At 58.1% G+C, this 56,201-nt stretch carries 58 protein-coding genes (1 of these 58 running past the window's edge); 44 read left to right on the forward strand and 14 right to left on the reverse strand.

What is annotated here, in order from left to right:
* From B9P63_RS13275 to B9P63_RS13445, 36 genes are all read left to right on the forward strand, one after another.
* A partial coding sequence (locus tag B9P63_RS13275) for an amidohydrolase (protein ID WP_085309611.1) occupies positions 1-939 on the forward strand: 939 nt, incomplete at its 5' end.
* A gap of 113 nt (positions 940-1,052) precedes the next feature.
* Positions 1,053-1,196 (forward strand): hypothetical protein, encoded by a 144-nt coding sequence (locus tag B9P63_RS19245; RefSeq protein WP_176219165.1) that lies wholly within the window; start codon positions 1,053-1,055, stop codon positions 1,194-1,196.
* Positions 1,197-1,207: 11 nt separating this feature from the next.
* Positions 1,208-2,374 (forward strand): M20 aminoacylase family protein, encoded by a 1,167-nt coding sequence (locus B9P63_RS13280; RefSeq protein WP_085309613.1) that lies wholly within the window; start codon positions 1,208-1,210, stop codon positions 2,372-2,374.
* Between the two features lie 75 nt (positions 2,375-2,449).
* Positions 2,450-3,247: a glycosyl transferase gene (locus B9P63_RS13285; protein ID WP_085309615.1), complete on the forward strand. Its 798-nt coding sequence runs from the start codon at positions 2,450-2,452 to the stop codon at positions 3,245-3,247.
* A 153-nt stretch (positions 3,248-3,400) separates the two neighbouring features.
* Positions 3,401-4,564, forward strand: a complete 1,164-nt coding sequence (locus B9P63_RS13290; RefSeq protein ID WP_085309618.1) for an isovaleryl-CoA dehydrogenase — start codon at positions 3,401-3,403, stop codon at positions 4,562-4,564.
* The gene (locus B9P63_RS13295; RefSeq protein ID WP_085309620.1) at positions 4,564-4,872 is read left to right on the forward strand and encodes a hypothetical protein; all 309 of its coding nucleotides are present in this window, start codon (positions 4,564-4,566) and stop codon (positions 4,870-4,872) included. The genes B9P63_RS13290 and B9P63_RS13295 overlap by 1 nt, the downstream gene beginning before the upstream one ends.
* Before the next feature lies 1 nt (position 4,873).
* On the forward strand, positions 4,874-6,415 hold the full coding sequence (locus tag B9P63_RS13300) for an AMP-binding protein (RefSeq protein WP_085309622.1): 1,542 nt from the start codon (positions 4,874-4,876) through the stop codon (positions 6,413-6,415).
* Entirely contained in the window at positions 6,412-8,016 is a 1,605-nt protein-coding gene (locus B9P63_RS13305) for a carboxyl transferase domain-containing protein (protein WP_085309624.1), read from the forward strand. The genes B9P63_RS13300 and B9P63_RS13305 overlap by 4 nt, the downstream gene beginning before the upstream one ends.
* Positions 8,017-8,082: 66 nt before the next feature.
* Positions 8,083-10,029 (forward strand): acetyl/propionyl/methylcrotonyl-CoA carboxylase subunit alpha, encoded by a 1,947-nt coding sequence (locus tag B9P63_RS13310; RefSeq protein ID WP_085309626.1) that lies wholly within the window; start codon positions 8,083-8,085, stop codon positions 10,027-10,029.
* A gap of 38 nt (positions 10,030-10,067) precedes the next feature.
* Positions 10,068-10,703 (forward strand): glutathione S-transferase family protein, encoded by a 636-nt coding sequence (locus tag B9P63_RS13315; RefSeq protein WP_245830695.1) that lies wholly within the window; start codon positions 10,068-10,070, stop codon positions 10,701-10,703.
* Positions 10,700-11,563: a hydroxymethylglutaryl-CoA lyase gene (locus tag B9P63_RS13320; protein WP_085309630.1), complete on the forward strand. Its 864-nt coding sequence runs from the start codon at positions 10,700-10,702 to the stop codon at positions 11,561-11,563. Before B9P63_RS13315 ends, B9P63_RS13320 begins: the two co-directional genes overlap by 4 nt.
* A complete protein-coding gene (locus B9P63_RS13325; protein ID WP_085309632.1) occupies positions 11,560-12,345 on the forward strand; it encodes a crotonase/enoyl-CoA hydratase family protein in 786 nt (261 codons plus the stop codon). The genes B9P63_RS13320 and B9P63_RS13325 overlap by 4 nt, the downstream gene beginning before the upstream one ends.
* A gap of 312 nt (positions 12,346-12,657) precedes the next feature.
* Positions 12,658-13,023 (forward strand): NADH-quinone oxidoreductase subunit A, encoded by a 366-nt coding sequence (locus B9P63_RS13330; RefSeq protein ID WP_085309634.1) that lies wholly within the window; start codon positions 12,658-12,660, stop codon positions 13,021-13,023.
* A complete protein-coding gene (locus B9P63_RS13335) occupies positions 13,014-13,547 on the forward strand; it encodes a NuoB/complex I 20 kDa subunit family protein (RefSeq protein WP_085309636.1) in 534 nt (177 codons plus the stop codon). The genes B9P63_RS13330 and B9P63_RS13335 overlap by 10 nt, the downstream gene beginning before the upstream one ends.
* A 21-nt stretch (positions 13,548-13,568) precedes the next feature.
* Positions 13,569-14,177, forward strand: coding sequence for an NADH-quinone oxidoreductase subunit C (locus B9P63_RS13340; RefSeq protein ID WP_085309638.1), 609 nt, complete (start codon positions 13,569-13,571; stop codon positions 14,175-14,177).
* Positions 14,177-15,400 carry an NADH-quinone oxidoreductase subunit D gene (locus B9P63_RS13345; RefSeq protein WP_176219172.1) on the forward strand — a complete coding sequence of 408 codons (1,224 nt, stop codon included), beginning with the start codon at positions 14,177-14,179 and terminating at the stop codon, positions 15,398-15,400. The genes B9P63_RS13340 and B9P63_RS13345 overlap by 1 nt, the downstream gene beginning before the upstream one ends.
* Positions 15,397-15,714, forward strand: coding sequence for a hypothetical protein (locus B9P63_RS13350; protein WP_085309642.1), 318 nt, complete (start codon positions 15,397-15,399; stop codon positions 15,712-15,714). Before B9P63_RS13345 ends, B9P63_RS13350 begins: the two co-directional genes overlap by 4 nt.
* A gap of 18 nt (positions 15,715-15,732) precedes the next feature.
* Entirely contained in the window at positions 15,733-16,875 is a 1,143-nt protein-coding gene (locus tag B9P63_RS13355; protein WP_085309644.1) for an NADH-quinone oxidoreductase subunit E, read from the forward strand.
* Positions 16,876-16,905: 30 nt separating this feature from the next.
* The gene (locus tag B9P63_RS19250; RefSeq protein WP_085309646.1) at positions 16,906-17,730 is read left to right on the forward strand and encodes a hypothetical protein; all 825 of its coding nucleotides are present in this window, start codon (positions 16,906-16,908) and stop codon (positions 17,728-17,730) included.
* A 12-nt stretch (positions 17,731-17,742) separates the two neighbouring features.
* On the forward strand, positions 17,743-17,970 hold the full coding sequence (locus B9P63_RS13365) for a DUF5337 domain-containing protein (protein ID WP_176219166.1): 228 nt from the start codon (positions 17,743-17,745) through the stop codon (positions 17,968-17,970).
* Between the two features lie 7 nt (positions 17,971-17,977).
* On the forward strand, positions 17,978-19,279 hold the full coding sequence (nuoF, locus tag B9P63_RS13370) for an NADH-quinone oxidoreductase subunit NuoF (protein ID WP_085309650.1): 1,302 nt from the start codon (positions 17,978-17,980) through the stop codon (positions 19,277-19,279).
* Entirely contained in the window at positions 19,276-19,605 is a 330-nt protein-coding gene (locus tag B9P63_RS13375; RefSeq protein WP_139816261.1) for a hypothetical protein, read from the forward strand. Before nuoF ends, B9P63_RS13375 begins: the two co-directional genes overlap by 4 nt.
* Before the next feature lie 118 nt (positions 19,606-19,723).
* The gene (locus tag B9P63_RS13380) at positions 19,724-20,134 is read left to right on the forward strand and encodes a DUF5333 domain-containing protein (RefSeq protein WP_085309654.1); all 411 of its coding nucleotides are present in this window, start codon (positions 19,724-19,726) and stop codon (positions 20,132-20,134) included.
* 6 nt (positions 20,135-20,140) lie between these two features.
* Positions 20,141-22,135 carry an NADH-quinone oxidoreductase subunit NuoG gene (nuoG, locus tag B9P63_RS13385; RefSeq protein WP_085309656.1) on the forward strand — a complete coding sequence of 665 codons (1,995 nt, stop codon included), beginning with the start codon at positions 20,141-20,143 and terminating at the stop codon, positions 22,133-22,135.
* Positions 22,132-22,533, forward strand: coding sequence for a hypothetical protein (locus tag B9P63_RS13390; RefSeq protein WP_095533047.1), 402 nt, complete (start codon positions 22,132-22,134; stop codon positions 22,531-22,533). Before nuoG ends, B9P63_RS13390 begins: the two co-directional genes overlap by 4 nt.
* A 7-nt stretch (positions 22,534-22,540) precedes the next feature.
* Complete coding sequence (gene nuoH, locus B9P63_RS13395; protein WP_085309658.1) at positions 22,541-23,581, forward strand: NADH-quinone oxidoreductase subunit NuoH; 1,041 nt, start codon at positions 22,541-22,543, stop codon at positions 23,579-23,581.
* 3 nt (positions 23,582-23,584) lie between these two features.
* On the forward strand, positions 23,585-24,079 hold the full coding sequence (nuoI, locus tag B9P63_RS13400) for an NADH-quinone oxidoreductase subunit NuoI (RefSeq protein ID WP_009828136.1): 495 nt from the start codon (positions 23,585-23,587) through the stop codon (positions 24,077-24,079).
* Positions 24,076-24,483 (forward strand): carboxymuconolactone decarboxylase family protein, encoded by a 408-nt coding sequence (locus tag B9P63_RS13405; RefSeq protein ID WP_085309660.1) that lies wholly within the window; start codon positions 24,076-24,078, stop codon positions 24,481-24,483. The genes nuoI and B9P63_RS13405 overlap by 4 nt, the downstream gene beginning before the upstream one ends.
* Positions 24,480-25,088: an NADH-quinone oxidoreductase subunit J gene (locus B9P63_RS13410; protein WP_085309662.1), complete on the forward strand. Its 609-nt coding sequence runs from the start codon at positions 24,480-24,482 to the stop codon at positions 25,086-25,088. The genes B9P63_RS13405 and B9P63_RS13410 overlap by 4 nt, the downstream gene beginning before the upstream one ends.
* A gap of 75 nt (positions 25,089-25,163) precedes the next feature.
* On the forward strand, positions 25,164-25,469 hold the full coding sequence (nuoK, locus tag B9P63_RS13415) for an NADH-quinone oxidoreductase subunit NuoK (protein ID WP_072630106.1): 306 nt from the start codon (positions 25,164-25,166) through the stop codon (positions 25,467-25,469).
* Positions 25,470-25,473: 4 nt separating this feature from the next.
* Positions 25,474-27,573 carry an NADH-quinone oxidoreductase subunit L gene (gene nuoL, locus B9P63_RS13420; protein WP_085309664.1) on the forward strand — a complete coding sequence of 700 codons (2,100 nt, stop codon included), beginning with the start codon at positions 25,474-25,476 and terminating at the stop codon, positions 27,571-27,573.
* Positions 27,573-29,117: an NADH-quinone oxidoreductase subunit M gene (locus tag B9P63_RS13425; protein ID WP_085309666.1), complete on the forward strand. Its 1,545-nt coding sequence runs from the start codon at positions 27,573-27,575 to the stop codon at positions 29,115-29,117. Before nuoL ends, B9P63_RS13425 begins: the two co-directional genes overlap by 1 nt.
* Before the next feature lie 14 nt (positions 29,118-29,131).
* Positions 29,132-30,592, forward strand: coding sequence for an NADH-quinone oxidoreductase subunit NuoN (nuoN, locus tag B9P63_RS13430; protein ID WP_085309668.1), 1,461 nt, complete (start codon positions 29,132-29,134; stop codon positions 30,590-30,592).
* Positions 30,582-31,346: a biotin--[acetyl-CoA-carboxylase] ligase gene (locus B9P63_RS13435; protein WP_085309670.1), complete on the forward strand. Its 765-nt coding sequence runs from the start codon at positions 30,582-30,584 to the stop codon at positions 31,344-31,346. Before nuoN ends, B9P63_RS13435 begins: the two co-directional genes overlap by 11 nt.
* 15 nt (positions 31,347-31,361) lie before the next feature.
* Positions 31,362-32,135: a type III pantothenate kinase gene (locus B9P63_RS13440; protein WP_085309672.1), complete on the forward strand. Its 774-nt coding sequence runs from the start codon at positions 31,362-31,364 to the stop codon at positions 32,133-32,135.
* A gap of 5 nt (positions 32,136-32,140) precedes the next feature.
* The gene (locus tag B9P63_RS13445; RefSeq protein WP_085309674.1) at positions 32,141-33,808 is read left to right on the forward strand and encodes a ribonuclease J; all 1,668 of its coding nucleotides are present in this window, start codon (positions 32,141-32,143) and stop codon (positions 33,806-33,808) included.
* Here the strand turns inward: B9P63_RS13445 and B9P63_RS13450 are convergent.
* Positions 33,805-34,263 (reverse strand): MarR family winged helix-turn-helix transcriptional regulator, encoded by a 459-nt coding sequence (locus tag B9P63_RS13450; protein ID WP_085309676.1) that lies wholly within the window; start codon positions 34,261-34,263, stop codon positions 33,805-33,807. The genes B9P63_RS13445 and B9P63_RS13450 overlap by 4 nt on opposite strands.
* An 84-nt stretch (positions 34,264-34,347) precedes the next feature.
* On the opposite strand from B9P63_RS13450, the gene B9P63_RS13455 reads away from it, so the two are divergent.
* Positions 34,348-34,923, forward strand: coding sequence for a hypothetical protein (locus B9P63_RS13455; protein WP_085309678.1), 576 nt, complete (start codon positions 34,348-34,350; stop codon positions 34,921-34,923).
* A 65-nt stretch (positions 34,924-34,988) separates the two neighbouring features.
* Here the strand turns inward: B9P63_RS13455 and B9P63_RS13460 are convergent, their stop codons facing one another.
* The 5 genes from B9P63_RS13460 to B9P63_RS13480 all read right to left on the reverse strand — a co-directional run bounded on the left by B9P63_RS13460 (position 34,989) and on the right by B9P63_RS13480 (position 42,184).
* The gene (locus tag B9P63_RS13460; RefSeq protein WP_085309680.1) at positions 34,989-36,536 is read right to left on the reverse strand and encodes a DEAD/DEAH box helicase; all 1,548 of its coding nucleotides are present in this window, start codon (positions 36,534-36,536) and stop codon (positions 34,989-34,991) included.
* A 200-nt stretch (positions 36,537-36,736) separates the two neighbouring features.
* Complete coding sequence (locus B9P63_RS13465) at positions 36,737-37,690, reverse strand: glycosyltransferase family 2 protein (RefSeq protein WP_085309682.1); 954 nt, start codon at positions 37,688-37,690, stop codon at positions 36,737-36,739.
* Positions 37,683-39,425, reverse strand: coding sequence for a glycosyltransferase family 2 protein (locus B9P63_RS13470; protein ID WP_085309684.1), 1,743 nt, complete (start codon positions 39,423-39,425; stop codon positions 37,683-37,685). The genes B9P63_RS13465 and B9P63_RS13470 overlap by 8 nt, the downstream gene beginning before the upstream one ends.
* A gap of 39 nt (positions 39,426-39,464) precedes the next feature.
* Positions 39,465-41,075, reverse strand: a complete 1,611-nt coding sequence (locus B9P63_RS13475) for a peptide chain release factor 3 (RefSeq protein ID WP_085309686.1) — start codon at positions 41,073-41,075, stop codon at positions 39,465-39,467.
* Positions 41,076-41,140: 65 nt separating this feature from the next.
* On the reverse strand, positions 41,141-42,184 hold the full coding sequence (locus B9P63_RS13480; RefSeq protein ID WP_085309688.1) for a Hint domain-containing protein: 1,044 nt from the start codon (positions 42,182-42,184) through the stop codon (positions 41,141-41,143).
* 131 nt (positions 42,185-42,315) lie between these two features.
* On the opposite strand from B9P63_RS13480, the gene B9P63_RS13485 reads away from it, so the two are divergent.
* On the forward strand, positions 42,316-43,095 hold the full coding sequence (locus B9P63_RS13485; protein WP_085309690.1) for an SDR family oxidoreductase: 780 nt from the start codon (positions 42,316-42,318) through the stop codon (positions 43,093-43,095).
* Between the two features lie 17 nt (positions 43,096-43,112).
* Here the strand turns inward: B9P63_RS13485 and B9P63_RS13490 are convergent, their stop codons facing one another.
* Entirely contained in the window at positions 43,113-43,811 is a 699-nt protein-coding gene (locus B9P63_RS13490; protein ID WP_139816262.1) for a hypothetical protein, read from the reverse strand.
* 160 nt (positions 43,812-43,971) lie between these two features.
* On the opposite strand from B9P63_RS13490, the gene B9P63_RS13500 reads away from it, so the two are divergent.
* From B9P63_RS13500 to B9P63_RS13530, 6 genes are all read left to right on the forward strand, one after another.
* On the forward strand, positions 43,972-45,363 hold the full coding sequence (locus B9P63_RS13500; RefSeq protein ID WP_425439749.1) for a sodium:proline symporter: 1,392 nt from the start codon (positions 43,972-43,974) through the stop codon (positions 45,361-45,363).
* A gap of 73 nt (positions 45,364-45,436) precedes the next feature.
* Positions 45,437-46,516 carry an ABC transporter ATP-binding protein gene (locus tag B9P63_RS13505; protein ID WP_085309695.1) on the forward strand — a complete coding sequence of 360 codons (1,080 nt, stop codon included), beginning with the start codon at positions 45,437-45,439 and terminating at the stop codon, positions 46,514-46,516.
* Positions 46,517-46,686: 170 nt separating this feature from the next.
* Complete coding sequence (locus tag B9P63_RS13515; protein ID WP_085309699.1) at positions 46,687-46,899, forward strand: twin-arginine translocase TatA/TatE family subunit; 213 nt, start codon at positions 46,687-46,689, stop codon at positions 46,897-46,899.
* Positions 46,900-46,904: 5 nt separating this feature from the next.
* Positions 46,905-47,510, forward strand: coding sequence for a Sec-independent protein translocase protein TatB (gene tatB / locus B9P63_RS13520; protein ID WP_085309701.1), 606 nt, complete (start codon positions 46,905-46,907; stop codon positions 47,508-47,510).
* Positions 47,507-48,463: a twin-arginine translocase subunit TatC gene (tatC, locus tag B9P63_RS13525; protein ID WP_085309703.1), complete on the forward strand. Its 957-nt coding sequence runs from the start codon at positions 47,507-47,509 to the stop codon at positions 48,461-48,463. Before tatB ends, tatC begins: the two co-directional genes overlap by 4 nt.
* Positions 48,460-49,293, forward strand: coding sequence for an ATP-binding protein (locus tag B9P63_RS13530; protein WP_085309705.1), 834 nt, complete (start codon positions 48,460-48,462; stop codon positions 49,291-49,293). Before tatC ends, B9P63_RS13530 begins: the two co-directional genes overlap by 4 nt.
* A 52-nt stretch (positions 49,294-49,345) precedes the next feature.
* Here the strand turns inward: B9P63_RS13530 and B9P63_RS13535 are convergent, their stop codons facing one another.
* From B9P63_RS13535 to radA, 7 genes are all read right to left on the reverse strand, one after another.
* Positions 49,346-50,515: a peptidoglycan DD-metalloendopeptidase family protein gene (locus B9P63_RS13535; RefSeq protein ID WP_085309707.1), complete on the reverse strand. Its 1,170-nt coding sequence runs from the start codon at positions 50,513-50,515 to the stop codon at positions 49,346-49,348.
* A gap of 65 nt (positions 50,516-50,580) precedes the next feature.
* Positions 50,581-51,222 (reverse strand): protein-L-isoaspartate(D-aspartate) O-methyltransferase, encoded by a 642-nt coding sequence (locus B9P63_RS13540; RefSeq protein WP_085309709.1) that lies wholly within the window; start codon positions 51,220-51,222, stop codon positions 50,581-50,583.
* Positions 51,219-52,001 (reverse strand): 5'/3'-nucleotidase SurE, encoded by a 783-nt coding sequence (surE, locus tag B9P63_RS13545; RefSeq protein ID WP_085309711.1) that lies wholly within the window; start codon positions 51,999-52,001, stop codon positions 51,219-51,221. Before surE ends, B9P63_RS13540 begins: the two co-directional genes overlap by 4 nt.
* 59 nt (positions 52,002-52,060) lie before the next feature.
* Positions 52,061-52,705, reverse strand: a complete 645-nt coding sequence (locus B9P63_RS13550) for an SDR family NAD(P)-dependent oxidoreductase (RefSeq protein ID WP_085309713.1) — start codon at positions 52,703-52,705, stop codon at positions 52,061-52,063.
* A 48-nt stretch (positions 52,706-52,753) separates the two neighbouring features.
* Positions 52,754-54,238: an amidophosphoribosyltransferase gene (gene purF, locus B9P63_RS13555; RefSeq protein ID WP_085310043.1), complete on the reverse strand. Its 1,485-nt coding sequence runs from the start codon at positions 54,236-54,238 to the stop codon at positions 52,754-52,756.
* Between the two features lie 105 nt (positions 54,239-54,343).
* Entirely contained in the window at positions 54,344-54,904 is a 561-nt protein-coding gene (locus B9P63_RS13560; protein WP_085309715.1) for a CvpA family protein, read from the reverse strand.
* A 33-nt stretch (positions 54,905-54,937) separates the two neighbouring features.
* Positions 54,938-56,201, reverse strand: the 3' portion of a protein-coding gene (gene radA, locus B9P63_RS13565) for a DNA repair protein RadA (protein WP_085309717.1). 104 nt of this gene lie beyond the right edge of the window; 1,264 of the gene's 1,368 nt are visible here — the last part of the coding sequence; the start codon falls outside the window, past its right edge; its stop codon occupies positions 54,938-54,940.

Below are 56,201 nucleotides of genomic sequence, written 5' to 3' on the forward strand. Positions count from 1 at the left end.
ATGGATGCGCTGCCGATCCATGAAATTGCCGACGTTGATTATAAATCCACCCATGCGGGGGCGATGCACGCTTGCGGCCATGACGGGCATACAGCCATGCTGCTCGGCGCGGCGAAATATCTGGTTGAAACGCGCAACTTTGATGGCACTGCCGTGTTGTTTTTCCAACCCGCCGAAGAGGGCGGAGGCGGCGGCAAGGTCATGGTCGATGAGGGCGTGATGGAGCGCTATAACGTCGATGAAGTCTACGGGCTTCACAATATGCCCGGCGGTGCTGCGGGCAGTTTCGCCATTCGCAAGGGTGGCCTTATGGCGGCGACGGACCTCGTGGAAATCAAAATAACTGGCAAGGGCGGTCACGGCGCGATGCCGCACAGCGCGATTGACCCCAACATCACCGCCGCGCATATTCTGCTGGCCCTGCAAAGCATCACCAGCCGCAATGTGGACCCGCTGCAAAGCGCGGTCCTGTCGATCTGCATGATGAGCAACGACAGCGCGGCGTTTAACGTTATTCCGCAGACGGTTAATCTGTGCGGCACCGTGCGCACCTTATCGCCGGAAGTGCGCGATCTGGTGGAGGCGCGTCTTATCAAGCTGGTGAGTTCAACCGCCGATGCCTTCGAGTGCGCGGTCGAGATCAACTATGAGCGCGGCTATCCTGTCACCGTGAACCACGACGCTCAAACCGACTTTGCCGTCGATGTCGCCTGCGCCATCGCGGGGGTGGGCAATGTCGATCCCGACACTGCGCCGATGATGGCCGGCGAGGATTTTTCCTACATGCTGGAAGCGCGCCCCGGCGCCTATATTTTCCTCGGTAACGGCGAGAACGGTGCGATGGTCCACCATCCCGAATATGTGTTCAACGATGACATTATTCCGGCAGGCTGCTCATGGCTCGCTGGAATGGTCGAAGCCCGTATGCCTGCTGCTTAGGGGGGAAATATGAAATGTTCGTTAAGTTAGGGTCCGTAATAGCGTAGCTTTTGTTCGGTTTCGGAGCACTCAGAACCTTACTTGGCTTCTTCTTCGCGTTTGGAACTGACACTATGGAAGCAAACGAATTTGCCGCGCGGCGTTATTTGGCCTCTGCCAATACGGGCGAGGCGATCGATGAAGGTATCATGTTGATCGTTGCTGGAGTGGCGATTGGCCTGATCGTGCAAATTGCTAACAATACTGCTGAAAAATAGGAGCCACTCAAATGCCCATCAAGAACCGCCTCGCCGAAATGCTGCCGGAGATCACCGAATGGCGCCGTGATCTGCACGAGCATCCTGAAATCCTGTTCGAAACTCACCGCACCTCTGCGATTGTCGCTGACAAGCTTAAGGATTTCGGCTGCGATGAAATCGTCACGGGCATTGGCCGCACCGGCGTCGTTGGCGTCATCAAAGGCAAGCAGAACGCCTCTGGCAAGGTCATTGGCCTGCGCGCAGATATGGATGCGCTGCCGATCCATGAAGCGACGGGCCTTGAATATGCGTCCAAAACCGCTGATGCCATGCACGCTTGCGGCCATGACGGCCACACGGCCATGCTGCTTGGCGCGGCGAAATACCTCGCGGAAACGCGCAATTTCGACGGTACGGTCGTGGTGATCTTCCAGCCCGCCGAAGAGGGTGGCGGCGGCGGCAAGGAAATGTGCGATGATGGCATGATGGAGCGCTTTGGCATCCAGGAAGTCTACGGCATGCACAACTGGCCCGGACTGCCGGTCGGTGAATTCGCGATCCGCTCCGGTCCGTTCTTTGCCGCCGCCGATCTGTTCGAGATCGAGCTGGAGGGGAAGGGAGGCCATGCTGCCAAGCCGCAAGAGACCGTCGACACGACCGTGATGGCCAGCCAATTGGTGCTGTCCTTGCAAACCATCGCCTCGCGCAACCTCGATCCTGTTGAAAATCTCGTCGTCTCCGTGACCTCTTTCGAGACCTCCTCCAAGGCGCATAACGTGATCCCGCAAAAGGTCTTTATGAAGGGCACCGTGCGCACCCTTAGCCCCGCAGTGCGCGACATGGCCGAGGCGCGAATGGGCGAGATATGCGCAGGGGTTGCCGCCACTTTCGGCGGCACGATCACGCTCGATTATCAGCGTAATTACCCCGTGATGGTCAATTCCGAAGAGCAAACCGCCTTCGCCGCCAAAGTCGCCGAGAGCGTCTCGGGCAAGCCCACGCAGGACGCGCCATTGGTCATGGGCGGCGAGGATTTCGCCTTCATGCTTGAAGAACGCCCGGGTGCCTATATCGTGCTCGGCAATGGCGATTCCGCTAGCGTGCATCACCCCGAATACAACTTCAACGACGAGACAAGCCCTGCTGGCGCAAGCTGGTGGGCGGAGATCGTCGAGCAGCGGATGCCTGCGGCGTAAACGGCAGCCCTTTCCAAGCAAAGGCGTCTGGGGTATCGCGCCCTCGACGCCTTTTTCATTTTCGGGAACACGCATATGCACGCCGCAACCATCGTCTGCATCAAATGGGGCACGCTTTTCGGCCCTGAATACGTGAACCGCCTCTATTCGGGCGTGCGCCGCAATATGACGCGGCCGATCCGTTTTATCTGCATGACGGAAAATTCGGACGGCTTTCATCCCGATATCGAGGTGCTGGACCTGCCCGTGGAACCCTTCCTTGGCCCGATGAACGACGCACTTGCCGTGGCTAACCGCCAAGGCGCGATGCGAAAGGTCTCCCTGTTCAAACCTGGCCTGATCCCCGATCTGCAAGGACCAGTGCTTGGCTTCGATCTGGATGTGGTGATTACCGGAAATCTTGATGATATCTACGAAATGGCCCCCGGCAAGATCGCGATGCGCCACGACTGGACCGAAAAACGCAAAGGTCGCCCCACGGGTCATGGCTCGGTCTTTCGCTTTGATCCGGCCCTGCACCCCTTTCTCTATAACGACCTCGCGGCGAACCCCTACGCGGAGGTCGAAAAAGCGCGCGGATCAGAGCAGCGATATACCTCGCACAAAGCCATGGACAACGACTGTTTTGAATACATTCCACCCGAATGGGTCGTGTCCTTTAAATATGATACCAACCCCTTTCCAATGAATTATGTGCGCCCCTCCAAACTGCCTGCCGATGCGCGTGTTGTGTGCTTCCATGGTCGCCCTAAAATGTCCGATGCGCTCACCGGCTATACAGGCCAGATCATCCGCTACGCCAAACCCTGCGCCTGGCTGCAAGAGCACTGGATCACGCGTGCCCAAGCAGACCTCGGCGACAGTTACGCGTAAACCTTCCGCTTCATCTTCCCAAATAAACTTCCGCCGGAGGCTCCCCACCTGCGCAATATGACGTGCCGTTCCAAACGATGCGCGCCGCTTGACGGAATCATTCGCCTTCTGCATTATCTGAACAAGCGTTCAATAAATTCGGGAGCCACCACCATGTTCACCCATTCCATGAGTTTCGATCTGGGCGAGGACGTCAACGCCCTGCGCGAGTTGGTGCATCGCTGGGCGCAAGAGCGTGTTAAGCCGATGGCGGCCAAGATCGACGCCGATAACGTGTTCCCCCCCGAGCTTTGGGTGGAAATGGGCGAACTTGGCCTGCACGGCATCACCGTGGACGAAGAATTCGGCGGCTCGAATATGGGCTATCTGGCTCATGTGATCGCGGTTGAGGAGATCGCGCGCGCTTCCGCCTCCGTCTCCCTCAGCTATGGCGCGCATTCCAATCTCTGCGTCAACCAGATCAGTCTCAACGGCACGCCCGAGCAGAAGGCGAAATACTTGCCCGGACTCGTGTCTGGCCAGCATGTTGGCGCGCTTGCCATGTCCGAACCAAACGCTGGCTCGGACGTTGTTTCGATGAAACTGCACGCGGAAAAGCGCAACGATCACTACCGCCTGAACGGCAACAAATACTGGATTACCAATGGCCCCGACGCGGACACGCTGGTGGTTTATGCCAAGACCGATCCCGATGCTGGCTCCAAGGGCATGACCGCCTTCCTGATCGAGAAATCCATGACGGGTTTCTCTACGTCAAATCATTTCGACAAACTCGGCATGCGTGGCTCTAACACCGCCGAGCTGATCTTCGAGAACGTCGAAGTTCCGTTTGAAAACGTTCTTGGTGAAGAGGGTAAAGGCGTGCGCGTGCTTATGTCGGGGCTCGATTACGAGCGCGTTGTGCTTTCCGGCATCGGCACGGGCATCATGGCGGCCTGCCTTGATGAAATCATGCCCTATATGGTGGAACGTAAGCAATTCGGTCAAAGCATCGGCAACTTTCAACTGATGCAAGGCAAGATCGCGGATATGTACACCAAGATGAACACGGCCCGCGCCTATGTCTACGAGGTGGCCAAGGCCTGCGACAAAGGTCAAGTGACGCGGCAGGACGCCGCAGCATGCGTGCTCTATGCGTCCGAGGAAGCGATGACCGTCGCCCACCAAGCGGTGCAGGCGATGGGCGGGGCAGGCTTCTTAAACGATAGCCCTGTCGCACGCATCTTTCGCGATGCCAAATTGATGGAGATCGGGGCAGGCACCTCGGAAATCCGCCGCATGCTGATTGGCCGCGAATTGATGGGAGCGATGGCGTAATGCCGCGCTGGCTACTTTGGACGCCCATTGCGGCGCTCACGGTGGCCACCGCTTTTTTCGGGCTGCGCGCGGGCTGGTATCACTCGAACCTGACCGAAACCGATGTGATAGAGCGCGCTGCGCAAAGCTACCTTTCGGGCGGGCAGGGTAGATCGCCCAGCGATTGCAGCGCGGTGCCCGCGCCTCAAGCCCGGGTTTGGCTCACCGTGACATGCACGCCTTCGGGCGGCGCGCCGGAAACCTATCACGCGACGCGCCTCGGCACGGTGCAGCGCGGTGAACCTGCTGCCGCGCCGCCGGAAACCTAACATGCTGAACGCGACTGACACATACGAGCAAATGCGCAGAAATTTCCGCTGGGCGCTGCCGGAGCGGCTGAACATGGCGGGGCAATGCCTTGCGCATCCTTCCGATCAAATTGCGATCCATGACCTCGAGCAGGGCGCGATCTCCTACGGCGAGCTTGAAGCGAAGAGCGCGGCACTCGCACGGGCGATGAGCGCGCGCGGCGTTACGCGCGGGGATCGCGTTGGTGTACTGCGCTCGCAAGACCCGTGGACTGCCGCCGCGCATCTCGCGATCTGGTCGCTCGGTGCGATTTCCGTGCCGCTGTTTACCCTGTTTCAAACCCAAGCCCTCGATGCGCGCACCTCTGACGCGGACATGGCCTTGATTATTACCGATGCGGCCAATGCGGCCCGCACCATGACCGCCCCAGCGCTGGTGCCCGATGAGCTGGCGATCACTCCAGGGGAGAGGCTGGACTGCGTCGAAACAGGCCCCGAAACCCCCGCTTGCCTGATCTACACCTCCGGCACAACGGGTGCCCCCAAGGGTGCGCTGCACGGACACAGAATGCTCACAGGTCATCTCCCCGGCGTCGAGATAAGCCATGATTTCCTCGGCCAGCCAGGCGATTGCCTTTGGACTCCCGCTGATTGGGCTTGGATCGGCGGCTTGTTTGATGTTCTGATACCCGCCCTTGCGCTTGGCGTGCCGGTTGTCGCGGCGCGGCTGACCAAATTCACCCCCGAGGCCTGCCTCGAGGTCTTGGCTCGCGCGCCCATTCGCAATGTGTTTTTCCCGCCAACGGCCCTGCGCATGCTCAAGGCCGCAGATGTGCGAATCGACGGCCTGCGCTCAGTCGCTTCGGGTGGAGAACCTTTGGGCGCGGAAATGCTCGACTGGGGCAAGCGTGCGTTCGGGCTGACGATCAACGAGTTTTACGGCCAGACCGAATGCAACATGGTGGCCAGCGCGTCTTCGGTTTTGTTCAAACCTTGTCCGGGCGCGATCGGCAAACCTGTCCCGGGCTTTGATATCGCGGTCCTGGACGACGCTGGCAGCGCGACCCAGGATGAGGGGGACGTCGCCATCCGCAAAGGCGCGACTTCGATGATGTTGGAGTATTGGCGCAAGCCGGAAGCAACTGCCGAAAAGTTTAAGGGCGATTGGATGCTGACCGGTGATCGCGGTATCTGGGAGGCCGGGTATCTGCGTTTCGTCGGGCGCGAGGATGATGTGATCACCTCGTCCGGTTATCGCATCGGCCCTGCCGAAATTGAAGATTGCCTGCTCGCACATGAGGCGGTCGCGACTGTCGGTGTGATCGGCAAACCCGATTTGATGCGCACCGAAATTGTCAAAGCCTATGTCGTGCTGAAGGGCGGTTTTGAAGCAAGTAACGATTTGGCAACAAATCTTCAGGTGTTTGTAAAGGAACGCCTCGCATCCTATTCATATCCAAGAGAAATCGAGTTTCTGGATGCCCTGCCTATGACCGTCACAGGCAAGGTGATCCGCAAAGAGTTGAAAGCGCGCGCAAGCGCCGAAATGGAGGACGCAAAATGAAGCTATCCAGCAAGGCCCTGCCCAGTTCGGCAGAGTTTCAGGCCAATAGCGCAGCGCATGAAGAGGCGCTTGCGCTTATCGCTCAGGTAGCGGCAGAGGCCGCATATGGCGGCGGCGATGCCTCGCGTGAACGCCATGTCAAACGCGGTAAGATGCTGCCGCGCGAACGCGTCGCCAATCTGCTCGACGCTGGCTCGCCTTTCTTGGAAATCGGCGCAACGGCGGCGCATGGCATGTACGGCGGCGCGGCCCCTTGCGCAGGTGTGATCGCGGGCATCGGCACGGTCGAGGGCCATGAGTGCATGGTGATCTGCAACGATGCGACCGTGAAAGGCGGCACTTACTATCCGATGACCGTCAAGAAACACCTGCGCGCGCAGGAGATCGCCGAGGAAAACAATCTGCCCTGCATTTACCTTGTCGATAGCGGTGGGGCGAACCTGCCCAATCAGGATGAAGTTTTCCCCGACCGCGATCATTTCGGACGCATTTTTTACAATCAAGCGCGGATGAGCGCCAAGGGCATTCCGCAGATTGCTGCCGTCATGGGGTCGTGCACTGCGGGCGGCGCGTATGTGCCGGCAATGAGCGATGTGACCATCATCGTGCGCGAGCAGGGGACGATTTTTCTTGCCGGTCCGCCCTTGGTGAAGGCGGCGACGGGCGAGGTGGTGACTGCCGAAGATCTTGGCGGCGGCGATGTTCACACGCGTCTTTCTGGCGTCGCTGATTATCTGGCCGAGGACGACGCCCATGCGCTCGCGCTCGTGCGCCGCGCGGTGAGCCATCTGAACCGTGCCAAGCCGAGCACGGTGCAGTGGCAAAGCCCCGAAGAGCCCGCCTATGATCCAGCAGAGTTGTTCGGCGTCGTTCCCGCCGATTTGCGCACGCCCTATGACATTCGCGAAGTCATCGCGCGGTTGGTAGACGGTTCGCGCTTTGACGAGTTCAAGCCGCGCTATGGCGAAACTTTGGTGACTGGTTTTGCGCATCTCAAAGGTTGCCCCATCGGCATTATCGCCAACAACGGTGTGCTGTTTTCCGAGGCGGCACAAAAGGGCGCTCACTTTGTTGAACTTTGCTCGCAGCGTAAAATTCCGCTGGTGTTCTTGCAAAATATCACCGGATTTATGGTGGGCCGCAAATACGAGAACGAAGGGATCGCGCGGCATGGGGCCAAGCTGGTTACGGCGGTTGCAACCACCTCTGTGCCCAAGATCACCATGCTTGTTGGCGGCTCTTTCGGTGCGGGCAATTATGGAATGGCGGGGCGGGCCTATCAGCCGCGTTTCCTCTGGAGTTGGCCCAACAGCCGCATTTCTGTTATGGGCGGGGCACAGGCAGCGGGCGTGCTCGCGACGGTCAAGCGCGACGCGATCGAGCGTAAAGGCGGGCAGTGGTCAGCCGATGAAGAAGCTGCGTTCAAGCAGCCGACAATTGACATGTTCGAGGAGCAGAGCCATCCGCTCTATGCCTCCGCGCGGCTTTGGGATGATGGGGTGATTGATCCACGAAAAAGCCGCGATGTACTGTCGCTTAGCCTGTCGGCGGCGCTCAATGCACCTATCGCGGATACGCGTTTCGGCGTGTTCAGGATGTAGGGGGTTAATTCATGTGTAACTTTAATAATCACCTACAACTTACTGATATTGAAAAGGTAATGCGGAATGTTTGACGCCATCTTGATCGCCAATCGCGGCGAAATCGCCTGCCGGATCATGCAAACGGCGCAGGCCATGGGGGTGCGCTGCGTTGCGGTTTACTCTGATGCGGACGCGGTCGCGCGCCATGTGCAGATGGCGGACGATGCCGTTTATATTGGCGGTTCTTCCCCTGCAAACAGCTACTTACGCGGTGATGTTATCATAAAAGCGGCGTTAGGGAGCGGCGCGCAAGCGATCCATCCGGGCTATGGTTTTTTGTCCGAGAACCCTGATTTTGTTGAAGCCGTGGAAGCGGCCGGGTTGACTTTCATTGGGCCTAGCAGCGCCGCGATCCGTGCAATGGGATTAAAAGACGCCGCTAAGGTGTTGATGGAAAAGGCAGGTGTGCCCGTGGTGCCGGGCTATCACGGCAAGGATCAGAATGATGATTTGCTCGCGCACGAGGCGGTTAAAATCGGCTATCCTGTGCTGATCAAAGCCGTTGCTGGCGGCGGTGGCAAGGGGATGCGCTTGGTTGAGCAGCCCAGCGAATTTGCCGATGCGCTTCAGAGTGCGCGTTCCGAAGCGAAAGCGGCTTTTGGAAATTCAGATGTTCTCGTTGAGAAATTCGTAACGAAACCGCGTCATATAGAAGTTCAGGTGTTTGGCGATGGCACAAGCGCGGTGCATCTGTTCGAGCGCGATTGCTCGCTTCAGCGGCGTCACCAGAAGGTGATCGAGGAAGCACCTGCTCCGGGCATGACGGATGCGGTGCGCGCGGCGATGGGCGCGGCGTCCGTGCGCGCGGCGGAGGCGATTGGCTATGCGGGGGCGGGCACGATCGAGTTCATCGTCGATGGCTCGGACGGGCTGCGCGAGGACGGGTTCTGGTTCATGGAGATGAACACACGCCTGCAAGTCGAACATCCGGTCACAGAAGCGGTGACAGGGGTCGATTTGGTGGAATGGCAGCTACGAGTGGCCTCTGGCGAGGCGCTGCCCAAGACGCAGGAGGAGTTGACACTGACCGGCCACGCATTCGAAGCGCGGCTTTATGCGGAGGATGCAGCGCAGGATTTCCTGCCTGCAACGGGGCGTTTGGCGCATTTGGCGTTTGCAAGCGGTGCGCGGGCCGACACAGGTGTGCGCAGCGGCGATGAGATCAGCCCGTTCTATGATCCGATGATTGCCAAGCTGACCGTCCACGGACCCACGCGTGAGGTCGCGCTAGCGCGGCTGCGCAAAGCGCTTGGCGACACGCAAGTGGCTGGAACAGTTACCAATTTGGGCTTTCTCCATGCGCTTGCCAGTCATCGGGGGTTTGCTTCAGGTGATGTGGACACGGGGTTGATCGCGCGCGACTACGATGCGCTTGTGGCCAAGGCGGAGTTGAGCGCGCAGGCTTTGGCGCAAGGCGCAATGATGGCGGCGATCAACGAGCGCCATGGGCCGGAGACGGGTTTCACTCTTTGGCAGCCACTCGCACGCATGATTGCGTTGCAAAGCGGCGGCGAGCGCTATGACTGCGCTGTGCATTTGAGCGGCGCGCATGCCGCGCGGATCGAAACACCGCTTGGCACCGTGCACGCGATGCGGCGCGGGGCGGCGTGGCTTTACGGCGGTGCGCCGCAAATTCCGGCGAAACGGATCGGATCGAAGGTCTACCTGTTCGGCCCGCAGGGTGTCAGTTTCGATATCGTCGATCCGCTGGAACGTAGCAGCGTGGCGGGGGGCGATACGGACGTCATCGTTGCACCGATGCCCGGTTTGGTGAAGGCGATGCTAGCACAAAGCGGACAAAAAGTAGCGCAAGGGGATCGGCTTGCCGTGTTAGAGGCTATGAAAATGGAACATTCCTTGCTTGCGCAGCGTGCAGGGGTCGTCGCGGAAGTGCTTGCATCGACAGGCGCACAGGTCGAGGCTGGCGCAGCGCTGATACGGCTTGAGCCAGAAACGGAGACAGACACGTGAGCGATATTGTCCTACATCACTGCCCACAAACGCGGTCCATGCGATCCCTGTGGCTGCTCTACGAATTGGAGGTGCCGTTCCAGATTGCGCTGCATTCCTTTGATCAAAGCCTGCGCGATCCCGCCTACCTTGCGCTCTCGCCAGCGGGGCGGGTGCCTGCGCTGGAGATCGACGGAGAGCGGATGTTCGAAACCGGCGCGATCACCGAGTATTTGTGCGAGCGTTTTCCCGAAGCCGGCCTTGGTCGTGACTCTGGCAATCCTGACCGCATGGCCTGGCTGGTCTGGGTGCATTTCGCCGAAACGATCAGCCAGCATGTTGCGGCCCTCACGCAGCAACACATCATGCTGCGGGAGGATTGGATGCGCAGCCCGACGGTAATGAAACTGGAGGCGGCGCGCCTGTCCAAATGTTATGATGCGATCGAAGCGCGTCTGAGTACTCCGATCGAAAACCGCGATATGCTTTTGACCAGCGGGTTTTCCGCCGCCGACATCAGCGTTGGGCAGGCGGTCTATCTTGGGCAGAAATTTTGCACTTTGGACAATCACCCCTCGACTGCGACATGGTTTGCGCGCCTGGCCGAACGCGAGGCGTTTCAAGCAAGCCTGCCGGGCGAGGGCGCAGGACTTTACCAGCAAGATTTCTATCCTGCGTGGGACGCGCCCAAATGAGCGAAGCGGTCGAGATTTTCGAGGTCGGTCCGCGCGATGGATTGCAGAACGAGCCGCGTCTGATTTCGTCGCAGGACAAGATCGCTTTGGTCGATCTGTTAAGTGGGGCAGGGTTCAAGCGCATCGAGGTGGCAAGTTTCGTGAGCCCCAAATGGGTGCCGCAAATGGCAACCAGCGCCGAGGTTTTGATGGGCATTGCGCGCCAAACGGGGATTTCTTACGCGGCTTTGACGCCCAATAAGCGAGGCTTTGAGGCGGCGGTTGCTGCCAAAGCAGACGAAGTTGCGATCTTTGGCTCTGCGAGCGAGGGGTTTTCCAAGGCCAACATCAACGCTAGCATTAAAGAAAGTCTGGAGCGGTTTCGCCCTGTGGCAGAGGCGGCGCATGTGGCAGGGATACCTGTGCGCGGCTATATTTCCTGCACCGTTAATTGCCCCTTCGACGGGCCGACGCCTCCAAGCGCGGTGGCGCATGTGGCAGAGCAATTGCACGCGATGGGCTGCTATGAGCTCTCGCTTGGGGATACGACGGGTCATGCCTATCCTGAAGAGATTGCCAAAATGTTAAGCGCCGTGCGCGCGGCTGTGCCGCTGGCGGTTCTGGCGGGGCACTACCATGACACCAGCGGGCGCGCTTTGGACAATATCGAGGCGTCGCTGGACGCAGGCGTGCGCGTTTTCGATGCGGCGATCGGGGGGCTTGGGGGCTGTCCCTATGCGCCGGGCGCTTCGGGCAATGTGGCCACGGAAGCGGTTCACGCGCGCCTGAGCGCACTTGGCTATGACACGGGATTGGACGCGGGCGTTCTGGCACGCGCCGCAAATATGGCACGCGGTTTGCGCGGCGAGGGGGCGATATGACGTTCGAGACAATCACGCTGCAAAGCGACGCGCGCGGCGTTGCGACGCTGACGCTGGCGCGGGCTGAAAAGCACAACGCGATGTCCGAGCGAATGCTGGACGAATTGACAGTCGCGGCAAGGCAGATCGCAGAAAGCACTGAAATCCGCGTCGTGATTCTGGCGGCGCAGGGCAAGAGTTTTTGCGCGGGCGGCGATCTGGCCTGGATGCACGCGCAGATGGACATGGACCCTGCCACGCGATCGCACCAAGCGGGCAAACTGGCCTATATGCTACAGGCGTTGGACACGCTGCCACAGCCACTTATCGGGAGAATTCACGCCAATGCCTTTGGCGGGGGGGTCGGCCTTGCCAGTGTGTGCGATGTGGCGATCGGGGCTGAGGGGTTGTTAATGGGCTTGACCGAAACCAAGCTGGGCCTGATCCCGGCCACCATCGGTCCTTATGTAATCGCGCGCATGGGCGCGGCGCATGCGCGGCGTGTGTTCATGTCTGCGCGGCGTTTTGATGCGGACGAGGCTTGCGCGCTGGGGCTGCTGGCCAAAGTGGTTGCGCAAGCAGACCTTGATGCGGCGGTCGAGGCGGAAGTCGCGCCCTATCTGGCCTGTGCCCCCGGCGCGGTCGCGGATGCCAAGGCATTGATCCGCGCGCTGGCGGTGCCTGTGGATGAAGCGGTGATCCAGCATACGATCGCGGCCTTGGCGCAGCGCTGGGACAGTCCCGAATCCCTTGAGGGCATAAGCGCGTTCTTCGACAAACGCGCGCCAAGCTGGTCTAAGTGAGCAGCCTTGAGCTGCGCACCACGATAAATTCTGTCTGAAACCGTGGAATCGGGCGAACATCGCCGCCCGCACAGGTGTTGTGATCACAAAAGATACGCGGGACAGCCGAGGTTGCCCCGACGAATTGCCGCATATTTTCGGCGTTAACCTCCAAGCCCATGTAAATAAGGGGTTCGCCCAAATGGGCGTAAACTCAATTGTTGACGCGCGTGAGTTGACCCTCTGGGCGGGTCTCGGTAAACCACCATGCAAGCAAAGCACGTCATTTGAGCGCGCTCGTCACGCGCGCAGTATCGAAGGGACCCATTCTTCGTGGAAGATATCGCAAGAGAATACCTCCCCATCCTCATCTTTCTGGCCGTGGCTATCGGTCTGGGATTGGTGTTGATCCTCGCCGCCGTGGTTATCGCGGTGCGCAATCCCGACCCTGAAAAGGTCTCGGCCTATGAGTGCGGGTTCAACGCATTCGATGATGCGCGCATGAAGTTCGATGTGCGCTTCTATCTGGTGGCGATCCTGTTCATCATTTTTGATCTGGAAATCGCTTTCCTGTTTCCTTGGGCCGTTGCGTTCAAGGACATTAGCATGGTCGGCTTCTGGTCGATGATGGTCTTCCTCGGTGTGCTTACCGCAGGCTTTGCCTATGAGTGGAAAAAGGGAGCGTTGGAATGGGAGTAGTTGTTGGGGCGAACACCGCTGGCGGTGATCGCGATCATGGCACGGCGGCGCTTAATGCCGAACTGGCCGACAAGGGTTTTTTGCTGACCTCTACGGATGATCTGATCAACTGGGCGCGCACCGGGTCCTTGCATTGGATGACCTTCGGCCTTGCTTGCTGCGCTGTGGAAATGATGCACACGTCTATGCCGCGCTACGATCTTGAGCGTTTCGGCACCGCGCCGCGCGCCTCGCCGCGCCAGTCGGATCTGATGATTGTGGCGGGCACGCTGACCAACAAAATGGCCCCTGCTCTGCGCAAGGTTTATGACCAGATGCCAGAGCCGCGTTATGTGATCTCTATGGGGTCCTGCGCCAATGGCGGCGGTTATTACCACTATTCCTATTCGGTCGTGCGCGGCTGTGACCGCATCGTGCCTGTAGACATTTATGTGCCCGGCTGTCCCCCGACAGCAGAGGCACTACTATATGGTATTATGCAGCTTCAGCGCAAAATGCGCCGCACCGGAACGATTGCGCGCTAAGGCGCTGCGAAGGAGAAATTGATGAGCGAAGCGCTGCAAGAACTTGGCACCCATATCGAGCTGAAACGCCCTGACTGCGTTCTGGACTGGGCGATCGAGCGTGGTGAATTGAACGTGACTGTCGCGCCTGCGAATATCGCGGGGCTTGTCGAGTTTCTGAAGACCGATCCGAACTGCCGTTTCTCGTCGCTGGTGGATATCACAGCGGTAGATTACCCCGAGCGTATCAAACGGTTCGACGTGATTTACCATTTCCTGTCGATGTATCGCAATCAGCGTATCCGTTTGCGCCTTCACGTGCGCGAAGAAGATATGGTGCCATCTATCGTTGATGTGCACGCCAGCGCGAACTGGTTCGAGCGTGAGGTCTATGACATGTTTGGCCTGTTGTTCTCTGGCCATCCCGATTTGCGCCGGATCCTCACTGATTATGGTTTCCGCGGGCATCCGCTGCGCAAGGACTTCCCGACAACGGGCTACACTGAAGTGCGCTACGATGAAGTCGAAAAGCGTGTTGTGTACGAGCCTGTGAGCCTCATTCAGGAATACCGCCAGTTTGATTTCATGTCCCCTTGGGAGGGCGCGAAATATGTGCTGCCGGGTGATGAAAAGACGGAGGAAGCGAAATGATGGACGGCTCCAAATTTGACGACGGCGCAATCGACGCGCTTTCTGGCGAACAGAAAATCCGTAACTTCAACATCAACTTCGGACCGCAGCACCCTGCGGCGCACGGGGTTTTGCGTCTGGTCATAGAGCTTGACGGCGAGATCGTTGAACGTTGCGATCCGCATATTGGCTTGCTGCATCGCGGTACGGAAAAGCTGATGGAGAGCCGGACGTATCTGCAAAACCTGCCGTATTTCGACCGTCTCGACTATGTGGCCCCGATGAACCAGGAACATGCCTGGTGCCTTGCCATTGAGAAGCTCTGCGAGATTGAAGTGCCGCGCCGCGCCTCGCTTATTCGCGTTCTTTACTCCGAGATTGGCCGCGTGCTGAGCCACCTGCTGAACGTGACGACGCAGGCGCTTGATGTCGGTGCGCTGACGCCGCCGCTTTGGGGCTTCGAGCAGCGCGAGCAATTGATGATTTTCTATGAGCGGGCTTGTGGTGCGCGCCTGCACGCGGCCTACTTTCGCCCGGGCGGCGTACATCAGGATTTGCCTGACGATCTGCTGGACGACATTGATCTGTGGGCGCTTGAATTCCCGAATTTCATGGCGGATATGCACGGGCTTTTGACCGAGAACCGCATCTTCAAGCAGCGCAATGCCGATATCGGTGTGGTCACTGAAGAAGATATTCTGAACTACGGTTTCTCCGGCGTTATGGTGCGCGGCTCTGGCCTTGCATGGGATTTGCGCCGCGCGCAGCCCTATGAGTGCTATGACGAGTTCGAATTCCAAGTTCCCGTCGGCAAGAACGGCGATTGCTATGATCGCTATCTGTGCCGGATGGAAGAAATGACGCAATCGGTGTCGATCATCCGGCAGGCAATCGTGAAACTGCGCGAGGCCACGGGCGATGTGATGGCGCGTGGCAAGCTCTCGCCGCCCAAGCGCGGTGATATGAAAACCTCGATGGAAGCGCTGATCCACCATTTCAAACTTTATACCGAGGGCTTCCACGTGCCTGCGGGCGAAGTTTATTGTGCGGTTGAAGCGCCCAAAGGCGAGTTTGGTGTTTACCTTGTCGCGGACGGCTCGAACAAGCCATACCGCGCCAAAATTCGCGCACCGGGTTTCTTGCATTTGCAAGCGATGGATCACATTGCGGTCGGACATCAACTAGCCGATGTGGCTGCGATTATCGGAACCTTGGATGTGGTTTTCGGGGAAATCGATAGATGAAACGCGCCGCATTCACACTCGCTGTTTTCACGCTGCTTGCGGGCTGTGTTGAAACTACGGCGCGTGGTGGCGACGGCGCGGTGGTGGACAGCGCCGCCAACTTCGATGCGGCCGTCGCTTCGATCGGGTGTGATTTGAAGTTCGAAAGCGACTATTTGCCGGTGGAATTACAAACCGGCATGAGCCGCGAAGAAATACAACAAGTGGCCGCGATCAAAGTGCGTCGTGGACAGGCTGTGGCGTTGAGCGGGGGCGGTATACGCTCCATCGTCGGGATCTGTGATCCTGCCGCGAACGCGCCAAAGCAAAGCTAATACGGGAAAGATCAAGACATGCTCCGCCGCCTCTCCAAAGACCAGCCCGACAGCTTTGCGTTCACCCCTGACAATCAGGCGTGGGCCGATGCGCAGATCACCAAATATCCCGAGGGCCGTCAGGCTTCGGCGATTATCCCTTTGCTATGGCGCGCCCAGGAACAAGAAGGTTGGCTGACCCGCCCTGCGATTGAACATGTGTGCGAATATCTTGGCCTTGCTTATATTCGCGGGCTCGAAGTGGCGTCGTTTTACTTTATGTTCCAACTCCAGCCTGTTGGAAGCGTCGCACATATCCAGATTTGCGGCACGCTGTCTTGCATGATTTGTGGCGCGGAAGACCTGATCGCGGTGTGCCGTGAAAAGATTTCTGACAAGCCCCATGCGCTTAGTGCGGATGGCAGATTTTCCTGGGAAGAGGTTGAATGCCTCGGGGCCTGCTCTAACGCGCCCATGGCCCAGATCGGTAAGGATTACTATGAGGATCTGACGGCCGAAGGGTTCGCCGCGATGCTCGATGACTTTGCCGCTGGCAACGTGCCGACACCGGGCCCTCAGAACGGTCGCTATTCTTGCGAGCCTTTGTCGGGTCTGAGCAGCTTGAAGGATTATGACAGCGGCAAGACGCAATATAACGCGTCCGCGCAGCTCGCCGTCGATCTGGGCGATTCGATCAAACGCATTGATGGCACTGAAGTACCGCTGCTTGCGCCTTGGCAGGGTAAATCTGTGGGCGGCAAGGCGTCGTCAAAGCCTGCAAGTGCCAAAAAGGCAGAGCCTAAGAATGCGGCCAAGCTGGAAGTTGCGGCGACAACCGCTGCAAAAGCTGCCCCCAAACCTGCGCAAGCAGAAACGGATGCACCGCAAGCTGCAGGCAAAAAGCCAAAAATTATGAAGGCGCCGCGCAAATCTGGCGCGGACGATCTGAAAATGATTAAGGGCGTTGGCCCAAAAATGGAAAGCCTGCTGAATTCGCTTGGCTTTTTCCACTTTGATCAAGTGTCCAAATGGTCCGCAGAAGAAGTGGCCTGGGTTGATCAAAACCTCGAAGGATTCAAGGGTCGCGCGACGCGTGACAACTGGGTCGAGCAAGCCCGCGTGCTTGCAAGCGGGGGCGACACTGAATTTGCATCCCGCGTCAAAAAAGGCGGCGTATATTAATGCCGTGTAAAAAAGACTGGGAGTGTAATTATGACTAATCCGGGAAAAGACCCCAAGTGCCAGTTCTGGTGCTGGGTAAGCGCCGCTATTGCGGGCGCGTTGATTTTTATCATGCTGCTTACGATCGCAGGTAAATCCTTTTTTGCTGCGCTGATTTTGGGCGCTCTTGGCTTTGGTCTGCTTGGACCTTTGTTCAACTGGCTGTTCTGTGCGCACGTGCCTGCGATGGGCGAGAGCGCGCGTTCTAAAGCGAACGCCGTGGCTGCACCTGCCGCGAGCGCTGCGCCGACGCCAGCGCTTGCAAAGGACCCCGTAAAGCCAAGCGTGCAGACAGCGCCAAGCGCTACCGCAGCTACCAATGAGGCGGCTGTGCCCGCAAGCGCAGCGCCCGCCGCGACCATCAGCGCGCCAAAGCCGGAGGCGGCTAAGGCCGCTCCCAAGGCAAAAGCAAAGCCAGCGGCCAGCGGGGCTGGATCGACCAAAGCGAAACCTGCAAAGGCCAAAGCGAAGCCCGCTGCGGCGCGGGTCGATCTTGAAGATGAGGGCACGCTCGCAGGGGCGGACGAGGGCAGCAAACCGGCGCTCTTGAAAAAAGCACGCGCGGGCGGCGCGGATGATCTCAAACGGATCAAAGGCATCGGACCAAAGCTGGAGGGCGTTTGCAATAAAATGGGCGTTTACCACTTTGATCAGATCGCCGCGTGGAGCGCGGACGAGATGGCATGGATCGACGCCAATCTTGAGGGCTTCAAAGGGCGCGCAAAGCGTGACAATTGGGTTGAGCAGGCAAAGACTTTGGCGGCAGGCGGCGAGACGGAGTTCTCCAAGCGCGTCGGCAAGGGCTCGGTCTATTAAGGAAGAATGACAATGGGCCTTGACGATAATGAAGTCGCATTGGCACGGCAGGGGCGCATGGTCGCCCTTGTCATCGCCGGATCAATGTTGTTTTGGATTTTGGCCCAATGGCTCGGACCAAAGCTGGGCTTGCCCGGACGGTTCACGTTTCTCATCGACTTCGCTGTTCTGGCAGCGCTGGTTTGGTCGATGGTTGTGACATATCAAATCTGGCGCAAGCGCCAGGACACGAAAGGATGATCCTAAGATGCTGAGCGATCAGGACCGCATTTTCACCAATCTCTACGGCATGCACGAACGCACGCTGCGCGGTGCGCAGGCGCGTGGGCATTGGGATGGCACAGCTGCGATCATTCAAAAGGGTCGTGACTGGATTATTGACCAGATGAAAGCCTCTGGCCTGCGTGGTCGCGGCGGTGCGGGTTTCCCGACCGGCCTGAAATGGTCTTTCATGCCCAAAGAAAGCGACGGACGCCCCAGCTACCTTGTGGTGAACGCGGATGAGTCCGAGCCGGGCACCTGCAAAGACCGCGAAATCATGCGCCACGATCCGCACACGCTGATCGAGGGCTGCCTGATTGCCAGCTTTGCGATGCAGGCCAACGCCTGCTACATCTACATTCGCGGGGAATACATCCGTGAAAAAGAGGCGCTTCAGGCTGCGATCGACGAAGCTTACGATGCGGGTCTCGTGGGCAAGAACGCCGCCAAATCCGGTTGGGATTTTGATATCTACCTGCACCACGGAGCAGGGGCCTATATCTGCGGCGAAGAAACCGCATTGTTAGAGAGCCTTGAGGGCAAGAAGGGCATGCCGCGGATGAAACCGCCATTCCCTGCGGGCGCGGGTCTTTATGGCTGCCCGACAACAGTGAACAACGTCGAGAGCATTGCGGTCGTTCCGACTATTTTGCGCCGCGGCCCTGAATGGTTTGCGGGCTTTGGCCGCGCGAACAATGCTGGCACCAAACTGTTTGCGATTTCGGGTCACGTCAACAACCCCTGCGTTGTGGAAGAGGCGATGAGCATCTCGTTCGAGGAGCTGATCGACACGCATTGCGGCGGCATCAAAGGCGGCTGGGACAACCTGAAAGCGGTTATTCCGGGCGGCTCCTCCGTGCCCTGCGTGCGCGGTGAAAACATGCGCGATGCGATCATGGATTTCGATTATTTGCGCGGCGATCTTGGCTCTGGCCTTGGCACGGCGGCGGTGATCGTCATGGACAAAGACACAGATATCATCAAAGCGATCTGGCGCCTTGCCAAATTCTACAAGCACGAATCCTGCGGCCAGTGCACGCCGTGCCGTGAAGGTACGGGCTGGATGATGCGGGTGATGGAGCGCTTGGTCCACGGCAACGCTGATCCCGAGGAAATCGACATGCTCTGGGACGTGACCAAGCAGGTTGAGGGCCACACGATTTGCGCGCTTGGCGACGCGGCGGCCTGGCCTATTCAGGGCCTCATTCGCAACTTCCGCGATGAAATTGAAGATCGTATTAAAGCGCAGCAAACGGGCCGCACGACGCGCGCGGTGGCTGCGCGATGATCCGAAACGCAATCATATGCGGCGCGGCTTTACTGATGCTGACGGGCTGTGAAGACCCCAAGAATGCGACGCTATTCGATGGCATGCGCTATTCGGGCCGCTTGCAAGCGGACAGCGAGGACAAGCGCAGCTTTACTGCGACGGTTTCGCCTGTGTCCCAAGGGCTTGAAGCAGCCCGCGAAGCAGCGCGTTTCGAGGGTACGACACACTGCGTTCGCAACTACGGCAGCTCTGATATCGACTGGGTGCTCAGCCCTGATGCCGAAGCCACTGCGCTTAGTATCACGGATGATCAACTAAGCGTGCAGGGGCGGTGCGCAGAATGACGAAAGCCAAGCAAAACAGGGCTGTTATTGCATATCAAGCCGCTTGTGCCCCATTTCTGGGGCGCGATCTGGCAGTGGGCCGGATTGCGAGAGCAGTTTGCATGACAGGAGCCACCCCATGCGTATGAAATCTAAAGTGATCGCGTCCCTTTTTGCCGTTAGCCTTGCCTTGGCAGCGCCCGTTTCCGCTGCGGGCCTTCAAGAAGAGGCCGAGATCAACAATGGCCTGTTGGCCGTTGGCATTGCGGATGAAATACGCAAGCTCTGCGACAGCATTTCTGCTCGCACATTTACGGCGATGGGCTATCTGAGCTCTCTCAAGCGGGACGCACGTGCCAAGGGCTATTCCAACGATCAAATCAATACCTACACCAAGAGCAGCACAGAGAAGGCCAAGATGCGCAAGCGCGGTCAGGTCTATCTTGCCCAAAACGGCGCATCCATGTCCGACTCGGCCTCCATGTGCCGTCTCGGACGCGCTGAAATCGCAAAACGTAGCCAAATTGGCGTACTACTAAGAGCAAAGTGAGACCCGATGTCTGACCTACGCAAGATCATAATCGACGATACCGAAGTCGAAGTGGATGGGGCATTGACCCTGATTCAGGCCTGTGAAGAGGCGGGGGTCGAAATCCCGCGTTTCTGCTATCACGAGCGCCTGTCCATCGCGGGCAACTGCCGCATGTGTCTTGTCGAGGTCGTCGGCGGTCCGCCCAAACCTGCCGCATCCTGCGCGATGCAGGTGCGCGATTTGCGCCCAGGTCCCGAAGGACAGGCACCGCGCGTCAAGACCAACTCGCCCATGGTGAAAAAAGCGCGCGAAGGCGTGATGGAATTTTTGCTGATCAACCATCCGCTCGATTGCCCGATCTGTGATCAGGGCGGCGAGTGTGACTTGCAAGATCAGGCGATGGCCTACGGCGTTGATTTCTCGCGGTTCCGCGAACCAAAGCGTGCGACGGACGATCTAGATCTGGGGCCGCTGGTCGAAACCCACATGACGCGCTGCATTTCGTGCACGCGCTGCGTGCGCTTCACGACCGAGGTCGCGGGCATCACGCAGATGGGCCAAACCGGGCGCGGCGAGGATAGTGAGATCACCTCCTATCTTGGCGAAACGCTGGACAGCAACTTGCAGGGCAACATCATTGATCTGTGCCCTGTTGGCGCGCTGGTGTCAAAACCCTACGCGTTCACGGCGCGTCCATGGGAATTGACCAAGACCGAAACCATTGATGTGATGGATGCGCTTGGGTCTTCCATTCGCGTGGATACCAAGGGGCGCGAAGTCATGCGCATGCTGCCGCGCAATCATGATGGCGTGAACGAGGAATGGATTTCCGACAAAACACGGTTTGTCTGGGATGGCTTGCGCCGTCAGCGGCTTGACCGTCCTTATATCCGCGAGAACGGCAAACTGCGTGCAGCGGGCTGGGATGAGGCGCTTGGCGCGGCTGCGGCGGCGATGAAGGGCAAAAAGCTTGCGGGTTTGATTGGTGATCTTGTGCCTGTCGAAGCGGCTTTCGCGCTGAAGCAATTGATCGAGGGGCAGGGCGGCAATGTCGAGTGCCGCACGGATAAGGCGCGCCTGCCAGCGGGAAATCGTTCGGCTTATGTCGGCAACGGCTGCATCGAAGATATCGAAGCGGCGCAAAATGTGCTGTTGATCGGCACGAACCCGACCGTTGAGGCACCGGTGCTGAACGCGCGTTTGCGCAAGGCCTGGACGCGCGGCACGAATATTTCGTTGATCGGCGTGCCAGCCGATCTGACCTACGAGCATACGCATCTGGGCACCGACCGCGCGGCTTTGGGCGACGCGGAGGGCTTTGATCTGGTGATCATTGGCCAGGGTGCTTTGCAAGAGGCAGACGGCGAAGCGGTTCTGGCGCGCGCCATGGAGATTGCCGAAAAAGCGGGCGGCAAGATGCTGGTGTTGCACACGGCCGCTGGCCGCGTTGGCGCGATGGATGCGGGTTGTACCACGGATGGCGGCGTTGAGGTGGCCACTAAAGACGCTGAGGTGATTTACAACCTTGGCTCTGATGAGGTCGATATCGACGCTGGTGCCTTCGTTATTTATCAAGGTAGCCACGGCGATCGCGGTGCGCACCGTGCTGATATCATTCTGCCGGGCGCTGCATACACGGAAGAGCAGGGGTTGTTCGTCAATACCGAAGGGCGCCCACAACTTACGATGCGCGCTGGTTTTGCGCCGGGCGAGGCCAAGGAAAACTGGGCGATCTTGCGTGCGCTTTCGGCTGAGTTGGGTGCTAAATTGCCCTACGACAGCCTTGCTATGCTGCGCTCTACGCTGGTGGCCGAAGTGCCGCATCTGGCCGAGATCGACGAAGTGCCCCTGAATGATTGGCAGGCGATTACGCCCTCCAAAATGGGCAAGGCTGATTTTCGCAATGCGATTGCCGATTTCTATCTGAGCAACCCGATTGCACGCGCAAGCGAGTTGATGGCCGAACTGAGCGCGGGCGCGAAAGCGCGTGCGAGCGCTGGAAAGCTGGCGGCAGAGTGAAGCGTGCTCTGATCATATCCCCGATTGCGTTGGCCTTGGCTGGTGCGGTCTCCGGCTGTGAGCAAGCGGGCGAAAGGCCTTCAGCTTTCAAACCGGTGTATCAAGGGGTGAATACCCGCCTGCTTGATGGGGATTTGGTTAATTTTCAGGTCAAAATGACCGGCGCACGGGGCATCGAAGACGTTGATGCCTATGCGGAATGTGCTGCTGCGCAATATGCGTTAATACGAGGTTATGGTTTTGCGCGTCATTTGCGCACGACAGTTGCCGAAGAGGCTGGCCTCTGGCTGGCAGATGCTGTTTACACCATCTCGCCAGCCCTGCCGCGCGGATTGAAGACGATTGACGCCGAAGTCACCGTTTCAGCCTGCGCCGAAAACAAGATACCGACGGTGTGAGGACCTAATGTACGACTTTTTCACCACCACCACACTGGGCATGGGCCTAACAATCGTCGGGCAGATCTTTCTGCTGGTGATTCCCTTGCTCCTCGCGCTGGCATTTCTGATGTACGCGGATCGAAAAATCTGGGCCGCAGTCATGATGCGCCGCGGACCGAACGTCGTTGGCGTCTTTGGTTTGCTGCAAAGTTTTGCGGACTTTTTGAAGTATATCGTTAAGGAAGTTGTCTTCCCTGCGGGTGCGGACAAGGTCGTCTTCTTGATGGCTCCGATGGTCACTCTGGTGATGTCACTCATCGCTTGGGCGGTGATCCCGTTCAACGAGGGCTGGGTGCTATCCGAGATTAACGTTGCGATCCTCTATGTCTTTGCGGTCTCCTCGCTTGAAGTCTATGGTGTGATCATGGGGGGCTGGGCGTCCAACTCCAAATATCCCTTCCTTGGCAGTTTGCGCTCTGCTGCGCAGATGATCTCCTATGAGGTCTCGATCGGCTTGATCATCATCGGAATTATCATTTCTTCCGGCTCGATGAACTTTGGCGGCATCGTTGCCAGCCAAGATGGCGGATACGGAATGTTTAGCTGGTACTGGTTGCCGCACTTCCCGATGCTTATTCTCTTCTTCATCTCGGCTTTGGCGGAAACCAACCGCCCACCGTTCGACCTTCCAGAGGCGGAATCCGAACTGGTTGCTGGGTATCAGGTGGAATATTCCTCGACACCGTTCCTGCTCTTTATGATCGGTGAACTTGTCGCGGTCGTTTTGATGTGCGCGCTTATTTCGCTAATGTTCTTTGGCGGCTGGTTGTCGCCTATCCCGGGCTTGCCGGACGGCATCTTCTGGATGGTCAGCAAAATGTTGATCGTGTTCTTCTTCTTCTCGATGGTGAAGGCAATCACGCCGCGGTATCGCTATGACCAACTGATGCGGATCGGCTGGAAAATCTTCCTACCGATGAGCCTCGCTTGGGTTGTATTCGTCGCATTCGCTGCAAAATTTGACTGGTTCTGGGGCGCTTATGCGCGCTGGGGCATGGGGGGCTAACCAATGGCAGATTTCGATTATGGCCGCGCGGCCAAGTATTTCCTCCTCGCGGATTTCGTCAAAGGCTTTGGCCTTGGCCTTCGCTACATGTTCGCACCCAAGGTCACGTTGAACTATCCGCATGAAAAGGGGCCTTTGTCCCCGCGTTTTCGCGGTGAACACGCGCTGCGCCGTTATCCCAATGGTGAAGAACGCTGCATCGCATGCAAGCTGTGCGAAGCGGTTTGCCCTGCGCAAGCAATCACGATCGACGCGGAACCGCGTGATGACGGCTCGCGCCGTACCACGCGCTACGACATCGACATGACCAAGTGCATCTATTGTGGCTTCTGCCAGGAAGCCTGCCCTGTGGATGCGATCGTCGAGGGGCCGAATTTCGAGTTCGCAACCGAAACCCGTGAAGAGTTGTTCTACGACAAGGACAAGTTGCTCGAGAACGGCGATCGCTGGGAAGCGCAGATCGCGCGTAACCTAGAAATAGATGCGCCCTACCGATGAATGATGCAAATAACCCTTTCGCCATGATGATGGCTCAGGCGCAGGAGATGGCGAAAGCCTTCACTCCCGGCGCGGGCGGCTTTTCGACGCAAGCTATGGAAAAGCTCTGGCCGACCATGACCAAAGAGATGATGGAAATGACCTTCGGCAAAGGCGCAAGTAAAGAGGGTCTTGATGCGAAGACCCGGCTTTTGCTGACGCTTGCCGGTCTGACCATGCAGGGCGCGCAAAACGAGACGCAGCTTCGCATGACCGTGCGCCACGCGATTACCGCAGGGGCGAGCAACGATGAAATTACCGAGGCAATCGCGCAAATGTCGATTTTTGCAGGCTTGCCCGCTATGACCCGCGCGATGGAATTTGCGAATGAGGTTATTTCAGAGACCAAGGATGATGAGACATGAGCGTCGCCGTATTTACCTTCTATCTCTTTGCGATCTGCACGATCACAGGCGGGCTGTTCACAGTCATTAGCCGCAATCCCGTACATTCGGTGCTTTGGCTGATCCTTGCGTTCTTATCCTCTGCGGGTTTGTTCGTGCTGCTCGGTGCGGAGTTCGTGGCGATGCTACTTATTATCGTTTACGTGGGCGCGGTTGCGGTTCTGTTCCTGTTCGTCGTGATGATGCTCGACATTGATTTTGCTGAGCTTAAGGCGGAAATGGCGAAATATATGCCGCTTGCGCTTCTCATTGGCCTTGTTTTGTTGATGCAATTCACGATGGCCTTTGGTGTTTGGGAGGCCAGCGAGCAAGCTGAGGGGCTGCGCGACGCGGTAACGCCAACGGATACACATAACACGGCGGCCCTTGGCCTGCTGCTTTATGACAAGTACTTCCTGATTTTCCAGCTTTCCGGCTTGATCCTGCTTGTAGCCATGATCGGCGCAATCGTTCTGACATTGCGTCACCGCACGGACGTCAAACGACAGAACGTAGTGGCGCAGATGCACCGTGATCCGGCCAAGGCGATGGAGCTGAAAGACGTGAAACCGGGGCAAGGGCTGTAAGCCAGACTATTTGAAAAATTCAGGCTCGGTTTTATTGGATGAAATCAGGGTCGGGGCAAAGAAAGAGACTACGCGATGATCGGATTAGAACATTACCTGACGGTGGCGGCGACGCTTTTTGTCATCGGTATCTTTGGCCTTTTTGTGAACCGCAAGAACGTCATCATCCTGCTCATGTCGATCGAGTTGATGCTGCTGGCGGTGAATATTAACTTGGTCGCCTTCTCCAGTTTCCTCGGGGATCTGGTGGGGCAGGTGTTCACGTTGTTCGTTCTGACAGTTGCCGCCGCCGAGGCTGCGATTGGCCTTGCGATCCTCGTTTGCTTCTTTCGTACTCGCGGCACTATCGCTGTCGAAGACGTCAACGTGATGAAGGGCTAACCAGATGGAAACGCTAATACTTTTTGCGCCTCTGGTCGGGGCGATCATTGCTGGTTTCGGCTGGCGTCTGATCGGTGAAAAGGGTGCGATGTGGGTCAGCACTGGCCTGCTTTTTGTCGCCTGTTTCTTCTCTTGGGTGGTTTTCCTGACCCATGACGGCGTGATGGAGAAAATCCAACTCATGCGCTGGATCGAAAGCGGCAGCCTGAGCACTGATTGGGCGATCCGCATGGACCGCCTCACCGCAATCATGTTGATCGTGATCACGACGGTTTCCGCGCTGGTTCACCTTTATTCCTTTGGCTACATGGCCGACGATCCCCAGTGGAAAGAGGGCGAAAGCTACAAGCCTCGTTTCTTTGCCTACCTATCATTTTTTACCTTCGCGATGTTGATGCTGGTGACGGCGGATAACCTTGTGCAGATGTTCTTTGGCTGGGAAGGTGTGGGCGTCGCGTCCTATCTGTTGATCGGCTTCTATTACCGCAAGCCTTCGGCAAATGCTGCAGCGATCAAGGCCTTTGTGGTCAACCGTGTTGGCGATTTTGGTTTTGCCCTTGGTATTTTTGCACTGTTCTATCTGACCGACAGCATCAATTTTGACGATATTTTCGCGGCAGCGCCCGCGCTGGCGGAAATGCAAATCACCTTCCTATGGACAGAGTGGAACGCAGCAAATCTGATCGCCTTCCTGCTGTTCATTGGTGCGATGGGTAAATCTGCGCAGCTTTTCCTGCACACATGGCTTCCCGACGCTATGGAAGGCCCGACGCCAGTGTCTGCGTTGATCCACGCGGCGACGATGGTCACCGCGGGTGTGTTTCTGGTCTGCCGCATGTCGCCGTTGATGGAATACGCACCCGAAGCGATGGCTTTTGTCACGTTCCTAGGTGCAACTACCGCTTTTGTTGCGGCCACAATCGGCCTCGTCCAGAATGACATCAAACGCGTTATCGCCTACTCGACCATGTCCCAGCTTGGCTACATGTTCGTGGCTGCGGGCGTTGGTGCGTATTCTGTCGCGATGTTCCACCTGTTCACACACGCCTTCTTCAAAGCGATGCTTTTTCTTGGGGCGGGATCGGTCATTCATGCGATGCACCACGAGCAGGACATGCGTAACTACGGCGGTTTGCGTAAGAAAATCCCCTATACCTTCATGGCGATGCTTGTAGGCACGCTTGCGATCACGGGCGTTGGTATCCCGCTCACGGGGTGGATCGGCTTTGCCGGCTTTGCCTCCAAGGATGCGGTGATCGAATCTGCCTTCGCAGCGGGTCCGATGGGGTATGCCTTCTGGATGCTGGTGATAGCGGCACTGTTCACATCATTCTACAGCTGGCGCTTGATGTTCCTTACCTTCTTCGGCAAGGCGCGCGGCGACAAGCACACACACGAGCATGCCCACGAGAGCCCGAGCGTGATGTTGATCCCGCTTGGTGTTCTTGGCATCGGCTCGATCTTTGCAGGAGCCATCTGGTACAGTAGCTTTTTTGGCAAGACTAACGAGATCGCAAGTTTCTTTGGTGTGCCCTACGCAGAGGCGTCCGAGCACGCTGATGCGGGTGATCATGGCGACGTCAAGGATGACCACAGTGATGTCAAGGATGGCAAGGCCAAGAAAACTTCCTACGTCTTTACGGGTAAGCCGGGTGAGGGCGCCATCTACACTGGCCCCGACAACCACGTTATCCACGATGCGCATTATGTCCCGACTTGGGTCAAGCTAAGTCCGTTCATTTCAATGGTCATCGGTTTATTGCTTGCTCTGTGGTTCTACATTTGGGATCCAAAAATGCCCAAGCGTGTCATGGAAACCAACCGTCCGCTCTATAACTTCCTGCTGAACAAATGGTATTTTGACGAAATCTATGACGTAGTTTTTGTCAAACCTGCCTCTATGATTGGACGTTTCTTCTGGAAGCGCGGCGACGGAGATGTAATTGACGGCACGTTGAACGGTGTGGCGATGGGTATCGTGCCCTTCTTCACCCGCCTCGCAGGTCGCGCGCAGTCCGGCTATATCTTTACCTACGCCTTCGCCATGGTTATCGGAATTCTGGTTCTGGTCACATGGATGACGTTCTCCGGAGGAGCGCAATAATGGATAACCTCCTTTCCATTGTCACTTTCATCCCCGCGCTTGCAGCGCTGATCCTTGCCCTGTTCCTGCGCGGCGATGACGAAGCGGCAGCGCGCAATGCCAAGTGGCTTGCGATGATCGCAACAAGCGCGACCTTTATCGTTTCGCTCTTTATCCTGTTCCAGTTCGATCCCTCCGACACCGGTTTCCAAATGGTCGAGGAAGGCGCATGGCTTATGGGCATGTCCTATAAGATGGGCGTGGATGGTATTTCCGTGCTCTTCGTCATGCTTACTACGTTCATGATGCCGCTGGTGATTGCGGCAAGCTGGGATGTGAACACGCGGGTCAAGGAATATATGATCGCGTTCCTGCTGCTTGAGACCTTGATGCTCGGCGTGTTCATGGCGCTTGATCTGGTGTTGTTCTACGTGTTCTTCGAGGCGGGTCTGATCCCGATGTTCCTGATCATTGGCATCTGGGGCGGAGCGAACCGTATCTACGCGAGCTTTAAATTCTTCCTCTATACCTTCCTCGGTTCAGTCCTCATGCTGGTGGCGATGGTCGCGATGTTTGTGGATGCGGGCACGACCGATATTCCGACGCTGATGAGCCATAGTTTTGATGCGCAGGGTTTCTCGATCCTGGGGGTGCAGATTGTCGGGGGCATGCAAACATTGATGTTCCTTGCGTTCTTTGCCAGTTTTGCAGTGAAAATGCCGATGTGGCCGGTGCACACATGGCTGCCGGATGCGCATGTTCAGGCACCGACAGCGGGCTCTGTCGTGCTGGCTGCGATACTTTTGAAGATGGGTGGTTACGGGTTCCTGCGTTTCTCCTTGCCGATGTTTCCAGTGGGCGCGGACGTTCTGACGCCGCTGATCCTTTGGATGTCCGCGATCGCGATTGTTTATACCTCGCTCGTGGCGCTGGTGCAGGAAGATATGAAAAAGCTGATTGCTTATTCATCAGTCGCCCACATGGGCTACGTCACCATGGGGATCTTTGCGGCGAACCAGCAGGGCATCGACGGCGCAATCTTCCAGATGATCAGCCACGGCTTTATCTCTGCGGCGCTCTTCCTTGCGGTCGGGGTCATTTATGACCGGATGCACACACGCGAAATTGATGCCTACGGCGGCCTTGTGAACCGCATGCCCGCCTATGCGCTGATCTTCTTGTTCTTCACCATGGCCAACGTGGGCCTTCCCGGCACCTCCGGTTTTGTCGGTGAATTCCTGACGCTTGTGGGCGTGTTCCAGGTGAACACATGGGTCGCTGCGGTTGCAACGGCGGGTGTGATCTTGTCGGCAGCCTATGCACTGTGGCTCTACAGGCGTGTGGTGATGGGCGATCTGATCAAGGAAAGCCTGCGCACGATTTCCGACATGACAACGCGCGAGCGTGCGATTTTCGCACCGCTGGTGGTGATGACACTGCTCCTTGGTGTCTATCCCGCGCTGATCCTTGATATCATCGGCCCCTCTGTCGAGGCGCTGGTTTCTAATTATGAAACGGCACTGGCAAGCGCACCAAGCGCGATCCAGACAGCCGCTTCGCGCTAAGAAAGACGCTGACTATGATACAGGCTGACCTGACGATCATACTGCCGGAAATCCTCCTGTCGCTTTACGCGATCGGCGCGCTTTTGGGGGCGGTTTACACGAGCAAGGACAAGCTGGGTCCGCTTTTGGTCTGGCTGACTGCCGGCGTTTTCGTGGCGCTGGCCGCGTGGATCGGCTTTAGCGGTGCGGGCACCAATGTGGCCTTCGGCGGCATGTTTGTCGATGATGCCTTCTCGCGCTTTGCCAAAGTGGCAATCCTGCTTGCTTCGGCAGCCGTGCTGATGATGAGCCAGGAATATATGTATCGCAAAGGTCTTTTGCGCTTTGAATATCCCGTGCTGGTCGCGCTGAGCGTGGTGGGCATGATGGTCATGGTCTCTGCGGGTGATCTGATGACGCTATATATGGGCCTCGAGCTGCAATCGCTCGCGCTTTACGTCGTCGCGTCCTTGCGCCGCGATTCAGCGCGCTCGACCGAAGCGGGCTTGAAGTATTTCGTGCTCGGAGCGCTTAGCTCGGGTTTGCTGCTATACGGTGCATCGCTCACCTACGGTTTCGCCGGCACGACACTGTTTTCCGGTATCATCCAGACGGCAGTCGAGGGTGATGTTTCCATCGGCCTTCTGTTCGGCCTTGTCTTCATCATTGCAGGCCTTGCCTTTAAGGTTTCGGCCGTACCGTTCCATATGTGGACGCCGGATGTGTATGAAGGATCGCCAACGCCGGTCACCGCCTTCTTCGCCACGGCACCTAAGATTGCTGCGATGGGCCTGTTCGCGCGGGTTCTGCACGACGCCTTCGGCTCGCTTGGCAGCGATGGTGCATTGATCGTCGATTGGAGCCCGATCATCGCGCTCCTGTCTCTGGTGTCGATGTTCCTTGGTGCATTTGCCGCCATCGGTCAGACCAATATCAAACGCCTCATGGCCTTTTCGTCCATCGCGCATATGGGCTACGCGCTGATGGGTCTCGCGGCGGGCACGGTCTTGGGCGTGCAGGCTATGCTGGTTTACATGGCGATCTACGTCACGATGAACATTGGTACATTCGCCTTTATCCTGAGCATGGAAAAGGACGGCCAAGCCGTCACGGATATCGCATCGCTCAATCAATACGCCAAGCGCGAACCGGGCAAAGCCTTGGCAATGCTGGTGCTTTTGTTCTCCATGGCGGGTGTTCCACCGATGGTTGGCTTCTTCGGCAAGCTCTATGTTTTGCGCGCCGCTTATGATGCGGGTCTCGCATGGCTCGCGATCGCGGGTGTGATCGCTTCGGTGATCGGAGCCTACTATTACCTGCGTATCGTCTACTACATGTACTTCGGCGAAGAGCAGGACGAAGCGCTGGATACCAACAAATCGCCGGTCCTTTGGGTCTTCCTGATGGGTTCTGCGGCGATCATGGTGCTGGGCCTTGTCAACCTCTTCGGGGTCGAGGGCGCAGCAGCGGCGGCGGCGGCGACGCTTGTCAACTAAGCCGGATACGCGGTTTCCGACTGGCTACGGGCGGCGTGTGCTGGCAGAGGTGGACAGCACCAACGCAGAAGCTGTGCGCATTGCGAAAACTCTTGCAGGGCCGGAGTGGATTTTGGCCTTGAACCAGACCGCTTCGCGCGGGCGGCGCGGTCGCGCTTGGAGTTTCCCCAAGGGCAATTTTGCTGCGACACTGGTTCTACATCCGCTTGAAACACCCGATATTGTTGCGCTTCGATCGTTCACCGCATCTTTGGCGCTGTTCGAGACATTTGTTTCTATTGGCGTTCAACCTCAAGCGCTTGCGCTGAAGTGGCCCAATGATGTGCTACTCAATGGCGGTAAGGTTGCGGGCATCTTGCTTGAGAGCATCGGGGCAGGGGCGCAAGTCGCCCACCTCGCGATCGGCATTGGCGTTAACCTTGTCGATGCGCCCAGCGTCGATCAGGTCGAAGCGCGTGCGTTGCGTCCGGTTTCGCTGCTCTCTGAAACAGGTGTTTCGATTGATTCCGAAGAGTTTCTAGGTTTGCTCGCAGCCCATTATGCGCGCCTTGAGACGCAGTTCATCACATACGGTTTTGCGCCCATTCGCGAAGCCTGGCTGGCCCGCGCCGCCAAACTTGGCGACGTCATCACCGCGCGCACCATGAACAGCGAAACCACTGGAACCTTTGAAACGGTGGACGCCCAAGGCAATCTTGTGCTCAAAACCTCCAAATCCCGCGTGGCCATCGCCGCCGCGGATGTCTTCTTTTAACTTCGGAGATGTGCCATGCTTCTCGCCATTGACTGCGGCAATACGAATACGGTTTTTTCGATCTGGGACGGTGAAAAATGGCTGTGTACCCTGCGCACTTCGACCCATCACGGGCGCACGGCGGATGCCTATTTCACTTGGTTTCACACGCTGGTGCAGCACTACAAGATAGAACTCGATATCAAGGATGTGATCATCTCCTCGACTGTTCCGCGCGTCGTGTTCAATTTGCGCGTTTTCGCCGATCGCTTCTTTGGATGCCGCCCTTTGGTTGTCGGCAAGCCCGAGTGCAAGCTGCCGATCGAGCCGCGCGTCGATGCTGGTACGCGGGTTGGACCGGATCGCCTTGCTAATGCGGCCGCAGCCTTTGATCGTCATGGCGGCAACGTCGTGGTCGTCGATTTCGGGACTGCAACAAATTTCGACGTTGTTGCAGATGACGGTGCCTACGTTGGCGGCGTGATTTCGCCTGGCGTCAATCTCTCGCTCGAGGCGCTGCACAACGGCGCGGCGGCTTTGCCGCATGTGGATATTTCCCAACCCGAGCAGGTGATTGGCACAAATACTGTCGCTTGCATCCAATCGGGGGTCTTCTGGGGCTATACGGGGCTGATCGAAGGCATTACCAAGCGCATCAAGACTGAATATGGCAAGCCCATGAAAGTGGTTGGCACAGGCGGACTTGCCCCGCTGTTTGCAACCGCAGAAAACCTGTTTGACGTGATCGAAGACGACCTGACAATGCACGGTCTGATCGTGATCCACGAGCATAATAAAAAGAACGGATAACGAAAATGAGCGCAGAGCGTTTGATCTACCTTCCCCTTGGCGGGGCGGGCGAAATTGGCATGAATGCCTATGTATATGGCTACGGAAAACCGGGCAAAGAGCGTCTGATCCTTGTGGATATCGGCGTGACCTTCCCTGATATGGATGGCACCCCCGGCGTGGATCTTATCCTGCCGGATATCACGTGGCTGAAAGAGCGCCGCAATCAGCTTGAGGCGATTTTCATCACCCACGCACATGAGGATCACGTCGGCGCGGTCGGGCATTTCTATGAGCAACTGAAAGTGCCGATCTATACCCGCGCCTTCACTGCAAATATTGCGCGCCGCAAGCTTGAGGAATATGGCGTCGAGGCCAAGGCTGTGACCACCGTGTCGTGCTGGCCTGAAAGGACCAAAGCTGGGCCGTTCACCGTTGGCTTCCTGCCGATCTCGCATTCGATCCCCGAAAGCTCCGGCCTTGTGATCGACAGTCCCGATGGGCGCGTTTTGCACACGGGCGATTTCAAATTGGACGAAACGCCGCTGGTGGGCGAAGCGTTTGACGAAAAACTCTGGCGCGATGTGTCCAAGGACGGTGTTAAGGCGTTGGTCTGCGATTCGACCAACGTGTTCTCACTGACGCCGGGCCGCTCCGAGCTTTCCGTAGGACCTGAAATCGTCAAACTGATTTCCGATCAACCGGGCATGGTTGTTGCGACGACCTTTGCGTCTAACGTCGCCCGCGTGAAAACACTGGCGGATGCCGGAGTGCGCGCGGGGCGCTCTGTCGTGCTGCTGGGCCGCGCCATGCGCCGTATGGTCGAGGCCTCGATCGAGACGGGCGTTTTGAAAGACTTCCCGACCTGTATCAGTTCTGAGGATGCCGCCAGCCTACCGCGCGAGAACGTTATGCTTTTGGTGACCGGATCGCAGGGCGAGCGGCGCGCAGCCTCGGCGCAATTGGCGCGTGGCAAGTATCAAGGCCTCACGCTGAAAGAGGGCGATACATTCCTGTTCTCTTCCAAAACCATCCCGGGCAACGAGCGCGGCGTGATCAGCATCATCAACCAACTCTCTGAAAAGGGTGTGGATGTGATTGATGACAGCTCCGGCCTGTATCATGTTTCCGGTCACGCCAACCGACCCGATCTGGAGCGCATGCACGAGATCACAAAGCCCCAAATGCTGATCCCGATGCACGGTGAGCACCGCCACCTGCGCACCCATGTGAAGATCGCCGAGGCCAAGGGGCTCGCGGGCATCGTCGCTGTTAACGGCATGATGATCGACCTGTCGGGGAACAAACCCAAAGTGGCCGATTACATTGAAACGGGCCGCACGTATCTGGACGGCTCCGTTCAAGTGGGCGCGCTGGACGGCGTTGTGCGCGATCGCATGCGCATGGCGCTGAACGGGCATATCACGGTCACGCTGATCCTTGACGAGAACGATGACATGCTGGGCGATCCATGGTGCGAGGTCATGGGTCTTGCCAGTCAAGGTAAATCGCGCGCGCCGCTGATTGATGTGTTGGAAGAAGATCTGAGCCAGCTCATTGGGCGTTCCAACCGCAAAACGCTCAAGGATGACGCCAAGTTGGAAGAGGCGATCAAACGCCAAGTGCGCCAGAGCTGCAATGCGGAGATCGGCAAAAAGCCGGAAGTGACAATTGTTGTGAGCCGTCTCGCCTAAATCCGGTTCTTATCGAGCCAGCCGCCAAGGCGAAACAACTGAGCGGTGAGGGCTGAAATTTCCTCATCGCTCCACCCATCCAGCATGGCGACATAGTTTGGCAGCAACGCGCGCTGTACCTCTCGTAAGTGCGCAAGGCCTGCCTCGGTCAGAAAGACCTGCTTGAAGCGCGCATCGCTTTTTGTTGCTTCAAAGCGCGCCCAGCCCAACCCTTCAAATTTCGCAACCATCTTTGACACGGCAGGTTGCTTTACCTCGACCGCCGCGGCAATCGCTGTGACGCTTTGGCCCTCGGGCATGCGGCGCGCGAGATGATTGAGGACGGAGAATTGGGCCTCCGTCAATCCGAATCGATCAAGGGATGCCCCCATGCGCGTGCTGAATAGCTGCGTGATGATGCCAAGCGCGGTACCTAGTTTTACAAATTTTTCAATGTCTTGTGGCGGGCGATCCAAAAGGTGTCACTTTCTATATTGAATCTAATTCCACGGAATGTAATAAACATTCCACGGAATACAATTAGAGAAAGGATTTACATCATGTTTTGCACACTGAAAGAAAAAACCCAGTCGCTCTCCCTGCCCAGTCATATTCTTGCGACGCTCGCTAGCTTTGCGGCGTTTCGGGGGACGCAGATCTATCTGGACAAACTCTATGCTGCCTCTGGCCATCCTGTTGATTTTGCGACGGGGCAGCTTGCCTTTAACGGGGAGGTGATTTTCGGCTACTACGAGGCGATGCGGACAGGGGGCACTTTTGGCATATATGTGCAGACCCAGCTTTTTGACTTTGCCTTTATCGCTTCGGTCATCGCTCTCGGCGTCTGCCTCGGAACGCTCCTTGCTTGCGTTGGCCGTGGGGCGCGTTTAACGGGTATTGGCGCAGCGTTCTTTGCGTTTACGGGCGGCACATTTGATGCGCTCGAGAACCTGATGTCCTTTTACCTGATGCAGTTCGAGCAAGGTATTCCGCACGTGCTGGCGCTGATTTACTCCAGCTTTGCCGCGCTCAAGTTCGCCTCGCTCACCGCAGCCATGGTGCTGGTGCTTTGCGCGGTACTCATGGGGCTGATCTCGGGTGGTATGCGTCTAATGCACCGCTCGACAGTGGCCTAGGTCAATTGAAAAAGCCCCGCTCTGCGTTTGGCAGGGCGGGGCTTTCATCTCAAAGTATCAAATGTTTAGCCTGTTCGGCGTTCATCAAAGCTCATCGCGATGAAGCCGGGCATGTGATCTCCCATTCCCACCACTTTGTTGTCGCCGCCGCCACCACCGCGCGAGCGGTTGTTATTGTTGCCAGAGCGGCCACGCGCCTCTTTTTGTGCTTGCGGCTTGGGTTGGGCGTTTGTGTGCGTATTTGTTTGAGCCTTCGGCTCGCGTGTGTGCGGCACAGCTTTTGGTGCGTCGCTTTTCGCGTCATGGGGCTTGGGCGGTTCCGCCTGAGCGGCCTCGATTGGTGCGGCTTCCACCTGAGCCGTTTCGACCTTCGGCGCTGCAGATTTGCGCGGTGTCCGTGTGCGCGTGCGTTTAGGCTTTTCGCCTTGCTCGGCCGCGGGGGCTTCATCCAGCGTGTCGGACGTCTGCATCGGGTTGTCGATCCGTGTGATCGTTTTCTGAATCAGCTTTTCGATGGCATCAAAATTTTTCTCGTCGCGCGGCACGCAGATCATCATGGCCTTGCCATCGCGTCCCGCGCGGCCGGTGCGGCCGATGCGGTGCACGTAGTCTTCTGCGTGGCTTGGCACATCATAGTTGAATACGTGGCTTACCGCGGGCACGTCTAGTCCGCGCGCAGCAACGTCGGAGGCGATCAAAAACCGAAGCGATCCATCGCGAAACGCATCAAGCGTTTTGGTGCGTTGGCTTTGATCCAGATCGCCGTGGATCGGTGCGGCGTCATAGCCGTGCTTTTTCAACGACTTGGCAACCGTGTCCACGTCCATCTTGCGATTGCAAAAGATGATCGCGTTTGTGCATTTCTCGGCTTCGTTGTCGATCAGCATGCGTAGCGCCTTGCGCTTTTCGCTCGCTTCGCGATCCTTGCGCGAGCCTTTGAACATCATCACAACCTGCTCGATATTCTCGGACGAGGTTGCTTGACGCGCAACTTCAACGCGGGCCGGGTTGGACAGAAAAGTATTTGTGATCCGCTCGATTTCCGGCGCCATGGTGGCAGAGAAAAACAGCGTTTGGCGTGTAAACGGCGTTAGGCCGAAGATACGTTCGATATCGGGAATGAAGCCCATATCGAGCATGCGATCCGCTTCGTCCACGACCATGACCTGCACACCCGTGAGCAGCAGTTTACCGCGCTCGACATGATCGAGCAAACGGCCCGGCGTCGCGATCAGAACGTCGACGCCTTTGTCGATCAGCTTGTCCTGTTCTTTGAAAGACACGCCGCCGATCAGAAGCGCTTTGGTCAGCTTGTGATATTTGGTATATGTGTCGAAATTTTCCGCCACCTGCGCTGCCAATTCCCGCGTGGGGCAAAGCACCAAAGAGCGCGGCATGCGTGCGCGTGCGCGACCTTTTGCAAGCAAGGTAATCATCGGCAGCGTAAAGCTGGCGGTCTTGCCCGTCCCGGTTTGGGCAATACCCAAAACGTCGCGACCTTCCAGCGCGGGGGGAATCGCGCCTTCTTGGATGGGGGTGGGAGATTCGTAACCAGCGTCAACGATGGCTTTAAGGACCTTCGGGTCCAGATTGAGATCTGAAAACTTTGTCATTTGTATCCGTGGCTTACGGACACAATGCGGCCCGTACATCGAGATCAGGCCAAATCCGATTGATTGAGTGTCTTTGCACTCCATGGGCCTTGGCGTTGGAATAGCGAAAAACCGCGCGCAGGTCAAATCAACAGAGACGCCACATGGGTTTGCGTCGCTGATTTTTGCGCATTTGCTGCAAATTGTTCGCGTTTTGGAAACTATGGCGCGTGCTGCGGGAAATGCTCTTCGATGGCGCTGCGCAAATCCAACATATGCCAATGTAGTAAACCGTGGTCCCCGAGTCCTTGCAGCAATTGGGGGCGGGGCGTGCAGACTTCATCGTAAAAGGCGCGCAAGCCCGCCTCAGAGCGGTGTTGCTCGATACTGCTGAGCAAGGCGTGCATGCTAAGGCCGCCTTTGCCGTGATCAAAGGGCGCGTTCAATTCGGCGCGGTACGCGCCTTTTGATTTGCGGTAATCATAGCTCGCGCGCCAGGCCTGCCAACTGTCGCCGTGCAGATGGCACAGGCGCGCATGTGATAATTCTTCCTGACCGGGGTTTTGCACGTCGCCCAGAAATGCGTTGTGAATCTTGACGGTAAACCCGTCTATCCCCGTGCGGTAGATCATTTTTCCTGCCACGTGGCTCAGGAAGCCACCGTTCAGATGCGCGCCAAATTCGGGATAAAGCGCTTCGGTGATCCTGCGCCGCTCGGGCATAGGCAGCGCGAAGCCTTTGAAGGGGCGCGGCTCGGTTTCGGGGCCGTCCCAGCTTATGGCTTCGACAGGGCGAATGCGCGCGCACAGGCAAGTCTCGGGCAGGGCGGCAAGCTGCTCAGGAAAGGGCGCATCCCAGACAAGAAATTCATCGTGATCAATATGGGTGAGCCAGTCGACTTCAACGCGTTTCGCATAGGCGTCGGCTGCATTGATCGTTTGGCGCGGCTGGTGTTTTGCGGGCCGGTTGCCCTTTTTGGCCCAATAGGCCGCGTCGCAGCGGGTTGGGCGCACCTTGGGGTGGGCCTTGAGCGCGGCAAAGCTCGCGGGATCGGGATCATCAAGGTAAATATAAAGCCGATGCGCGCCGCGTTGCAGGTGATAAGCGGCAAAGCCGAGCACCTCGTGCAAAGGCGCTTTGATCGTGCTGACAATACCCCATTTCGGCTCAGACATTTGCGTACTCGCGCAGGGATGTTTTCAATGTCGTGCGGATCAACATCCTATGCTTTTCAAGGGTTTCGATGACGTCGGGGCGCGCGGCGCAAACCTCGTCAAAGAGCTTTTTCGGCCCCGCAGTGCCATGATCCTCGATCAGAATGTCGATGATTTCCCCAAGGCCAAGGCGCGATTGACCGCGGTCCCGATACGAGCCTTGCGAGAGGCGAAACGCCAGATGCCGCTCGAAGCCGGGCCAGTCGGGTGCATGACGGTGCAGCACGTTAAGGCTTTGAACACGCTTGGCATTCTTCACCTCGACGCCGCCGCGTTTCAAAAGGTGAACGCCGAAGCGCACATCGCTTAGCCCTGTGCGGGCCATGGTTTTTCCGACGGTATGACTGATAAAGCCGGAGCGCAGGTAAGCGCCGAAAGTCGGGTAGAGCGCGTCCAGAACCGATTTATCGCAGCCTGCATCGAAATAGGTGCGCCGGAACAAAAGTACTGCGTCCTCGCTGCTTTGCGCGATTTCCTCGGCGGGGGGCATAATCAGCGCCTCAGCGCTCAAGGGGGCCGCGTTCAGGGTGTCGGGAACAGTGGTTTGTGGGTATAGAAATTCGTCGCAATCGATATGCGCCAGCCAATCGCTTTGCGCCGCGCGGTAGGCTCGGGTCGCGTTAAAGGCTTGGCGTTGTTGGTGTTTTTCCATGCGCGGCTTGCCCGAAGCCTGCCAGTATTCAACGTCGCAAGTGGTCAGCGTCACCTTGGGATGGGCAAGTGCGGCAAGGTCTGCAGCGGGCAGGGGCGCATCAAGAAAGATGTGCAGATGTGCCGCGCCAAGACCAAGGTGGTGGGCGATGAAGGGCGCGATTTTGGCAGCCTCTGCCTTGATCGTGCTGACTGTCGCCCAGGAATGATCCTTGGCGCGCGCGGGGGGGGCAGGCTCGGGCTCCGCATCGGCTTTTTCTGTGGCATCGTCTTTGGCGCTGCGCTGTCGCATCTTGCGCCCCCGAAGCGTGGCAAAGCGGCGAAAAACCGTTCCCGGATCGGCGTTGAGCAAATCCAGCAACCGATGCGCAAGGGGCGCGATCGTGCAATCCTGCTCTGCATCGAGCCAGAGCCGCGCAAGCATATTGACGTCGAGGCCGCCGGAGACCAGCGCATAGCGGTCCATATTCAGCGGAAGTTTGCTGTTTACCAAACGCTTGAGTTTGAACTCCTTATCCGGTGCAAAACCTGAATATAGCCGCTCGGATTCATAGAGTTTCATGGCTGCGAACAACACGCTCATTGATGTGCCGACGCGGCGCTGCACTTCGGTGGTGCCATGATCGCCGAAGGTGGTGATCGCAGAGACGAGCCAGCGTGGATCGAGGTGGCGAAACAGAAATTCTGCCTCCTCGTCCCACATGCGGGTGAACAGTGCCATGCTCTGAGCAGGTTGACCGGATTTGCGCAGATGCGCGATCAAAAGACCATGCAGCTTGCAAAGCTCGGGCTGACCAATAAATTCTGCGTTGAGTTCCAAGGACTTGCGCGTGTTGCCCGATTGATCCTTGGCGCGTGGAATATCCTTTGGATCAAGCTCTTGCACCAGCGCGGCCTTGAGCGGAGCAAAGTCCAGACCGATGCCGGGCAAGGCTTCGCCCTTGGAGAAACTCAGCGGTTTTTCACGCGCCTGCATGCGGGCTACGACCGCCTTGAACCCACCATCGTAGGTTAGTGTTTCGGGGGTGTCATCTGCCTCGCTCATAGCGCTCAGGATGCCCGCGCGGCACGTGTGCGGCAAGCGCTAAGAGAGCATCATTTCCTTTGTCGCGCTCAGTGTGACATCGGGGTAGTCGCGCGCCACGCGGTCGATGTCCCATTGCAGGCGCGTCAGGTAGACCACATCGCCGTCATTGTCCGTTGCGATGTGTTGTTTGTTGGCTTCGGCAAAGGCATCAACGGCCTTTTTCTCGCCCAAGACCCAGCGGGCAGAGGTAAATTGGCTCTGATCGAAACGCACGGGCAGGCCGTACTCCAGCTCGATCCGGCTAGCGAGCACTTCGAATTGAAGCGCGCCGACGACGCCGACGATATAGCCAGAGCCGAAGGTGGGTTTGAACACTTTTGCTGCGCCTTCTTCGGCGAATTGCATCAGCGCTTTTTCCAAGTGCTTCGATTTCATCGGATCGCCCGCGCGCACGCCTTGCAAGAGCTCCGGCGCGAACGACGGGATGCCGGTCACGCGCAACGCTTCGCCCTCGGTCAATGTATCGCCGATGCGCAATTGGCCGTGGTTGGGGATGCCGATGATATCACCGGCCCAGCCTTCTTCGGCGAGCTCGCGGTCCGAGGCAAGAAACAGCACTGGATTGGAAATCGCCATCGGCTTTTTGGTGCGTACATGGGTGAGTTTCATACCGCGTTTGAAGTGGCCCGAGGCGAGGCGCACAAACGCCACGCGGTCGCGGTGCTTGGGATCCATGTTCGCCTGAACCTTGAACACAAAGCCTGTGACTTTGGTTTCTTCCGGCGAAATCGCGCGTGGGGAGGCGCGTTGCACCTGCGGCTCTGGCCCGTATGTGCCAATGCCGTCCATCAATTCCTTGACGCCAAACGAGTTGATCGCAGAGCCGAACCAGATCGGCGTCATATGGCCTTCAAGGACGGATTGAACATCCAAAACCGGCAGCAATTCGCGGGCCATTTCGACTTCTTCGATCAGCTTTTCCAGCAGATGTGCAGGAACGTGCTGCGCGAGGGCCGGATCATCGAGGCCATTGATTTCAATCGATTCCGCAACCTTGTTTCGATCCGCGCGGTCCATGATTTCAAGGCGGTCGCGCAGCATATCATAGCAGCCCATGAAATCGGGGCCTGTCCCGATCGGCCAGCTTGCGGGGCTTACGTCAATCGCCAGATTTTCCTGAATTTCATCAATGATATCAAACGTATCGCGGCTTTCTCGGTCCATCTTGTTACAAAATGTCAGGATCGGTAGATCGCGCATGCGGCAAACCTCAAAGAGCTTTTGCGTCTGGCTCTCCACACCCTTGGCACCGTCGATCACCATTACCGCCGCGTCCACGGCCGTTAGCGTGCGATATGTATCCTCGGAAAAATCAGAGTGACCGGGCGTGTCCACAAGATTGTAGCGGAAGTGTTTGAAATCAAAGGACATCGCCGAGGCGGACACCGAAATACCGCGATCCTTTTCCATCTGCATAAAGTCCGAGCGCGTGCGCCGCGCTTCGCCTTTGGCACGCACTTGTCCCGCCATCTGGATTGCCCCGCCAAAAAGCAAGAATTTCTCTGTCAGCGTCGTCTTTCCTGCGTCGGGATGCGAGATGATCGCAAAGGTCCGGCGGCGGGCGATTTCAGCAGGTAGGGTTGGGCGGTTTGTGGGCGTGTCTAGCATAAAGCGCGTATATGCAGGCTCGCGAGCCTATGCAACGGGGCCACGAATTTTCTGGAAAATTCGGACTAGCGTTTCGACGCTTTGCGCAATTTATCCGCAGCATCCGGTCCCAACAGTTCTGATCCCACCTCGAATTCCTCATGGAGCCAGCCCGAATGGCCGCTCAAGGCCTCCAAAACTTCCGAACTGACCGTGTCAGTAAGGGCAGGTCGGGTGCGGGTATCGACCAGAAGCGTCTCGGCGGCGATGCCCTCGGCATAGATAATCTCGTGCTGATCAAACAGCAGTTGGAAATAGTCGATGAACCCGCCGTCCTGTTGCGTGACCGTGTCGCCGTTCACGAGGTGGCGCGCTTTGACCAGAACCTCGGAGCGGCCCGCGCCCAAAGCATCGCGGCGTTGATAGATGAACAGGCGGTGATCGGGGCTGACCACCAGATCATTGGTATTGTTGAGCGTGCCTGCCTTGATCACGATCGGGGCGAAATCGCCGACGGCGCGCACTGTGTGTTGGCCGATCCAACGGATTTCCTGACCGCCATCATCGCGTGTCAACACCTTATCGCCGACCTTTAGGTCCTCGATCGGGCGTTGCGCACCGGAGCTCATGGTGATGTTGGTGCCGCGCGAAAAAGATACGCAGGCGACTTGTGCCAATTTGCGCGCGGCGTTTTCCCGCTCAATCCCGACGAGGCGGTAATGACCGTTCGGCGCGAGCGGCGCGAGCGGGAGCACATGCACGCTTGCCACGTGCGCTTCGCTATCCAGTTCTACCAGCAAGAGCATTTCCAGCGTCGTGCCGTCCAGCGTCATCACGGTCATACAGCTGTCTACGATCACCCGCGCGTCGGGGATGCCGGCCTGCGTATCCTGTGCCACCCGGAAATCGCCGCCTGACTGCGCGTGGATCGAAAGGCGGTGCCTCTGCGCGCGCGTGCCAAGTTCGTAAACGTCGTCAAGCACGGCCTCATCAGCGAAACTGAGGGTGTCGTCGATATTGGCACCATCGATCACCAGAAAATCTTCGGCGCGATAAACCGGGATGCTTTGCGCCAAGGCGCTGCCCGAAGGGCTATCGGGCCTATCGCTGGAGGGGCTGCTTGCATTCATCTCGATCACTCGACTACTAAATTATTGTTGTGCTCTCTTGCCACGCTAATATGGCACTTTACAGACATTCATGCGACGAGGCATTGGAATGAGCGGCGCGCGTTGCGCAAATACAAATTCAGGAGAGTAAGATGGATCTGGGACTTAAAGGCAAGCGCGCAGTGGTTTGCGCATCGAGCAAGGGCCTCGGGCGCGGTTGCGCAGAGGCGCTGGCAGAGGCTGGCTGCAATCTGGTGCTAAACGCGCGCGGTGCAGAAGCACTGGAAGCGACAGCGGCAGAGATTCGCAGCACCTACGGCGTCGATGTGGTGGCTGTCGCCGCCGATATCACCACCGAAGAGGGGCGTGCAGCCGTGTTGAAAGCGGCGGGTGAGGTTGATATTCTGGTCAATAACGCAGGCGGCCCGCCCCCCGGCATGTGGCAAGATTGGGAGCGCGAGGACTTCATCAAGGCCCTCGACGCCAACATGCTCGCGCCGATCGCGATGATCAAAGCGCTGGTGCCGGGCATGATGGATCGTGGCTGGGGCCGTGTCGTCAACATCACGTCACAATCGGTTAAAGCGCCCATCGGCGTGCTGGGCCTGTCCAATTCCGCGCGTGCGGGCCTCACGGGCTATGTTGCCGGCACCTCGCGCCAGGTTGCAGGATCGGGCGTCAACATCAACAATCTGCTGCCCGGTATTCATGCAACGGACCGCGCCGTGTCGCTTGATGGCGGCGTCTCCAAGGCGCAAGGCATCACCGTTGAAGAGGCCAAGGTACAGCGCTGCAAGACCATTCCTTCAGGGCGCTACGGTACGGCGGCAGAATTCGGCGCAACTTGCGCCTTTTTGTGCTCGACCCAAGCGGCCTTCATCGTTGGGCAGAACATCCTGCATGACGGTGGCGGTGTGAACGCAACGTTCTGATGCAGACCTAATCAGGCCTAACGATCCACTAGAAAACCGCCTGCGAAGGCGCTGGCGTCATCGGTGCCGTGAAACACACCGATGGCGCGATCCTGACCGACAAGACCGCTCAAAGCGGCTGCCTTCTGGTTGAAAAACGCCGCTCCGGTCAAGTTTTTATCGCTGAAACTGCCGCGAACGATCAAAGTGCCGTCATCGCCTTCCAAAGTGCCGAACTGAAAATCGGCGCGCAGCGTGATGCGGCCTGATGTGGTGACAACTTCGCCGTATTTGCGCGTATCGCCTTGCGATTTTCCGACTTCCGCCACCTGATAGACCCCGCTCATCGACGCAATTCCGAGCGTTGGTAAAATGCCCGCGTCACTTCCGGGCAATAGCCCGCCATAGGCACTGAAATCGGTGCCGTCGCGACCAATTTCGACCGCTACGCCATTGCCCGATGCGTCCTCATAGCCGCCTTTGAAAATGGTCGGTAGCGACGCGCTGAATGTGCCGTCTGCGCGCGGCACCCCAAACCCGGAGCGCAGCGTGGTATTGGCCTCCATCACCGCAAGTTGCGCGGGCGTGGGATTGTCGAAGACGATCGTGTCCTCTTGATCCATGTTCGAGTTATCGCAGCCCATGGCCCCAAGCGCGCAAAATAGGGCTATCGCCCTGAACAAAGCAGGCGGCGGCTGGCTCCAAACCTGCCGCATCGAAAAGATGGAATGTTTCATAACGCTCAAAATGCACAGGCTTGGTTACCAATCGGTTAACGCCAACGCGCTTCAGTAAAACATCTCCCTGCGTCACAATAGCGTCACCGCGCGTCGCGCTACTTTTCAAGGGCGCGGGCATCTGTCAGCAGGGCAGAAACAAAATTCCAAGGATTCCCCCATGAGCGCCTCACTGACTTCTCTGACCGTCATCGCCATTTTCGCGGCCATCGTCGCGGCAAGCCTGCTGGTCGCGCCGCGTCGCGTTTCCATTGAAGGTTTCTTTGGCGGGCAAAGCGAAGCAGGCAGCGCGCCGTCGCTTTTGACGCTTGTTCTCAGTCAGGTCACCACCTGGATTTTTGCACGCTCCTTGATGAACGCGGCGATCCTTGGCTACTTTTACGGCATGGCCGGCACGTTGGCTTATACGGCCTATTACGGCTCGTTCCTGACGGGTGGTTTCGTGGTGGCGCGGCTGCGCGCAGGCGGGGCAGGCTCTGTTCAGGACTGGCTTGGCGCACATTTTGGCGCGCTTGGCACAGGTGCATACAACCTTGTCATTGCACTGCGATTGCTCTCCGAAGTTTTCGCAAACCTGATCGTCGTGGGGCTGATTTTTTCGGCGGTTCTTCCCGAACTTGCGCTGGCCAAAGAACTCTCTATCGCGCTTGTCGCGCTGCTTGGCCTTGCCTATTCCGCATGGGGCGGGCTTAGCGCGGCGCTGCGCACAGATGTGCTTCAAATGGCTGTTTTTCTTGTGGTTTTCACCGTAGCCTTCACCGCTATGCTGCTAAGCCCGGGCTTTGATCTGGGCGCAGTGCTCACAGCGGGCGGCACCTCGGGAAGCTATAACGGCTGGATATTGATGGCGGTTGCGGCGCTGCAAGTCTTTTCCTACCCCGTGCATGACCCCGTGATGATGGATCGCGGCTTTCTCGCCGATGCCAAGACCACGCAGCGCTCGTTCGTGCATGCGTTCTGGCTCTCGGCGCTGTGCATCATCGCCTTTGGCATGTTCGGTATTCAGGCCAGCCTGGTGGGGGCTGAGTATGAGAGCGAGTTGATAGGCACTTGGGCGGGCATGTTCCCTGCGTGGATTTTCGCGGCGCTGCTGATTTCGTTGCTGGTTTCAGCGCTCAGCACGCTCGATTCGGCGCTGTCTTCTGCGGCGCGGCTTTGCGTGGAAGAGTTGCGCCTTGCCCCGCGCACGCTGGCCGGTGGCCGCAGTGTCATGGTGCTTTTCATGCTCGCGGGGGCTGCGCTGACGCTTTGGGGCAATGCCACGCTTTTTGATGCGGTTGCGGTAAGCGGCACGGCGTCGATGTTCCTCACGCCGGTTCTGATCTTCGGGCTGGTCTTGGGGCGGCGCGTGGCGCTTTGGTCCTATATGCTGGCCTTTGGCGCGGCGCTTGTTGGCGCGGTGCTTTATTTCGCGCGCGCCTCGGATTGGGCGGCGGCGCTGCTGCCTGCGGGTCACAAATACGAACAACTTCTGGCGATCTGCATTGTGGTTCTGATCGTCGGCTTTGTCGCAGTGGCAAGCGGGGCGCGGCGGGTTGAACCGCAGCTATGAGGCTGTTAGGAATTGCCAATCTTGATGAATTCGCTCAAGTTTAGTGTTCCATAACCAATCCCGAAGGCCCGTCATGCAAGGCAACGCCCCGCGCCTCGAAATTCGAAACCTTACGCGTCTCTTCGGGGGCGCGCGGGTTGTCGATGACGTCTCGCTCAGCATTTCTGCGGGGCAGGTGACGTGCCTTTTGGGTCCCTCGGGCTGCGGTAAATCCACAACGCTGCGGATGATCGCAGGCGTGGATATGCAAGACAGCGGCGAGATCTGGGTCGATGGCAGGTTGATCTGCGATGGCCGTTTCTCGCTGCCCGCAGAGCAACGCGGCATCGGCTTGATGTTTCAGGACTTCGCACTTTTCCCCCATATGAACGTGGCGGACAACGTCGCTTTCGGGCTTAATGGCACGCGCAACGAAAAGCGCGCCCGCGTTGAGGAATTACTCGAAAAAGTCGGCCTTATGCGGCTGATAGAGGCCTTCCCACACCAGCTTTCAGGGGGCGAGCAACAGCGCGTTGCGCTTGCCCGAGCGCTTGCGCCACGCCCCAGGATAATGCTGATGGACGAGCCGTTTTCCGGCCTCGATAACCGTTTGCGCGACGGGATCCGTGACGAGACTTTGGCGCTTTTGAAAGGCGAGGGCACGGCGGTTCTGCTGGTCACCCATGAACCTGAAGAGGCGATGCGCATGGCCGATGAAATCGCGCTGATGCGGGGCGGAAAAATTGTGCAGCGCGGTGCGCCCTATAACATCTACAACTCGCCTGCGGACAAAGCGGCGGTAGGCTTTTTCAGTGATATCAACGTGATATGCTCTACTGCCAATGGGGCTTTGGCCGACACACCCTTTGGCCAATTCCTCGCCCCCGGCGTGCCGGATGGCGCAGACGTGGAAATCGTGTTTCGCCCGCAGCATGTGGGCATCGATTTTGATCGCGGCGGCAAAGGCCCGCTTCCAACGGCGCGCGAGGGCGTGGCCGCGCGCGGCACCGTGCAGCGCGCGCGCTTCATGGGCTCGGAAAGCCTGATCGAGTTCAAGATGGATGACAAGGACGCGATCATCCGCGCCACAGTGCCAAATGTGTTCCTGCCCAAAGTCGGCACGCCGCTCTGGCTTACCATCCGGCGCGATCGCTGCTTTATCTTCCCTGCTTAAGGCCGTCAAAGCCCTGCCTGGGGCGCAGTTTTCTTGCGCGCCAGATAGGTTTGGCGTAGTAAAAATAGCCCATTTGCGCGTTTGTCCCTTTTAACACGCGCGCCAAGGCAATAGATACAAATTGAAACACCGCGCCAAGCGCGCCATTCGCAAGACTTTGGGAGACAATCATGCTTAACAATATCGGCCCTATGGGCTTCCTTTTGATCGCAGTCGTAGTGCTAGTGCTGTTTGGACGTGGCAAAGTCAGCTCGCTCATGGGTGAAGTCGGCAAAGGTATCACATCCTTTAAAAGAGGCATCAAAGAAGGCACTGACGAGCTTGAAAACGAAGCGTCTGAGACTGCAAAAGACGTGACACCCGCAGAGAAAGACAAGGTCTAAGAGCCATGTTTGATCTGGGCATGACGGAGCTTCTGGTGATCGGCGTTGTCGCGTTGATCGTCGTGGGGCCCAAGGATTTGCCGATGCTGTTCCGCAAGGTGGGGCAGTTCGTCGGCAAGGCCAAGGGCATGGCGCGCGAGTTTTCCCGCGCGATGGATCAGGCCGCGGACGACAGCGGCATGAAGGAAGCAACGTCGAGCTTTAAGGACATGACCAGCACCAAAAACATGGGGTTGGACGGCTGGGACGAGGCGACGAAGGATCTGAAAAACTGGTCCGGCGATCCTGATAGCGAAACCGGCAAGCTGGCGGCAAAACGTGCGGAGCAGGCCAAGAAAATCCACGAGGTTTCGGCGAAAAACGCTGAAGCGCGCCTCGCGGCGCAAGCTGCGCGCGCGGCTGATGCCAAGAGTGAGGCCGCCGTAGAGACCGCGCCCAAAACCGCTGTCAAAAAAGCCGCCACCAAAGCTGTTGCCAAAAAACCTGCGGCTCAAAAGGCACCGGTGAAAGCGGCAGTAAAGCCTGCCGCTAAACCTGCAGCCAAGAAAACTGCCGCTAAAAAACCGGCAACGAAAAAGACCGCCGCGAAGCCGGCAAAGGATTCTGAATGAGCACGAGTGACGAAGTCGAGGACAGCTCCGCCCCGCTGATCGAACATCTGGCAGAGCTGCGCACGCGGCTTATCCGCGCCGTCCTAGCCTTTGTCGTTGGTATCATTCTGGCCTTCATCGTGGCCGAGCCAATTCTGGAGTTCCTGCTTGCGCCGATCGAAAACACGCTGAGGGACTTGGGCGATCCCAATCCGACGCTGCAATATACATCGCCGCAGGAATATCTGTTTACCTTGTTCCGCATTTCGATGGTCTTCGGCTTTATTCTGGCCTTTCCTGTGATCGCTTTCCAGCTTTGGCGCTTTGTTGCGCCCGGTCTCTACAAGAAAGAGCAGGGTGCCTTTTTACCGTTCCTGATCGCATCACCCGTTATGTTCCTGCTTGGTGCGTCTTTCGCGCAGTTCGTGGTGACGCCGCTGGCGATGTCCTTCTTTCTGGGCTTTGCGGATGTCAGCTCGATCTTTACGGGCATGTTGGCCACTGTTGCGGGCAATATTGCGCCGTCCGATGGTCTGCCGCCCACAGGCGGTTTGCTGGCCGACCCCGCAACAACCAGCGACGGGGTCCGCATCACCTTCTTTGGTAAGGTGAACGAAAGTCTTGATATCACTCTAAAATTCATCATCGCCTTTGGCATGTGTTTTCAGTTGCCCGTGCTTTTAACCCTGATGGGCAAGGCGGGACTTGTGAGCGCCGATGGCCTTGGCGCGGTGCGTAAATACGCGATGGTCGGTATTTTGTTGCTTGCCGCACTGGTGACACCGCCGGACGTGATCACCCAGTTGATCCTGTTTACGGTGGTTTACGGTCTGTATGAAATCTCTATTTTCCTCGTGCGCCGCGTCGAAGGAAAACGCGAAGACAAGCTGCGCGAAGAGGGCTATTATGACGATGATGAGGAAGAATTCGACGATCCGTTGATGAAGGAGTTCGACGAGGACGAGGGCAAGTGAGCGAGCTGGAGCGGATCGCGGCGGCGCTAGAGCGCCTCGCGCCTGCGCCGCTGGCTGCGCCAGATTTCGCAGCGGCAGAGGCTTTCGTGTGGCAAACTGCGCCGGATGCCTTGCTGCCTGTTGCCAGTGTGAGCCGCGTCCCGCTTGATTTGCTCGTGGGTATCAACCGTTCTCGTGATACGCTTTTGGCCAACACGCGTCAGTTCGCCAAGGGTTTTCCCGCCAATAACGCGCTGCTTTGGGGCGCGCGTGGCATGGGTAAATCCTCACTGGTCAAAGCGGTCCATGCACAACTTATCGAAGAAGGTGCCGCGCTCAAGATTGTCGAATTGCAACGCGAAGACCTGCCGAGCGTGGGCCGTCTTTTAGCGCTTTTGCGCGAGGCGAAAGAGCGGTTTGTGCTCTATTGCGATGATCTTTCTTTCAGCCATGACGATGAACATTACAAATCGCTCAAGGCCGTGCTGGACGGGGGGATTGAAGGGCGCCCTGACAACGTGCTGCTTTATGCGACGTCGAACAGGCGTCATCTCATGCCGCGTGATATGATCGAAAATGAACGCTCCAGCGCCATTAATCCGGGCGAAGCAGTTGAAGAAAAAGTCTCGCTCTCGGATCGCTTCGGTCTGTGGCTCGGCTTTCATCCGTGTGATCAGGATGAGTATCTCGCGATGATTGACGGGTATTGCGCCGCGGCTGGTTTGGAAATCGACCCGGTAATCCTGCGCGCAGAGGCGATTGAATGGCAAGCCACGCGCGGTGCGCGTTCGGGGCGCGTGGCGTGGCAGTTCTTCTGCGACCTTGCAGGGCGCCACGGCGTTTCCACCTAGAGCCCAAATTTTCTAGAAAGTTTGATCTTCAATTTTTCGAGAAAAATCGTTTTTACTGCAAGTAAGGCAGCGGATCGACGCTATCAAAGCCTTTGCGCACTTCAAAATGCAGGAAATCAGAGCTTCCAGCACGCACTGCGGCAAGCTGCTGACCACGCGCAACGCTATCGCCTTTTTTCACTTTCAAACCATCCACATTGGCATAGACCGTCAACAGATTGTTGGGGTGCTTCACCACGATGATCGGGAGGTTATCCGTGTTCTCGGTAATTGCGGCGACAGTTCCTGCAGCGGCAGCCTTGACGGGGGTTCCCGCGCTCGCGCCGATGCCGATGCCGTCATTCTTGCCTTTGGTGTACTCACGCACGATCGGGCCTTGCACGGGAAAACCCATGCGCGCGGCTGCAACGGCTTTTGTGGGTTTTTCAAGCTCAGGGGCCGGCGGCGTCTCGATTGGCGCGGCGGCGACGGGTGTCTCTTCCTGCGGCAGGGGCTGCGTCGCGGAGGGCGGTGTTGGCGTGGGCGTGCCGGTTCCGGGCGAAGTGGTTGCAGCCAAAGGCGCAGGCGCAGCGCTGGCCTGGTTTTGCGCTACGGGGATCAGCAAATACTGCCCTTCACGCACAGAGAAATCCTTGTCGAGCCCGTTCCAGTCAGCCAGCGAGCGCACGGAGACATTATAAAGCCGCGCAATGGTAAAGGCGGTTTCGCCGCGCGCAACGCGGTGGCGTACCGGTTCGGGGCCTGCAGCGGCGGCAGCTGGCAAGGCCGAGGTGGTGACGGGGCTGCTGTCGATCGCGCCTTGCGCAAGGGCGGTGATATCAACTGCGCCGGGCGCAGGGGCGGTGCCTGTGCTGTCGCCGGGCAGTGTCGAGACCGGATTGCGCAGCGCCAAGACTTCGTCTTTGCGCAGTTTTGTGCTTGAGGACAGACCATTGTAGCGCGCCAATTCCTCCGCATCCACGCCGATCCGCGCGGCCACGTCCGCAACGCTATCGCCGCGCTGCGCCACCGCAACCTGATAGTTGGAGTAGGTTATCACGCCGCGTGCATCGGGGCTGGGGCGCGCTTGCGTGGCATTGATTGCCGCATCGGTGGTGTCGAATTTGTTGCCGAGCCCGCCGCGCATATCCAGATCGAACCCGTCCTCGCAGGCGCTGAGCGCCAGAAAAGCTGTGCCACACAAAAGCGCGCGCAAGGGAGTGCTGCTTGCAAAAATCGTCATCTCGATATCCTCACATGCGCCGCGTTGCCCGCAGCGTCCTGAAATTTGAAGGTCTTATAACAGATTTATCCGTCGCGTCCCAGACCCTCGATAAGTGGGACAAAGCGCACGGGTCGGATCTCGTCATATTCAAAGCCGCTTTCATGGCGGGTCACGCGGATCAGACTTTGCACCGCGTCCGACTGCCCGACAGGCAGGACCATAACACCGCCCACTTTGAGCTGCGCGAGCAGTGGCCCCGGGGGATCCTCCGCAGCGGCGGTCACGAGTATGCGATCAAAGGGCGCCTGATCGGGCAAACCATATGATCCGTCCGCTGTGAAGGCGGTTATATTGCTCAAACCAAGTGCGTCAAACACCTCGCGCGCCTCTGAGACGAGCCGTTTGTGGCGATCGACCGTGTAAACCCGCCGCACGATATGGCTCAGCACGGCGGCCTGATAGCCAGAGCCTGTTCCGACCTCGAGCACCGTATCACGCGGCCCTGCGCGCAGGGCCTGCGTCATCAGGCCGACAACCGAGGGCTGGCTGATCGTCTGCCCGCACGGTATGGGAAGGGGCATATCCTCATAGGCGCGCTCGGAAAACAGACCACGAATAAAAGCTGCGCGATCCACTTTTTCCATTGCTGTCAATACGCGCGTGTCCGTCACGCCCTTGGAGCGCAACGTGTAAAGAAATTGCATGAGGGTGGAGGCGTCGGTCATAGGTTTGCTGCAAAGCGCTCCAACATGTCATCTGCCGTCAGGTCCGCGCGCATGGGGGTGACGGAAATGTAGCCATCAAGGTTAACCGCGGCATCCGTGCCATCGCTCGGGCGCACGCGCTGATCTCCGCCTTTGATCCATAAGAAACGCCGCCCCGAGGGGGACATATGCGGCTCGACCCCGAAGTACACCTCTGGGCGGCGCCCCTGGCGCGCAACTTTCACGCCTTTGACATCTGCTGCTGGAACCGGTGGGAAGTTCACGTTGAACAGCAATTGGTAGTCGCCTTGCTCGGCTGGAACCTGCGCCAGAATGCGGCGCACCACGTCCGCGCCATGCACGCTAGCGGCCTCGAACGGGTCTTCCAGATCTGCATTGTGCACGCCGTAATATTGCGAAAGTGCGATTGAGGTCACACCTTGCAAAGCGCCCTCAATGGCCGCGCCAATGGTGCCGGAATAAAGCGTGTTTTCGGCTGAATTATTGCCGCGGTTGATGCCGGACAGGATCAAATCAGGGCGCGTGTCTTTCATCACGTCATGCAGGCCCACCAGCACGCAATCAGCGGGCGAGCCTTCGGTCGCATAGCGCCGCTCGTCCATTTGCGAAACCATCATCGGATGGGTGTAGCTGATGCAATGACCAACGCCCGATTGCTCGAACGCGGGGGCCACAATCCAGACTTCGCCGTCCTTGCCCGCAAGCTGATGTGCGATGCCCTCAAGGGTTTTCAAACCCGGTGCATTGATGCCGTCATCATTGGTGATCAGAATGCGCATAGCTGCCCCTTTATCCGCTTTGGTGATCCATAGTGGAGGGGCAGCGATGCGTAAAGGCTTTAGGCGCTGAGCAGCTTTGGCAGCAGCCCTGCGGCCACATCGCGTGGATGGGCGAGCGCTGCACGATCCTCTCCGGGATGAAAGCGCGCGCGCGTGGCTGTGGACATGGCGGGTGGAACTTCGACAAGAACGCGCGGGCCTGTGTTGGTGCTCTCGCGCGCCCAAGAACGCGCCAGTGTGATCTGCGCCGCTTTAGAGGCCGCATAACAGCCATGGAACTTGTCGCCCGTGGTCTGATCGTCAAAGAACATTGCCGTGCCGCTCGCACCAAGCAAAGGAGCGATATAGGGAATAAGAGTGCCCATGGAGGTCGCGTTGATCGACATGGATTTCGCCCAATCCTTTGGGTCGATATGTGCGGCGGGCGTTAGGGGCGCGGCATGCACCGCGCAATGCACCCACAGGTCAATGCTGCTCCAACGATCATAGATCGAGCGGCAGAGCTGCGCCATCGCGCCCTCATTGGTGATGTCCATCGGCGCAAGCGTGGCTTGGCCACCTGCCGCCTGAATGCGGTCGTCAAGGTCTTCGAGCGCGCCGGTGGTGCGCGCCACTGCGACGACATGATGCGAAGCGGCGAGCGCCTCCGCGATTGCAAACCCAAGGCCGCGCGATGCGCCTGTGACCAGTGCTATTTTGCTCATGTTGGATGCCTCCGGCGGCGATATTTCTAGAAAGAGGAAGGGGCTGCGTTACTCTGCGGCCTTCAACTCGAACCCTTTGGTGATTTGATCTGTTGGCTTGACGGGGTAGTCGCCCGAGAAACACGCATCGCAATATTGCGGGCATTTGGCATTGCGCCCCTCGGCCTCGCCCACGGCGCGGTAGAGCCCGTCGAGCGAGATGAATTTGAGGCTGTCCACGGCAAGGTGCACGCGCATTTCTTCTTCCGTCATCGTCGCCGCCAGAAGTTTTTCGCGCTGCGGTGTATCGACGCCGTAAAAGCACGGCCATGCGGTCGGGGGCGAGGCAATGCGGAAATGCACTTCGGCGGCGCCAGCATCGAGGATCATTTCCTTGATCTTGCGCGAAGTCGTGCCGCGCACAACACTGTCGTCCACAAGGATCACCCGTTTGCCTCTTATCAGCGCGCGGTTCACGTTGAGTTTCAGGCGCACACCCATGTTGCGGATGGATTCCGTTGGCTCGATAAACGTGCGGCCCATGTATTGATTGCGGATGATGCCCATCGCATAAGGAATGCCGCTTTCCTGGCTAAAGCCGATCGCCGCTGGCGTGCCGCTGTCTGGCACAGGGCAGACGAGATCCGCATCCACGGGGCTTTCCTTGGCCAGCTCAACGCCAATCTGGCGGCGCGTTTCATAGACGGATTTCCCGCCGATAATACTGTCAGGTCGCGAGAAATAAACATGTTCAAAGATGCAAAAGCGCGAGGCTTGGCGGCGGAACGGGAAATGGCTCTCGACGCCGCCCGATGCAGTGATCACCACCATTTCACCCGGTTCAATCTCGCGTACATATTCCGCGCCTATGATATCGAGTGCGCAGGTTTCCGAGCTAAGAACCCAGCCGTTTCCTTCCAGCTTGCCGAGCACGAGAGGGCGCACGCCAAGCGGATCGCGCACTCCGATCAATTTGGTGCGCGTCATCGCAACGATAGAGAAGGCCCCTTGCACGCGGCGCAAAGCATCTTCCATGCGCTCGGGAATATTGCGCTGCAGGCTGCGCGCCATGAGGTGAATGATACACTCGCTATCGGACGAGCTTTGAAAGATCGAGCCGCGCTCGATCAGCTCTTTGCGCAGCTCGTCGGCATTGGTGATGTTGCCGTTATGCGCAATTGCCGCGCCGCCCATGGAAAACTCGCCGAAAAACGGCTGTACGTCGCGAATGACCGCGCCTTTGGAGCCAGCGGTGGAGTAGCGCACATGCCCGATTGCAAGCGGACCGGGGAGCGTTTCCATCAGGGAGGCTTTGGTGAAATTATCGCGCACATAGCCAAAACGGCGGGCCGAGTTGAACCCTTGCTCGGGATCATGGCTGACGATGCCACCCGCTTCTTGCCCGCGATGTTGCAGCGCATGCAGGCCAAGGGCGACGAAATTGGCTGCATCGCTTGCGCCAACGACGCCGAAAACGCCGCATTCCTCCTTTAGCTTGTCACCATCCGCATCGTCACGCGTATAGTCGAAGTCAAAAGGATGGGCGGGCGGCATTTTACGCATCACGAGTTAGCTCCGAATCCGAACCTGGGGCAGTTGCGCCTGTCTTAGAGGGTCGGCGCAGACATGTCACCAATTCATAAGAGCGTCGGGCCTGCGTTACTCTGGCGCGCCGCAGGTGCCGACGAGTTGTTCGTACTGCGTCGTGATCCAGCCAAGTGCTTGCTCTGGATTACGATCCTCGATCTGACCGGTCATGCGTGCAAAAACCTTGGCAGAGCGGCTCTCGTCTACCATTGTTATCTCTTGCTGCGTGATCACTGTGTCATAGACGAAGAAAGCGACAGCAATCAAAAGGATGCCCCGCAGAACGCCGAAGAAAAAGCCAAAGCCCTGATCTATCCCGCCAAGCGCGGAGCGCTGCACGAGCGAGGAAAACAGCGGCGTGAACAGCGAGGTCACAATTAATGCAATGGCAAAGACCACGGCAAAAGCGGCGATGATCGCCAATTCGCAGCTGTCGGCTAGAAACTCGCCGATCACGGGGATCTCCTTGACCAGCGGTTCGACTTGCGGCGCGAACATGAACGCGAGGAACGCAGCGGCGATCCAGCCAGCGATCGCCATGGCTTCGCGCACGAAGCCGCGCGAATAGGCAAGCAGCGCGGAGAGCACGATGATTACCGCGACGACTCCGTCAATAATGGTAAAACCTTCCATAGGTCCGCTCGCCTTCCAATTTATGATGGCGCGTTAACCTGCGCCGAATACATCACCCACAAAAGCCGTCAGATCGCTCATTTGATTGAGCGTGATTCCGTCGACCTTCACACCTTTACCACCCGCAGGGGCAAGTGCGCCTGTAAAACCAAGTTTTTGCGCTTCCTTCAACCTATTTTCCGATTGCGGGGCAGGGCGCAGCGCCCCTGACAGGCTGATTTCGCCAAACACCACAGTCTCAGCGGGTAAAGCGGCGTCTTCTCGCGCACTTAAAAGTGCAGCGGCGACGGCAAGATCGGCCGCTGGCTCTGAAATTTTCATGCCGCCTGCTACGTTGAGATAGACATCAAGCCCCGTGAAGGGGATGCCGACGCGCGCCTCGAGTACCGCGAGAATCATCGCAAGGCGTCCCCCGTCCCAGCCCACGACCGTGCGGCGTGGCTGGCTATGGGGCGAGGGGGCGACCAGCGCTTGCAGCTCGACCAGAACCGGGCGCGTGCCCTCGACACCTGCAAAGACCACAGAGCCGGGCGAGGGCGTGCCGCGTTCGCTCAGGAACAGCGCGGAGGGGTTGGTGACCTGCGCCAGCCCCATGCCCGTCATCTCGAACACACCGATTTCATCGGAGGGGCCAAAGCGGTTCTTGACCGCGCGCAAAATGCGGAATTGATGCCCGCGCTCACCCTCGAAATAAAGTACGGTATCGACCATATGCTCGACGACGCGAGGCCCTGCGATCTGGCCATCTTTGGTGACGTGGCCCACAAGGATCACCGCCATGTTGCGCCGCTTGGCGAAACTGGTCAGCTCATGGGCGGCTGCGCGCACCTGAGCTACAGAGCCGGGGGCAGAGCCGACGCTGTCGGACCACATGGTCTGGATCGAATCGATGATTGCCAGTTGCGGATTTTCGATTTCCAGCGTCGTCAGGATATCGCGTAAATTGGTTTCCGCAGCCAGTTGCACAGGCGCGTTTGTGAGGCCAAGGCGCTGCGCACGCATGCGGATTTGCGCGCTGGATTCCTCGCCCGAGACATAGATTGTCTTGAGGCCCATATTGGCGAATTGTGCGGCGGCCTGTAGCAAAAGTGTGGACTTTCCGATCCCCGGGTCCCCGCCGACAAGCGTGGCAGAGGCGGGTACCAATCCACCGCCGAGCACGCGGTCAAGCTCGTTGAGGCCGGAGAGCGTGCGCGCGGGCGGGGCTTCTTCGGTGCTGAGGTCGGTAAGTTGCACCGCGCGTCCGCGCACCGTACCAAGGCCCGCTTTTGCAGGGCCGCTGCTGCTAAGGCCGGCA

Source organism: Planktotalea arctica, assembly GCF_002105285.1.
GTDB classification, from domain to species: Bacteria; Pseudomonadota; Alphaproteobacteria; order Rhodobacterales; family Rhodobacteraceae; genus Planktotalea; species Planktotalea arctica.

Coding starts and splice junctions, on each gene's coding strand:
- B9P63_RS19245 (WP_176219165.1), top strand. CDS start 1,053: ATGGAAGCAAACGAATTTGCCGCGCGGCGTTATTTGGCCTCTGCCAAT.
- B9P63_RS13280 (WP_085309613.1), top strand. CDS start 1,208: ATGCCCATCAAGAACCGCCTCGCCGAAATGCTGCCGGAGATCACCGAA.
- B9P63_RS13285 (WP_085309615.1), top strand. CDS start 2,450: ATGCACGCCGCAACCATCGTCTGCATCAAATGGGGCACGCTTTTCGGC.
- B9P63_RS13290 (WP_085309618.1), top strand. CDS start 3,401: ATGTTCACCCATTCCATGAGTTTCGATCTGGGCGAGGACGTCAACGCC.
- B9P63_RS13295 (WP_085309620.1), top strand. CDS start 4,564: ATGCCGCGCTGGCTACTTTGGACGCCCATTGCGGCGCTCACGGTGGCC.
- B9P63_RS13300 (WP_085309622.1), top strand. CDS start 4,874: ATGCTGAACGCGACTGACACATACGAGCAAATGCGCAGAAATTTCCGC.
- B9P63_RS13305 (WP_085309624.1), top strand. CDS start 6,412: ATGAAGCTATCCAGCAAGGCCCTGCCCAGTTCGGCAGAGTTTCAGGCC.
- B9P63_RS13310 (WP_085309626.1), top strand. CDS start 8,083: ATGTTTGACGCCATCTTGATCGCCAATCGCGGCGAAATCGCCTGCCGG.
- B9P63_RS13315 (WP_245830695.1), top strand. CDS start 10,068: ATGCGATCCCTGTGGCTGCTCTACGAATTGGAGGTGCCGTTCCAGATT.
- B9P63_RS13320 (WP_085309630.1), top strand. CDS start 10,700: ATGAGCGAAGCGGTCGAGATTTTCGAGGTCGGTCCGCGCGATGGATTG.
- B9P63_RS13325 (WP_085309632.1), top strand. CDS start 11,560: ATGACGTTCGAGACAATCACGCTGCAAAGCGACGCGCGCGGCGTTGCG.
- B9P63_RS13335 (WP_085309636.1), top strand. CDS start 13,014: ATGGGAGTAGTTGTTGGGGCGAACACCGCTGGCGGTGATCGCGATCAT.
- B9P63_RS13340 (WP_085309638.1), top strand. CDS start 13,569: ATGAGCGAAGCGCTGCAAGAACTTGGCACCCATATCGAGCTGAAACGC.
- B9P63_RS13345 (WP_176219172.1), top strand. CDS start 14,177: ATGGACGGCTCCAAATTTGACGACGGCGCAATCGACGCGCTTTCTGGC.
- B9P63_RS13350 (WP_085309642.1), top strand. CDS start 15,397: ATGAAACGCGCCGCATTCACACTCGCTGTTTTCACGCTGCTTGCGGGC.
- B9P63_RS13355 (WP_085309644.1), top strand. CDS start 15,733: ATGCTCCGCCGCCTCTCCAAAGACCAGCCCGACAGCTTTGCGTTCACC.
- B9P63_RS19250 (WP_085309646.1), top strand. CDS start 16,906: ATGACTAATCCGGGAAAAGACCCCAAGTGCCAGTTCTGGTGCTGGGTA.
- B9P63_RS13365 (WP_176219166.1), top strand. CDS start 17,743: ATGGGCCTTGACGATAATGAAGTCGCATTGGCACGGCAGGGGCGCATG.
- nuoF (WP_085309650.1), top strand. CDS start 17,978: ATGCTGAGCGATCAGGACCGCATTTTCACCAATCTCTACGGCATGCAC.
- B9P63_RS13375 (WP_139816261.1), top strand. CDS start 19,276: ATGATCCGAAACGCAATCATATGCGGCGCGGCTTTACTGATGCTGACG.
- B9P63_RS13380 (WP_085309654.1), top strand. CDS start 19,724: ATGCGTATGAAATCTAAAGTGATCGCGTCCCTTTTTGCCGTTAGCCTT.
- nuoG (WP_085309656.1), top strand. CDS start 20,141: ATGTCTGACCTACGCAAGATCATAATCGACGATACCGAAGTCGAAGTG.
- nuoH (WP_085309658.1), top strand. CDS start 22,541: ATGTACGACTTTTTCACCACCACCACACTGGGCATGGGCCTAACAATC.
- nuoI (WP_009828136.1), top strand. CDS start 23,585: ATGGCAGATTTCGATTATGGCCGCGCGGCCAAGTATTTCCTCCTCGCG.
- B9P63_RS13405 (WP_085309660.1), top strand. CDS start 24,076: ATGAATGATGCAAATAACCCTTTCGCCATGATGATGGCTCAGGCGCAG.
- B9P63_RS13410 (WP_085309662.1), top strand. CDS start 24,480: ATGAGCGTCGCCGTATTTACCTTCTATCTCTTTGCGATCTGCACGATC.
- nuoK (WP_072630106.1), top strand. CDS start 25,164: ATGATCGGATTAGAACATTACCTGACGGTGGCGGCGACGCTTTTTGTC.
- nuoL (WP_085309664.1), top strand. CDS start 25,474: ATGGAAACGCTAATACTTTTTGCGCCTCTGGTCGGGGCGATCATTGCT.
- B9P63_RS13425 (WP_085309666.1), top strand. CDS start 27,573: ATGGATAACCTCCTTTCCATTGTCACTTTCATCCCCGCGCTTGCAGCG.
- nuoN (WP_085309668.1), top strand. CDS start 29,132: ATGATACAGGCTGACCTGACGATCATACTGCCGGAAATCCTCCTGTCG.
- B9P63_RS13440 (WP_085309672.1), top strand. CDS start 31,362: ATGCTTCTCGCCATTGACTGCGGCAATACGAATACGGTTTTTTCGATC.
- B9P63_RS13445 (WP_085309674.1), top strand. CDS start 32,141: ATGAGCGCAGAGCGTTTGATCTACCTTCCCCTTGGCGGGGCGGGCGAA.
- B9P63_RS13455 (WP_085309678.1), top strand. CDS start 34,348: ATGTTTTGCACACTGAAAGAAAAAACCCAGTCGCTCTCCCTGCCCAGT.
- B9P63_RS13460 (WP_085309680.1), bottom strand. CDS start 36,536: ATGACAAAGTTTTCAGATCTCAATCTGGACCCGAAGGTCCTTAAAGCC.
- B9P63_RS13465 (WP_085309682.1), bottom strand. CDS start 37,690: ATGTCTGAGCCGAAATGGGGTATTGTCAGCACGATCAAAGCGCCTTTG.
- B9P63_RS13470 (WP_085309684.1), bottom strand. CDS start 39,425: ATGAGCGAGGCAGATGACACCCCCGAAACACTAACCTACGATGGTGGG.
- B9P63_RS13475 (WP_085309686.1), bottom strand. CDS start 41,075: ATGCTAGACACGCCCACAAACCGCCCAACCCTACCTGCTGAAATCGCC.
- B9P63_RS13480 (WP_085309688.1), bottom strand. CDS start 42,184: ATGAATGCAAGCAGCCCCTCCAGCGATAGGCCCGATAGCCCTTCGGGC.
- B9P63_RS13485 (WP_085309690.1), top strand. CDS start 42,316: ATGGATCTGGGACTTAAAGGCAAGCGCGCAGTGGTTTGCGCATCGAGC.
- B9P63_RS13490 (WP_139816262.1), bottom strand. CDS start 43,811: ATGAAACATTCCATCTTTTCGATGCGGCAGGTTTGGAGCCAGCCGCCG.
- B9P63_RS13500 (WP_425439749.1), top strand. CDS start 43,972: ATGAGCGCCTCACTGACTTCTCTGACCGTCATCGCCATTTTCGCGGCC.
- B9P63_RS13505 (WP_085309695.1), top strand. CDS start 45,437: ATGCAAGGCAACGCCCCGCGCCTCGAAATTCGAAACCTTACGCGTCTC.
- B9P63_RS13515 (WP_085309699.1), top strand. CDS start 46,687: ATGCTTAACAATATCGGCCCTATGGGCTTCCTTTTGATCGCAGTCGTA.
- tatB (WP_085309701.1), top strand. CDS start 46,905: ATGTTTGATCTGGGCATGACGGAGCTTCTGGTGATCGGCGTTGTCGCG.
- tatC (WP_085309703.1), top strand. CDS start 47,507: ATGAGCACGAGTGACGAAGTCGAGGACAGCTCCGCCCCGCTGATCGAA.
- B9P63_RS13535 (WP_085309707.1), bottom strand. CDS start 50,515: ATGACGATTTTTGCAAGCAGCACTCCCTTGCGCGCGCTTTTGTGTGGC.
- B9P63_RS13540 (WP_085309709.1), bottom strand. CDS start 51,222: ATGACCGACGCCTCCACCCTCATGCAATTTCTTTACACGTTGCGCTCC.
- surE (WP_085309711.1), bottom strand. CDS start 52,001: ATGCGCATTCTGATCACCAATGATGACGGCATCAATGCACCGGGTTTG.
- B9P63_RS13550 (WP_085309713.1), bottom strand. CDS start 52,705: ATGAGCAAAATAGCACTGGTCACAGGCGCATCGCGCGGCCTTGGGTTT.
- purF (WP_085310043.1), bottom strand. CDS start 54,238: ATGCCGCCCGCCCATCCTTTTGACTTCGACTATACGCGTGACGATGCG.
- B9P63_RS13560 (WP_085309715.1), bottom strand. CDS start 54,904: ATGGAAGGTTTTACCATTATTGACGGAGTCGTCGCGGTAATCATCGTG.